Source organism: Modestobacter sp. SYSU DS0290, from assembly GCF_054050955.1.
The window spans coordinates 57,672-113,633 of record NZ_JBJHAI010000003.1; the positions used below are offsets into that span (position 1 = coordinate 57,672).

A 55,962-nucleotide genomic window follows, 5' to 3' on the forward strand; every position below is an offset into this window, starting at 1 on the left:
GACAGCTTCGTCTACAACCTCGTCCAGTACCTGGGCCAGCTGGGCGTGCCCAGCATCGTCCGGCGCAACGACGCGGTGACGATCGCCGAGCTCGCCGACCTCGACGTCGCCGGGGTGCTGCTCTCGCCCGGGCCGGGCACGCCGGTCGACGCCGGGGTCACCGTGCCGATGGTGCGCGCCGCGGCCGAGGCCGACCTGCCCGTGCTGGGTGTCTGCCTGGGGCACCAGGCGATCGCCGAGGCCTTCGGCGGGGTGGTGGGCCGGGCGCCGGAGCTGCTGCACGGCAAGACCAGCGAGGTGGTCCACGACGGGGTGGGCGTGCTCGCCGGCCTGCCCTCGCCGTTCACCGCGACCCGGTACCACTCGCTGGCCGTGGAGGCCGACAGCGTGCCGGCGGAGCTCGAGGTGACCGGGCGGACCCCGTCGGGGATCGTGATGGCGCTGCGCCACCGGGAGCTGCCGATCGAGGGCGTGCAGTTCCACCCCGAGTCGGTGCTCACCGAGGGCGGGCACCAGTTGCTGGCCAACTGGCTGACCCGGTGCGGGCTCGCCCCGGACCCCGACGTCGTCGCCTCGGCCGCCGCTACCGTCCGCCGGTTGACCACCGCCACCGTCTGACCCGCTCGCGGCCGTCAGTCGACGCCATCGGAACGACAGAGCCCCTCCCCGGTCATCCGGGGAGGGGCTTTGTCACGCGGGCCGTGGGTGGCTCAGCCGCCGGTGCCACCCGTGCCGCCGGTGCCCCCGCCGGTGCCGCCGGTGCCGCCCGTGCCGCCGGTGCCGCCGCCGGTGCCGCCCGTGCCGCCGCCGGTCCCACCGGTGCCGCCGCCGGTCCCCCCGGTGCCACCCGTGCCGCCGCCGGTGTCGTCCCCGGTCCCCGGGTCGGTCGCCGTGGGCGTGGGGTCGGCCGGCTCGGGCACGGCGAGCAGCAGGGTGATCTGGTCCTCGGCGGTGACCTGCGTCCGGGCACCCGGCTCCGTCCCCACCACGGTGCCCGGGGCGACGTCGCCGCGCTCGACGTTCTGCGCGGTGACGTTGCCGGTCGGGATCCCGGCGGTGGCGAGGGCCTGGCGCGCGGCCTGCTCGGTCTGCCCCGCGACGTCCGGAAGCTCGACGCTGCCGGTGGAGATGCCGAGGGTGAACGTCTGGTCCGGAGCTGCCTGGGTGCCCTCGCCCGGGGTGATGGAGACCACCCGGCCGGCCGGCTCCAGGGAGTCGACCTGGCTGGCGTTGACGATGCCGGTGAAGCCGGCGCTCTCCAGGCTGCTGCGGGCCCCGGTCTCGGTCAGGCCGATCACCTCGGGCACGACGACCGTCTCGGGTCCGGCGCCGATGACCAGCGCGACCGGGGTGCCGGGCTCGACCTCCTCGCCGGCGGCCGGGTCGGAGCGCAGGACCCGGTCGCGCTGCTCCTCGGTGCTCGGTTCCGTGGTGATGGTGCCCTCGGTCAGGTCCGCCGCCACGATCGCGGCCAGCGCCTCCTGGCGGGTGAGGTCGACCAGCGTCGGGACCGTGGACATCTCGACCACCGGATCGGTCGGCTCGTCGTCGCCGTTCATCGCGATGATGACCCCGACGACGGCGGCGATGAGGACCAGTGCCCCGACGACGGCGGCGATGACCCGGTTCCGCTTCCGCTTGCGGGCCGCCTCGTCGTCCGCGGCTGCCCAGTCCCGGTCGTCATAGCCCTGCGGGCCGACGGCCGCGCCGTTCATGATCGTGGTCTTCTCGGCGTCGCTCATGACCGGTGTGGCCTCGACCCGCTGGCCGGCGACGGCCCGGAGCAGGTCCGCGCGCATGTCGGCGGCGGACTGGTACCGGTTGGCCGGGTTCTTGCTCATCGCCTTCAGCAGGATGGCGTCGAGCTCCGGCGGGATCTCCGGGTTGATCGAGGACGGGGTGCGGGGGTCCTCGCGGACGTGCTGGTAGGCCACCGCCACGGGGGAGTCGCCGGTGAAGGGCGGAGCGCCGGTGACGAGCTCGTAGAGCAGGCAGCCGGCGGAGTAGACGTCAGAACGGGCGTCGACGCCCTCGCCGCGGGCCTGCTCCGGGGAGAGGTACTGCGCGGTGCCGATCACCGCGGCGGTGGAGGTCATCGTCGCGGCGGAGTCCGACACCGCCCGGGCGATGCCGAAGTCCATCACCTTGACCGTGCCCTGCGGCGTGATCATGACGTTGCCGGGTTTGACGTCCCGGTGCACGATGCCGTTCCGGTGGCTGAAGTCCAGCGCCGCGCAGATGTCGGCGGTCAGCGACATGGCGCGCTCCGGCGAGAGCCGGCGCTCGTGCCGGAGCACGTCCCGCAGCGTCTCGCCCTCGACGTACTCCATCACGATGTAGGGCGTCGCGCCGGTGGCGGTGCGGTCCTCGCCGGTGTCGTAGACGGCCACGATCGCCGGGTGGTTCAGCGACGCCGAGGCCTGCGCCTCGCGCCGGAAGCGCACCTGGGACGACGGGTCCCGGGCCAGGTCCTGGCGCAGCACCTTGACGGCGACCTCGCGGCCGAGCCGGAGGTCGCGTCCGCGGTGCACCTCCGCCATCCCGCCGCGGCCGAGCACCCCGCCGATCTCGTAGCGCTCACCGAGCACCTGGGGCGTGGTCATCGGAGTTCCTCTCGGGTGACGCGGTGCTGCGGGTGCGGCTCCGGTGCGGCGAGCACGGGAGACGGCACGCCATCGGCGAGCGTAATCAGTGAGGGGGCCCAGACCCGGTGCGACGCGGAGGCGGGGAACAGGTGTGTCAGCAGGGGCCCACGGGCCGCAGGTTGATGGCGCGGACCCAGGCTCAGCACGGGCTGCTGGACGTTGCGGTCGACGGAGTGGGGGACGGGGCGGGCGACGTGGTGGTCGACGGGGTGGGGGACGGGGTGGGGGACGGGGTGGCCGAGGGGGTGGCCGAGGGGGTGGCCGACGGGGTGGCCGACGGGGTGTTCTCGGCGGCCGCCAGCGTCTCCCCCGCCACCAGCGCACGGATGCCGCAGCCTGGCCGCCCGGGCGGGTCGTCCTCCTCCTGCTCCTCCGCGCCGTCGTCGGAGTCGTCGCTCGGGCGGGCGGTGGTGCCGGGTGCCGGCTCCTCGCGGCCTTCGGGCGTGTACGGCGCCCCGGTGACGTACAGCGTCACCAGCTCACCGACGGTCAGCGGTCCCTGGTCCGGGTCGGCCGTGACGACGGTGTCCTCGTCCAGCGTCCGGCCTGCTGCGGCCAGCTGCGCGGCGCTCGCGGTCACCTGGTCGACCTCCAGTTCGAGCGCCTCCAGCTGCCGCTGCACGGTGTCCGCGTCGGCACCGATGTACCGGCTGACGTCCCAGTCGATCCCGCCCGTGGCGTTGGTGGACGCCGGCGGCGCGGAGGACGGCGTCGAGCTGGTCGCGCTGGGGGCGGCCGTGTCGGAGCGGTCACGCGTGCCGCCGGACGTCACGACCAGGTAGCCGGCGACGACCACCGCCAGCAGGGCGACCGCGGCGCCGATCCAGATCAGCCGGGTGCGGCGCTGCCGGGCGGCGGAGTCGGGCTCGTCGTCCCACTCGCCGTCGGACCAGCGGTCCTCGTCGACCGGGCCGGCCACCAGGGGCGGCATCGTCCGGGGGGCGGTGGCCGGTCCGCGGGCGCCGGGGTCGGTGGCCGGGATCATCCGGGTGACGACGCCGTCCTGGTCGACCACCTGGGTGACCGTGGTGGTCGGCGGGGCGGTTCCGCCCGCGGCGACGCGGCGGACGGCGTCGGCGAACGCGCCGCCGTCCGGGTAGCGGGCGGCCGGGTCCTTGGCCAGCGCCCGCTCGATGAGGGCGCGCACCTGCGGGGGCACGTCGGCCGGCATTGGCGGGGGCGGGCGGTTGATCTGCGCGAGCGCGATCGCCACCTGGGACTCGCCGTCGAACGGGCGGACGCCGGCCACGCACTCGTAGCCGAGCACGCCCAGGGAGTAGACGTCGGACGCGGCGGTCACCACGTGCCCCTGCGCCTGCTCGGGGGAGAGGTACTGGGCGGTGCCCACGACCATCCCGGTCCGGGTCAGCGGTGCGGCGTCCCGGGCGTAGGCGATGCCGAAGTCGGTCAGCTTCACAACGCCGTCCGGGCGCACCAGCAGGTTCCCCGGCTTGATGTCGCGGTGGACCATGCCGGCCGCGTGCGCGGCGGACAGACCCTCGCCGGCCTGCGCCAGCACGTCGAGGGTCTGGTCGGAGGTCAGCCGGCCGCGCTCGGCCAGGATCGTGACCAGCGGCTTGCCCTCGACGAACTCCATCACCAGGTAGGCCAGCCGCTGGCCGTCGTCGGTGGTCTCGCCGTAGTCGTAGACCGAGGCGATGTTCGGGTGCGAGAGCGCCGCCGTGTGCCGCGCCTCGTTCCGGAAGCGGATGAGGAAGCTGGTGTCGCTGGTGTACTCGCTCTTGAGGATCTTGACCGCGACCGTCCGGCCCAGGGTGCGGTCCCGGGCCTGCCAGACCTCGCCCATCCCACCGGTGGCGATCGGGGCGGTGATCTCGTAGCGGCCGGCCAGCACGGTGCCCACGCGCACGGCCATCAGCCGCCGACCCCCAGCCGGGCCTCGATGACCGAGCGCGCGATCGGCGCGGAGGTGTCGCCACCGGTGCCGCCGCCGTTGCGGACGAAGACGGCGACGGCGATCTGCGGGTCGTCGGCCGGGGCGAAGCCGATGAACCAGTTGTGGTCGGCGCCGGCGTTCTGCGCCGTCCCGGTCTTGCCGGCCACCTCGACCCCGCTGATCCGGGCCCGGCGGCCGCTGCCCTCGTCGACGACGCTGGTCATCATCTCGGTGAGCTGGTCGGCGACCTCGTCGGAGACCGGCTCGGAGCGCACCTTGGGCTCGGTCTGGTCGATCACGCTCAGGTCGGGGGCCTGCACGGAATCGACGAGGTACGGCTCCATGAGCACGCCGTCGTTGGCCACCGCGGCGGCGATCATCGCCGCCTGCATCGGCGTGACCTGGACGTTGCGCTGACCGATGGAGGCCTGGCCGAGCTGGTCGTCGCTCTCGATCCCGCCGACGGTGCTCGGGACCACCTCCAGCGGCATGTCGAAGCCCTCATCGTCGATGCCGAAGGCCTCGGCCATGTCCCGGACCCGGTCCTCGCCGAGCTCGATGCCGAGCTGGGCGAAGGCGGTGTTGCAGGAGATGGTCAGCGCGTCGATCAGCGGCTGCTCACCGCTGGGGCTGCAGGCGGAGTCGCCGAAGTTGGGCAGCCGCTGGTTCGTGCCCGGCAGGACGTAGTCCTGCGGCGCGGGGACCACCGTCTGCGGGGTGTACTCGCCGGTGGCCAGCGCCGCGGCGGAGACGATCACCTTGAAGATCGAGCCGGCCGCGAAGCGCTCGTCGATGGCGAAGTTGGTCACCTGGTCCTCGGTCAGCGACTCCCGGTACTCACGGATCGCCGCCGGGTCGTGCGAGGAGAGCAGGTTCGGGTCGAACGTCGGTGAGCTGGCCAGGCCGAGGACCGCGCCGGTCGCTGGGTCCAGCGCGACGACGGCGCCGGCCAGCCCCTCGTCGAGCCCGGCCAGGCCCTCCATCGCTGCCTGCTGCACTGCCGGGTCGATGGTCAGCTCGACGTTGCCGCCGGCCGGGTCGCGGCCGGTGAAGATGTCGGTGAGCCGCCGGAAGGCCAGGCGCGCGTCGGTGCCGGCGAGGACCTCGTTGGCTGCGTTCTCGATCCCGGTGCGGCCGTAGATGAGCGAGTAGTAGCCGGTGACCGGGGCGTACACCGGGCCCTGCGGGTACTGGCGCAGGTAGCCCAGCCGGCTGCCCTCGCTGGGCACCGAGGTGGCGACCTCGTTGCCGGCGACCACGATGGAACCGCGCTCCTGGTCGTACTCGTCGACCAGGTTGCGGGTGTTGCGGGTGTTCTCCCGCAGCGAGTCGGCGCGGACCACCTGGATCACGTTGACGTTGACGATCAGCAGGGTGAACAGCACCAGCACGCTGATGGCCACCTTGCGCAGCGGTGCGTTCACGGGCGGACCACCTCCGTGGGCGCGTCAGTGAGCTTCTGCGGGGTGGCCGGCGGCGGGGTGGCGGGGCGGCGTGCGGCGTCGCTGATCCGCACCAGCAGCGCGATCAGGCCGAAGTTGGCCACCAGCGAGGAACCGCCGTAGGCCAGGAACGGGGTGGTCAGGCCGGTGAGCGGCAGCAGGCCGGTGACCCCGCCCAGGACGACGAACACCTGCCAGGCCACCGCGAACGCGAGGCCGGCGGAGAGGAGCTTGCCGAAGCCGTCGCGCACGATCAGCGAGGTGCGCAGGCCCCGCTCGACCAGCACCAGGTAGAGCACGATCACCGCCACCAGGCCGAACAGGCCGAGCTCCTCCCCGATCGCCGCGGCGATGAAGTCGCTCTTGGCCACCGGCACCTGGTCGGGCCGCCCACCGCCCAGGCCGGCGCCGAACATGCCGCCGGTGCCGAGCCCGAAGAGGGACTGCACGACCTGGTAGCCGCCCTCGTCGATGTTGCCGAAGGGGTCCAGCCAGGTGTCGACCCGCACCCGCACGTGGCCGAACAGCTGGTAGGCGACGAACGCACCGCCGGCGAACAGCAGCAGGCCGATGACCAGCCAGCTCGCCCGTTCGGTGGCGACGTAGAGCATGACGACGAAGATCCCGAACAGCAGCAGCGAGCTGCCCAGGTCGCGCTCGAAGACCAGCACCAGGATCGACGCGGCCCAGGCCAGCAGCACCGGTCCGAGGTCCCGGCCGCGCGGCAGCTCCAGACCGGCCACCTTGCGGCTGGCCAGGGCGAGGACGTCGCGCTTGTCGACCAGGTAGGCGGCGAAGAAGACGACCAGGCAGATCTTGGCGAACTCACCGGGCTGGATGGAGAAGCCGGCCACCCGGATCCACAGCTTGGCGCCGTTGATCTCCGAGTTCGGCAGCACCGCGGGGATGGCCAGCAGCACCAGGCCGACGAGGGCCAGCGTGTAGGCGAACCGGGAGAGCACCCGGTGGTCGCGGACGACGACCAGCACGGCGACGAACAGCACCAGTCCGACGGTCGCCCACAGCAGCTGCACCGGGGCGTCCTCGCGGGTGGCGGTGGCGCCGATCTGCTCGTCGGAGATGTCCAGCCGGTGGATCATCACCAGACCGAGCCCCACCAGCACCGCCACGCAGGGCAGCAGCAGCGGGTCGGCGTAGGGCGCGAAGCGGCGGACGACGAGGTGCGCGACCACCCACAGCGCGGTGAACCAGGTGCCGAAGGTGGCGAGCTCGGGGCTCAGTGACCCGGTGACGGTCACGTCGACGATGCACTGGGCGGCGAGCGTGATCAGCACCGCGAAGCCGAGCAGCGCCAGCTCGGTGCCCCGCCGGGTGGGGACGGGGGTGCCACCGGCGGCGACGGCGCGGGGGTCGGTGCCAGGGCCGGTCATCAGTCGAGCTCCCGGCAGTCCACCCCCGGCTCACCCGAGCTGGAGGGCCGCGGGGCCGTGCCGGTCGGGCTCGCCGTGGAGCTGGCAGCGGGGGAGGTGGTGGCCGGGTCGGCCTGCTCGGTGGGCGCGGACCCGGTGGGCCCCGGCGTGGTGGGCGCGGGGGCCTCGGTCGGAGCCGGGCTGGTCGGGGCCGGGTCGGCCGGCGCGGAGCTGGTGGCGGCGGCGGTGCTCGGGACGGTCCGGCACGGAGGCAGGCGCTGGCCGCGCAGGTTGGCCAGGATCCGCTCGGCGTCGTCCCGGCTGTCCGCGGCGATCCCGTCGGACACCCGGCTGCGGGCGGCCTGGGTCAGGTCGCTGGTGGCCAGCCCGGTCGTGTGGTCGAGCCGGTAGAGGTCGAGCCCGACGATCGAGGCGTCCACGCCCCGGAAGACGGCGACCTCGTCCCCCTCGGCGGCCGCGGCGACGCCGACGAACCAGTGGCTCATCACGAACAGCCAGCCGCCGATCGCCGCGGCGCCCAGCAGCACCAGCGCGGTGCCCCCGATCAGCGCGGTGCGCAGCGGACGGCGGGCCCGGCCGGGGGAGGGTCCGGCGGTGGCGCCGGCGACGGGGGAGCCCGCCGCGGGCTGGGCCAGGGCGGCCCGGCCGGCCGCCGACCGGGGATCGACCTCGCGCTGACCGGCGTTGTCACCGGCGGCGCCGTCGACCACCGGCTCGATCAGCGCGCCCCGGCCGTCGTCCTCCACGACGTCGGCGACGATGCAGGTGATGTTGTCCGGTCCACCGCTGCGCAGCGCCAGCTCGATCAGCCGGTCCGCCGTCGCCTGCGCGTCGGGGTCGGTCAGCGCCTGGGCGAGCGTCTCCTGGCTGACCACGCCGGAGAGGCCGTCGGAGCAGAGCAGGTAGCGGTCGCCGGCGCGGGTGTCCCGGATCGACAGGTCGGGCTCGACGTCCTGGCCGTTGAGGGCGCGCAGCAGCAGTGAGCGCTGCGGGTGGCTGTTCGCCTCCTCCTCGGTGATCCGGCCCTCGTCGATCAGCGTCTGCACGAAGGTGTCGTCGTGCGTGATCTGGTGCAGCTCCCCGTCGCGCAGCAGGTAGGCGCGGGAGTCGCCGACGTGGCACAGCGCCACCCGGGCGCCGGCGAAGAGGATCGCGGTGAGCGTGGTGCCCATCCCCTCCAGCTGGGGGGACTCCCGGATCACCTCGCGCAGGTGCTCGCTGCCGTCGAACACCGCCGACCGCAGCGCCTGGAGCATGTCGCCGGAGGGGGCGTCGTCATCGAGGTGCTCCAGGGCGGCGATCACCACCTTGCTGGCGACGTCGCCGGCGGCGTGGCCGCCCATGCCGTCGGCGACGGCGAGCAGCCGGGGCCCGGCGTAGACCGAGTCCTGGTTGGTGCCGCGGATCAGCCCGCGGTCGGAGCGCGCGGCGTAGCGCAGGACGAGGCTCATGAGCGGAGCTCCAGCACGGTCTGCCCGATCCTGATCGGCTGGCCGGGGGACACCAGCAGCGGCCCCTGGACGCGCTGCTGGTCGAGGTAGGTGCCGTTGGTCGACCCGAGGTCCTCCACGTACCACTGGCCGCCGCGGTTGGTCAGCCGCGCGTGCCGGGAGGAGGCGAAGTCGTCGGTCAGCACGAGGGTGGAGTCGTCGGCGCGGCCGATGAGGATGGCCTGGTCGCCGAGGGTGATCCGGGTGCCGGACAGCGGGCCGGCGGTGACCACGAGGTGCTTGGGGCCGCCGCGCTTGCGGCCGGTCTGCGCCCGGGGGGGCACCGAGGCGACCCGGCCCACCCGGCCGCCGAACAGGTCCGCCCGGACCACCCGGAAGGCGGCGAAGATGAACAGCCAGAGCAGCAGCAGGAACCCGAAGCGGAAGGCCTGGAGCACGATCTCAGCGGGCACCGGAACCCCCTGGGACCGCGTTCACGCGCCGTCCTGCCGGTAGACCAGCACCGAGTGGCCGATCCGGATGACGTCGCCGTCGGCCAGCTCCTGCCGGCTCACCCGGCGGCCGTTGACCAGGGTGCCGTTGGTGGAGCCGAGGTCCTCCACGGTGACCCGGTTGCCTGCCAGCTGGACGTCGGCGTGCTTGCGGCTCACCCCGGTGTCGGGCAGCCGGACGTCGGCGTCGGTGCCGCGCCCCAGGACGTTGCTGCCCTGCTCGAGGACGTGCTTGGTGCCCGGGCCGTCGACGACGAGCACGTGCGAGGTGCGCTGGCCCGTGCGGCCGACGGCGCCCGGGTCCGGGGCGCCGGTGTCGGTGGCGCTGCGGCCCTGCACCCCCGCCAGCGGGGGGAGGGGCGGCAGGCCGGGTGGCGCGGCCGGAGCGGGATCGGCGCGGTGCGGGCCGCCGTCGCCCACGTGCGAGGAGACCTCGAAGACGCCGGTGCGCAGCTCCTCGTCGCGCTCCAGGTGCACCTCGATGGCACCGAAGGTCTGGTAGCCCTCGGACTCGACGTGCTCGGCGACCATGTCGGCCAGCTCGGCCGCGAGCTGCTCGGACCACTCTGCGAGGTTGTCGTGGTCGGAGGGGCCGAGGGTCACGGTGAAGACGTTGGGCGCGAGGACCCGGCCACCGCCGAGCACGGACCGCTGCTCGTCGGCCTCGCGCTGCAGGGCGTGGGCGATCTCGGCGGGGTGCACCTTGCCCTTGAACACGCGGGCGAAGGCGAGCCCGACCATGCCCTCCAGCCGCCGCTCGAAGCGCTGCAGCACACCCACAGTCGCTCCTCCGCCCTCGCGCCGACCTCCCGCTGCCCTGAGCGACGATCGTAACCGGGGGGAGCCTCCCGGACCGGCCGCACGCCGCAGGCGCTCCGGACGATCTCGTCCGCCCGGAGTCCAGACGACCTGTCTACCAGCGTCCCGCTCGTGGGGTGGCCGCCGCGCCGGGAGAACCGGCACCGAACGGTCTCCCAGGGGGTGCCGTCGGGTGCCTCCGGCGGGCTGCTACTGTTCTCCCTCGCCAGGGCAAGTGGCGGAATGGCAGACGCGCACGGTTCAGGTCCGTGTGTCCGAAAGGACGTGGGGGTTCAACTCCCCCCTTGCCCACTGGTACGAAGGGCCCCTCCCGACCGGGAGGGGCCCTTCGTCGTTCGGTGGGTCAGGGGTTGTGCGTCACCTGCTCGGCGAACTCGAGCACCTGTTGCTGGGTGAACGCCCCCGGGGCCTGCAGGACGAACGTCGTCCCGTCGGGGAACTGCGCCTGCAGGTACCAGCCGCGCTGGTCGAGGTAGCCGGTGTCGACCGGAACCAGCTGGGCCGGCCGGCCGTGCACGGTCACGTCCAGCTGCGGGCCGATCGGCCCCATGATGCTGCTGCGCACCTCGTCGGCCGGGATCACGTCCTCCGGCAGCGGGACGTGCACGGTGACCTCCTGCTGCTCGTACGCGTCGTTGACCAGCGTGAGCACCCGGCCCATCTTGAAGCCGCGCACCGACCAGCCGGCCGGGGCCAGCCCGACGTCGAGCGTCGCGGGCTGCGGTCGGTCGACCAGTGAACCGGCGATCTGCAGCACCCGGGTGGTGGTGCCGTAGCGCCCGTACGCGTCGATGGTCACCCACTGGTCGTCGGAGCGTTCCCAGGTCAGCGAGGTGGACGTGCGGCGGTGGCAGTCCTCGCCGGGAGCATCGCCGGTGCACCAGGTCTCCGAGTAGCGCACCAACTCGGCATCCTCGCCGTCGACGCTGACGTCCTCGGTGGCGGTGACGTCCCGGTCGCCCAGCTCCGGCTCGTCCCCGGCGACGTACAGCGTGAAGCCGTCCTCGCCGCCCGGGGCGTCGTAGCTGGCGATCGTCGCGCCGTCGCCGGCCCCGTCGAACGCCGGCCGGAGGCCGTCGGGGACCGGGTCGAGGGTCAGCGGGAACGTCGGCATCTCGAAGTCCACGAGGGTCACGCTGCTCGCCGGGCTCCCCGGGTCGTCCGGGGCCGCGATGACGACGGCCGCCGACCAGGCTGCGGCGACGGCGACGCCGGCGGCGCCCAGGCGCAGCGTCGTCCGCCGGCTGGGCCGTCGGCGGCGAGCCGGGCCGTCGATCTCGGACAGGAGCGCCGCCCGGGCGGCCGAGCGCGCGTCGGGGGAGAGCGCCGGCGCCTCGGGGCCGGCCTCGCGGAGGGCGGTGAGCTCGTTCATCGGGTCTCCTCCGAGGTGTCGCCGAGCGGGGAGACGTCCCCGAGCGCGGCGCGGGTCTGGCGGCGGGCGCGGTGCAGCCGGGAACGGACGGTGCCGACCGGGACGTCGAGCACGGTGGCGATCTCCTCGTAGGAGAGGTCTCCCCAGGCCAGCAGGAGGAGCGCGTCCCGGTCCCGGGGCTTCAGCCCGGCCAGGGCGGTGGCCAGCGGGCCGCGCAGCGCCTGGGCGTCGAGCCGGTCGGCTGTGTCGGCGGGATCGGCGGCGTGCTCCGCGAGCTGCCCGGCGGCCTTCGCCAGCGTCCGGTACCGGCGCCGTTCGGTGCGCTCGTGCCCCTGGACGACGTGGGTGGCGATCCCCAGCAGCCAGGGCCGGACCTCCACGTGCTGGGGGGGGTAGGCCGCGCGCCGGCGGAACGCGATCAGGAAGGTCTCGCTCAGCAGGTCGTCGGCCAGGTCACCCACCCGCCGGCCCAGGTAGCGGTGCACGGCGGTGGCGTGCCGGTCGAACAGCGCGGTGAACTGCGCCGGGTCGGTCACCGACCCGGCGACCAGCTCGGCGTCCGTCGGGAGGGCGGACGGGAGGGCCCGGAGGGGGACCGGGTCCGGGCCGGGTGGGCGGCGCGCGCCGGAATGCACGCGGAGGCCGGCCACGGGGGGTGATGCTCCAGCAGCGGTGGGTGGGCTCGTCACACCCCTTCATGTCCGGACGCCGCGATCCGGTTCACGGCGCTGCCCGGCGCGCCGGGCAGCGCGCCGGGCGCCGGGTCAGGCGGTGCCGCTGCGGCCCTGGAGGAACGCCGCCGAGTCGTAGTACGTGCGCACGCCGGAGAGCTGCTGCTCGTCGCCCTCGATGACCGTGACGCCGCGGTAGGTGAACGGCTTCCCGTCCCGCAGGGTGCCGGTGGAGGTCCACTCCAGCGCCGCGCTCGACTCGCCCACCACCGTGTGCGTGAACGTCGTCTCGATGTCGCCGAAGACGTCGCGGTAGTCCGTCCAGAAGGTCCGGGCGCCCTCCCGGCCGCGGGTCTCGTGGTGCTCGTCGAGCTTGACCAGCTGGGTGTCCTCACCGGCGAGCTCGACGAGCGGGCCGGGGTCGCGATCGGCGTCCAGGCGGTGCAGCGCGTCGGCGAAGCGGTCGGTCATGGTGTGCACGGGGTCCTCCGGGTGCTGGGCCTCTGCTGGGCTCGGTCCCCGCCCGCCTACCCGCCCCGACCCCGGCCGACCCGGGACACGCCCGGGTCAGTCCCGCTGGCCGTGCGGGAGCCGGTGCTGCCCGTCGGGCGAGGACCCGCGGCCCGCGCCGATCGTCTGGACGGCCAGCACCAGCCCCCACGGGCCGATCACCCACACCGGCCAGAAGTAGTGGAGCTCGCCGGAGCCCCAGGAGCTCATCGCCCAGACGGTGAGCACGATGAGCGCGGTGGCCGTCCAGCTGCCCCAGGCGGCGCGCAGCGAGGATCCACCCGCCCAGGCCTGGCCGGTGCCGAGGGGGCCCCAGCTGCCGGCCCAGGGGAAGGCGCCGCCGGCGTGCGCCGACGCCGGGCCGCCGGTGCCGGCCGGCCCGGTCGCCGGGGTCACCGCCTCGAGGTGCGGGCCCTCGTCGGGCAGGTCGGCGGTGAGCGGGGCCAGGTCGCCGTAGGTCTTCGCGGCCCAGGCGCGGGACAGCCGCTCGTCGTACTCCTCGACGGTGAGCCGGCCGGCGGACAGGTTCCGCCCCAGGGTCTCGGCGACCGCGGCCCGGTCGGCGTCGGCGGCGCGGAGGTGGGGCTCGGGCATCGGTCGCTCCTCGGGGTCGGTCCCGTCCCAGTCTGGTGTCCGGGGGGCTCCGGAGGCCACTGACGTCTGTCACCAGTTCCACGTGGAACAGGTGACCCGGGTGGTCAGTGGCTGTGGTGAGCTGTGCAGCGACGTCCACGAGGAGGACCGGATGACCCAGCGGACCGACGCTCCCGCCGACACCCTGCCCTGGCCGGCCACCGAGCCCCGGGAGGTCGCCGTCACCGTCGGCGCGGCCGAGCTCGTCGTCGACCTGCGCGGCGGTGGGCCCCGCCGCCTCGCCGTCGGCGACTGGGAGGTGCTCGACGGCTACCCGGCCGGCACCGTCCCGGCCGGCCGGCGGGGCGGCGTGCTGGTCCCGTGGCCCAACCGGCTGCGGGACGGCAGGTGGTCCTGGCGTGGCCGGGACCTGCAGTTGGACGTGGCCAGCGGCTCCTCGCCCAACGCCGTGCACGGGCTGGTGACCGCCCAGCCGTGGGGTGTGCTCACGCAGACCGCTGACGCGGTGACCGTCGGCACCCTGCTGGAACCGCGCCCCGGCTACCCGTTCCGGCTCGCCGTCGCGATCGACTACCGGCTGGCCGAGGGTGGGCTCGCCGTCGTCGTCCGGGTGCGCAACGCCGGGGACGACGACGCACCGCTGGGCGTCGGCATGCACCCCTACCTGCACGTCGGGGCACCGGAGGAGGGCGGCCTGGCCGACGCCGACCTGTCCGTGCCCGCGGGCGCTGCGCTGGAGGTCGACGGCGGGCTGCCCACCGGCGCCCGGCGGCCCTTCGACGGCGAGGTCGGCCGGATCGGCGACCGCCGGCTCGACGACCCGGTGACCGACCTGGTCCGGGACGACGACGGCTGGGCCCGGGTGTCGCTGCGGGGGCCGGCGGGTGCGCTCGAGCTGGCCGTCGACCGCGCGTGGCCCTGGCTGCAGGTCTTCTCCGGGGACACGCTGCCGGCCGGCCAGCGCCGGCGGAGCCTGGCGGTGGAGCCGATGACCTGCCCGCCCAACGCGCTGGCCGACGGCGTCGACCTGGTCGTGCTGCCCCCGGGCGGGACGTGGTCGGGCACCTGGACGCTGCGCTGGTCGCCCGCCTGACGGTCCGGGCGTCGTCGGGTGGTCCGGCCCGTGGCGGTGCACCGGGAGCAGGGCGGCCCGCTGGCCGTCGGCGCGCTGGTGACCCGGTCCGGCGCGGTCGCCGTGGGCGACGAGGTCCGCCCGGCCTGACCGGCCGGCGCAGCGCGGGGGAGGATCGGGGGCGTGCGCACCATCGAGCTCCGCTCCGGCGAGGAGTCCATCCGGCTGGGCCAGCTGCTGAAGCTGGTCGACGCCGTCCCCTCCGGCGCCCAGGTCAAGGACGTGCTGACCGGCGGAGGCGTCCGGGTCAACGGCGAGCCCGAGGACCGGCGGGGCCGCCAGCTGCACCGCGGGGACGTCGTGGCGGTGGTCGGCCAGGAGGACGTGCGCATCGGCTGAGCTGCCCGGTGCGTGTGCGCCTCGTTCCGGAGCGTCGCACCGCGCGCGGAACGCGGTGAGTTAACCCAGATGTCACACAGCTGATGTGCAGGTCCGCGATGGGCGGGCATGGGGTCAGTGCCCGGGCGGCGGTGGTGCGGACCCGCCGCCCGGGGCTCTCACCCCCTCGATCACGGCGCCGCGGGCAGCCGCAGGTCGGCGACGAGCGCCCGGTGGTCGGTCCCGGGCACGTGCACCACCTGCAGGGCGTCCACCCCGATGCGCGGGTCGACGAGGACGTGGTCGAGGGTCAGCCGCGGGTGCGGCACCCGCATCGGCCACCAGGTGGCCCGCAGCGCCTGGCCGGTCGCCGCTGCGGCGTCCACCCAGCCCCGGCGCACCAGCTGCCGGAGGGCGGCGTGGTCGGGCGTGGCGTTGAAGTCACCGGCCAGCACCCGCAGCACGCCCGGCTCCGGGTCGGGCAGCAGCCGCAGGTCCTCTTCCCAGCGGGCGACCTGCGCGGGGGAGCTCGTCGGTGGGTGGGTGTGCACCGCGGTCAGCTCGACGTCCGGCGCACCCGGCACGGTCAGCAGGGCCGCGGGCTGACCGAAGCGACCCGGCACCACCGTGCGCTGCCGTACCTCCAGCCGGGTCCACAGCGCGCCGCCGGCGCCGACGGGCTGGCCCTCCCCGGCGGGGACCACGTGGCTCTCGGGCAGCAGGTCGGCCACCCCGGCGGTGAGCAGGCCGGACACCGCCTCGGGCGTGACCTCCATGAGCGCCAGCACGTCGGCGTCCTGCGCCGCGGCCAGGGCCACCAGGGCGTCCGGGTCGGCCCGCCCGTGCAGCATGTTCGCCGAGACGATCCGCAGTCGTGGTCCCTGCGGCCGCACCGTGGGGGAGGTGGACGCCGTTCGTGCCAGCACCACGCCCGTCAGCACCGCGGCCGACGCGGTCGCCACCACGGCCGCGCCGCGCGAACGGGACAGCAGGGCCGCGGTCAGGGGCAGTCCGCTGGTCAGAGCCGCGTAGGGCGTGAAGGCCAGCGCGGGCACCAGCGGGAAGCCCCGTTCGGTGCCGGTCAGCCGGAGCGCGGCGGCCGCGGCCCACGGGGCGGCGAACAGCGTGGGGGCCCAGCGGCGGGGAGTTCGGGGGTGGCGGGGCACGGCGACCATGGTGCCCAGCGAGGCCGGCGGTGGTCACCGTCGGGTGCGCCGTTCACCTGCGTGCGGTAGGACGGGGGGTTCATGGCGCCGTCTGAGACGAGGACGGCTGCCCGGACGAGAGGCGGAGCGTGGCTGTCGAGCACCTGGAGATCGAGCGCAAGTTCGACGTCGAGGAGACGTTCGTCCTGCCCGACCTGGGCGACGTCCCCGGGGTCGCGGCGGTCGCCGATCCGGTCGAGCACGACCTCGAGGCCGCCTACCACGACACCGCGGACCTGCGACTGGCCCGAGCCCGGGTCACGCTGCGCCGCCGCACCGGCGGCACCGACGCCGGCTGGCACGTCAAGCTGCCCGCGGTGGCCGGTGCGCGCCGTGAGCTGCACTCCCCGCTGGGCCGGGCGGCGAAGACCCCGCCGAAGGCCGTGCTCGAGCCGGTGCTGGGGATCGTCCGCCGCGCTCCGGTCGGCCAGGTCGCCTCGTTGCGCACCCGCCGGGTGGTCACCGCGCTGCAGGACGCCGAGGGCCGGGTGCTCGCCGAGGTCGCCGACGACCACGTGACCGGCACCGCGCTGCCGGCCGAGCCCGGCGCCGCCGCCGTCGTCACCACCTGGCGCGAGGTCGAGGTCGAGCTGGTCGAGGGCGACGAGGCGCTGCTGACCGCGGTCGGCAACGCGCTGGTCGCCGCCGGGGCCCGGCCGGGGCAGTCCCCGGCCAAGTTGACCCGGGTGCTCGCCGACCGGCTGGCCGCCCTCGACGGCGCCGCCCCGGCTCCCGCCCTGCCGGCCCCGCCCACGGGCAAGGCCGGGAAGAAGGGCAAGAAGAAGGGCAAGCACTCCCGCGCCGAGGGCAAGGCCGCGCGCCGCGCCGCGGTCGCCGTCGCGCCGGTCGGCGAGGTGGTGCTCGCCGCGCTGCGCGACCAGGTCCAGGCGCTGCAGGACGCCGACCTGATGCTGCGCACCGCCCAGCCCGACGCCGTCCACCAGGTCCGGGTCGCCTGCCGCCGGCTGCGCAGCACGCTGGCCACCGTGCGCCCGGTGCTCGACCGGGAGCGCACCGACCCGATCCGGGCGGAGCTGGCCGAGGTCGGCAGCGCGCTGTCACCGAGCCGGGACGCCGAGGTCGCCCTGGCCCACCTGCGCGAGCTGGTCGCCGGCGAGCCGGAGGAGCTGGTGCTCGGCCCGGTGGCCGCCCGGCTGCAGCAGGCGGAGACCAAGGACGTCGCCGACGGCGATGCGCAGGCACGCCGCGCGCTGAACGGCGCCCGGTACCTGCAGCTGCGCGACGACCTCGACGCGCTGCTCGCCGACCCGCCGTTCACCGCGGTCGCCACCGAGCCCGCCGGGGAGGTGCTGCGGGCGGTGCTGGCCAAGGCCGCCAAGCGGCTGCGGAGCACGGTGGAGGCCGCGCAGGACGCCGCACCCGGGCACGATCACGACGAGGCGCTGCACGAGGTGCGCAAGGCGGGGAAGCGGCTGCGCTACACCGCCGAGGCGACCCTGCCCGTGCTGGGCCCGCCGGTGAAGGAGCTGGTCACCGCGCTCAAGGCCGTGCAGGAGGTGCTCGGCGACCGGCAGGACACCGTCGTGACCCGGCAGCTGTGCACCCAGCTGGGGCTGCAGGCCTTCGCCGACGGGGAGAACGCGTGGACCTACGGCCGGCTGCACGCCCTGGAGCAGGCCCGGGCCGAGCGCGCCGAGCAGGAGTTCTGGCTCCGCTGGCCGGCGCTGCGCCCGGTGCTCAAGAGCGCGACCCGGTGACCCCTCCGGCGGCGGCCGGGTCCCAGCGAGGAGCCCTCCCCTGTCCCTGATCGCGGCCCTCGGCTTCGGCTCCGTCGTCCTGCTGGCCATGGTGCTGCTGCACGGCTACCTGTGGCTGCGGCTGGTGCGGGGCACGACGCGCCCGGGCCGGCTGCGCCGGCGGCTGACCCTGCTCGCCGTCGTGCTGGCGGTGCTGCCGGTCGCCGCGGTGCTGCTGCGCCGTTCGCCGCTGCCGCAGGCGGTGGCCACCCCGCTGGACTGGATCGGCTACACGTGGCTGGGCCTGGCCTTCTACGCCTTCCTGGCGGTGCTGGCGACCGAGCCGATCCGGCTCGTCGCCCGGCTGCTGAGCCGGCGCCGCGGGCAGACGTCGGAGGAGGTGGCCGACGAGGCGGCGCGGGCGGAACCTGCCGCCACGGCCGCCGAGCAGCCCGTACCGGTCACCGCGCCGGACCCGCCGGCGCCGGACCCGGTCAGCCGCCGGCTGTTCCTGGCCCGCTCGCTGGCCGTCGGCGCGGGCGCGGTCGCGCTGGGGACGGCGGGCACCGGGGTGGTGCTGGCGAACTCCGCGCCCGTCGTCCGGCGGGTGCCGATCACCATCCCGCGGCTGGACCCGGCGCTGGCCGGGCTGCGGATCGTCACCTTCTCCGACGGGCACCTGTCCTCGACCTACGGCGGACGCCGGTTCGAGCGGGTGGTCGAGACGGTCAACGCCCAGCGGCCCGACGTCGTGGCGATCGTCGGGGACCTGGTCGACGGCGAGGTCGCCGAGCTGCGCGAGGACGTCACCCCGCTGGCCGACCTGGTCAGCGAGCAGGGCGTCTTCTTCGTCACCGGCAACCACGAGTACTTCGTCGACACCGCCGCGTGGCTGCGTCACCTACCCACCCTGGGCGTGGAGGTGCTGCGCAACGAGCGGGTGGAGCTGCGCCGCGGGGGCGCGGCGGTCGACCTCGCCGGGATCGACGACCGCACCGCGGCCGGCTCCGGGCTGCCCGGCCACGGGGCGGACCTGGACGCGGCCCTGGACGGCCGGGACGACGACCGCCCGGTCGTGCTGATGGCCCACCAGCCGGTGCAGGTCGAGCAGGCCCGCGCGGCCGGGGTCGACCTGCAGCTGTCCGGGCACACCCACGGTGGTCAGCTGTGGCCCTTCGACTACGCCGTCCTGCTGGACCAGCCGGCGGTGGAGGGCTGGTCACGGCAGGGTGACACCCAGCTCTACGTCACCGCCGGCGCCGGCTACTGGGGGCCGCCGATGCGGGTCGGCGCCCGGCCGGAGGTCACCGTGATCGAGCTGCAGCCCGGCACGCCGCGGTCCGGGACACTGCCCGGATGAGCGGACTCGCGGAGATCGACGCCCGGCTGGCCGCGGCGGCCGAGCGCTGCCGGCGGCTGGTGCACGCCCGGGCCCAGGCCGGTCAGCTGGCCGACGAGGCGGCCGAGCTGGACGCCCGGCTGGTCGAGCTGGGCCGGCAGGCGGGCGCCGAGGCCGACGACGTCCGGGCGCTGGAGGGGGTCTCGCTGTCCCGGGTGCTGGCCTCGCTGCGCGGCAGCCGGGCGCAGGACCTGGACCGGGAGCGCGCCGAGGCCGACGCCGCCCGGCTGCGGCTGCAGGAGGCCGAGGCCCTCCGCGCCCGGCTGGACCGGCAGCTGGACCGGGTCCGCGCGGAGGTGGCCGCGCTGGCCGACGCGGGCGCGGAGCTGGCCACCGCGACCGAGGCGAAGGACGCCTGGCTGCAGGCATCGGGGACGCCGGTGGGCCGCCGGCTGCTGGAGCTGGCCGTCGAGCGCGGGCGGCTGGGCGCCGAGTCGGCCGAGGTCGGCGAGGCGCTCGCGGCCGCGGCCGCCGCCCGGGACGCGCTGTCCCGGGTCCGTGACCGGCTCGGCTCCGCACGGTCCTGGTCGGGCTGGGACACCTTCCTCGGCGGTGGTGCGCTGGCCAGCTCGGTGAAGCACGACCGGCTGGACCAGGCCGCCGCCGCGGCCGCCGACGCCGACCAGCAGCTGCGGCTGCTGGCCCGCGAACTGGTCGACGTGCCCGGTGCGGCGGTCCAGCTCCCCGCCCTGGGGATCGGCGAGCTCACCCGGTTCGTCGACATCTGGTTCGACAACGTCTTCACCGACTGGCAGGTCGGCGCCCGGATCGACGAGTCCCTGGCGCGGGTCGACGAGCTGCAGCAGCTCGTCGACGACGTCGGCGCGGACCTGGACCGGCGCGCCACCGAGCTCGACGCGCGGCTGGGCCGGCTGGCCGACGAGCGGGCCGAGCTGCTGCGCGGCTGACCGACCCCGCACCTCGGCGGGCGCACGGCGGCACCCGGACGGGGGGAAAGGCCGGACACCGCGGGGACAGGGCGGTGCCCGACCCGCTCCGGTGCGTCGCGAAAGGCCGGTGCGCTGCGGTCGCGCGGCCCCCCGAGCCGCGCGCCCCGCCCCCCCCCCCCCCCCCACGCCGCCCCCCCCCCCCCCCCCGCCCCCCCCCCCCCCCCCCCCCCCCCCCCCCCCCCCCCCCCCAGCTCCGGGTTGATACCTGGACCTCGTGGCCGGGACGTGGCCGTCCATGGGGGGACGCGATGGAGCAGACGGTCGGGGTGCGCTGGGCCGCGGAGCGGCTGGCCCAGCTGCTGGACGAGCCGCGGTACCGCCGGCGCTGGCAGCGGTACAGCAGCGTGCGCCGGGGGCAGCTGCCCCGGGCCGCCGTGGCGGCGGTGCTGGCGGAGCACCTGGTGGACACCGGCGAGGCCGGGGCGGACCTCCGGCCGCGCAGCCTGGAGAACCGGGTGGGGCGGGCGTTGAACGGCGACCGGCTCTCCGACCGGACGCTGGAGCTGTTCGTTGCCGCGTTCGGGATGTCCGACGAGCACGCGGAGGAGCTGCGCGCCTTGCGCCGCGGCCGCCCGGCCGGTGACCGGCTCGTCGTGGCCGGCGCGCCGAGCAGTTCGCGGCCCGTGCCGCGGCGCACCGTCCGCACGCTGCAGGTCGCCGAGCACCACGAGATCGGGGCCGACCGGTCACCCCGCCGGCACGTCACCCGGCAGCTGGTCGAGGCGGTCGAGGAGACCCACCGCTACCACTACGCGTTCGACACCGTGCACGCCGCGATCGCAGTGCGCAGCGGCGGCGTGCCGGTGGACGCCTGGCGGGTGGCCGGCACGCCGCTGTGCATGGTGGAGATCCTGCTGGCCGAGCCGCTGCTGCCCGGGCAGGCCACCCACCTGGAGTACGAGACGGTCTTCACCTACCCGGAACCGCCGGCTCCGGAGTTCCGCCGCGGGGTGACCCCGGGGGTGCGGCACCTCGCGCTCACCGTGCGGTTCGACGCGGCGGCCCTGCCCCGCGAGGTGCTGGCCTGCCGCTGGCCGGACGTGCACGCGGCCGAGCCGGTGGACGCGGTGCCCGCGGCGCTCGTCGGCGGGCAGACCTCGCTGGAGGTCGTGCCCGACGGCGAGTGCGTGATCGGCTACACCTGGCGCTGGTGACGGACCCCGTCCCGTGTGGACGGGGTCCGTCCTCAGCCGGTGAAGGCGCGCAGCTCGGCCAGCCGGGACGGCGGGACGGTCTTCAGCCGGGCGACGGCGTCGGCGAGGGGGACCAGCCCGATCTCGGTGCCCTGCAGCGCGACCATCTGCCCGGTGTGCCCCTCGTGGGCGGCGATCGTGGCGTGCAGCCCGAACCGGGTGGCCAGCACCCGGTCGAAGGACGTCGGGGTGCCGCCGCGCTGCACGTGGCCCAGGACGGTGGTCCGCACCTCCTTGCCGGTGCGCCGCTCCAGCTCGTCGCCGAGCTGCTGGGCGACGCCGGTGAACCGCTTGTGGCCGAACTCGTCGAGCCCGCCCTCGCGCATCGGCATGGTGCCGGGCGCCGGCGTCGCGCCCTCGCTGATCACGCCGATCACGTGCCGGTGGCCGCGCTCGAAGCGGGCGGTCACCATCCGGCAGACCTCGTCGATGTCGAAGGGCTGCTCCGGGGTGATCACCAGGTGGGCTCCGGCGGCCAGCCCGGAGTTCAGCGCGATCCAGCCCGCGTGCCGGCCCATCACCTCCACCAGCAGGACCCGCTGGTGCGACTCCGCGGTGGTGTGCAGCCGGTCGATCATCTCGGTGGCGATGCTGACCGCGGTGTCGAAGCCGAAGGTCAGGTCGGTGCCGTCGATGTCGTTGTCGATCGTCTTCGGGACGCCGACCACCGGGACGCCCTCGGAGGAGAGCCAGGCAGCCGCGGTCAGCGTCCCCTCCCCGCCGATGGGGACGAGCACGTCGACGCCGTGGTCCTTGAGCACCTCGCGCATCCGGGCCAGGCCGTCGCGCAGCTTCTGCGGCGCCACCCGGGCCGATCCGAGCACCGTGCCACCCCGGGTCAGCATGTTGTTGACCATGGGCAGGTCCATCGGGACGGCGTCGTCCTCGAGCAGCCCGCGCCACCCGTTCCGGAAGCCGACGACGTCGCTCCCGTACTCCTTGGCCGACGTGCGGACCACGGCCCGCAGGACGGCGTTGAGGCCAGGGCAGTCGCCCCCGCCGGTCAGCACTCCGATGCGCACGAGCTCTCCTCCGGACGAGGGGGGTGGGCACCCGAACGGTACGTCATGACGTATAGACGTCTCTCGGTGCAGTACCTTCTGGGCGTGGCGAGCACCGAGGCGGGGCCCAAGTACCTCGCCGTCCGCGAGGCGCTCCGGCGCCGGGCGCTCGCCCTCCCCGAGCACACGCTGCTCCCGCCGGAGCCGGTGCTCTGCGCGGAGTACGGGGTCAGCCGGATCACCCTGCGCCGGGCCGTCGACGGCCTGGTGGCCGACGGGCACCTGGTCCGCGAGCAGGGCCGGGGCACCTACGTCAGCCGCCCGGGGATCCGGCACGAGTACCGCGAGAGCTTCGTCCACCGGATCGCCGGCTTCCAGCAGGTGATGACCGAGCAGGGCGCCCAGGTGGGCACCGCCGTCCTCGGCCAGCAGGTCGTGCCCGCGGCCCCGGCGATCGCCACCGAGCTGGGCCTGCCGGTCGCCGAGGACGTCGTCGAACTGGTCCGGCTGCGCAGCGTCGACGGGCTGCCCAACCACGTCGTGCGCAGCTTCCTGCCCGCCGCGCGCTACCCGAAGGCGGCGACCGAGGACTTCGGGCACGGCTCGCTGTACGAGTTCCTCCGCCGTGAGTACGCCGCGGACCTGGCCCACGCGCGGATCGTGGTCGACGTCGGGACCGCGGCCGCCGACGAGGCCGACCGGCTGCAGATCGTCGCCGGCTCCCCGCTGCTGGTCGTGCGGACCACGGTGCGGGACAGCTCCGGGCACCCGCTGGTGCACTCCTTCTCCCGGCTCCGCCCCGATGTCAGCCAGGTGGAGTTCGAGGTCTCCGTCGGCGGACGCTGACCGACCCCGGTCGACCCGTCAGCCCACCGCCTCGGCCCGCGCCGAGGCGGGCCGCACGGACTCCAGGCGCAGCCGCTGCTCGCGCAGCAGCACCCGGTCCAGCGCGTGCCCCAGATGGCGGGCCAGGTCGGTCACGGCGCTGCGCAGCGGGGGGTCCAGCGCCCGCGGGTGCCCCCAGGTGACCAGCAGCCCACCGGCGGCCTCGTGCTGGCTGAGCAGCACCGGCACCGCCAGCGCGCTCTGCGACCGGCCGGCCGGCCCGTCGGACGAGGCCGGGTCGGCGTCCTCCCCGGTGGGGTGCGCCACCATGCGGCGCTCGCGGACCGCCTCGGCCAGCGGGTGCGGCGCGTGCAGGCCGACCACCGCCGTGGGCCGGGCGTAGGAGGTCACCCCCGAGGAGGTCGTCCACAGCCGCAGCTCGTCGCCGCCGGACTCGGCCACCCCGACCAGCGTGGCGGTGGCCCCCAGCGGGGAGCGGACCAGCCGGTCGAGCGCACGCAGCACCTCGGGCATGGTGTCGATCGCCAGCACGCCGGCGCTGAACCGGGCCACCAGGCGGGTCCGTTCGGCCTCCACCTCCGCCTCGACGTAGGCGGCCTGCGCGGCCTCCGCCGCCCGCCGGGCAGCGCTCGCCTCCCGCGCGGCCGCGGCCCGCGCCTCCTGGTCGTCGAGCTCCAGGGCGCGGAACTGCAGCCGCCGCGAGCACTCGGCGGCCAGCTGGTACAGCACCGCGAGGTCGTCGGCCGACCAGTCGCGCGGGACGTCGTCGACGGCGGCCAGCACGCCGATGGGCCGGCCCTGGCCGTTCCACAGCGGCATCCCCGCGTAGGCGACGATGCCGACCGTCTGCACGACGGCCGAGTCGCGCAGCAGCGGATCGGCCGCGGTGTCCGGCACGACGAGCGGCTGCCCGGTGCGCACCACGGCCTGGCTCATCGACAGGCTCAGCGGCGAGGAGCGGCGCGTCGTCCAGGGCTCGCCCAGCCCGTGCACGCCGGGGAAGACCTGGCCGCCCTTGGACACCAGGACCATCAGCGCCTGGGGGACCGACAGCCGCCGGGCGACCTCGGCGGCCAGCCGGTCGAACTCGGCGTCGGGCAGCGCCGGCAGCGGAGCCCACGTGGGGAGCTCGTACGCGTCGTCGGAGGGTGTGGCGCGCTCCGTGGGAACCGCCTCCGTCTCCGTTGCCGTCGGGCCGGCCGGTGCGCACCGGCCGCGGGCTCACCCCTTCGTGGCAGGGCCGATGCTGTCAGACTCGGGAGCGGGATGCCCGCATCCGATGGGGGACGACGTGGACCAGTTGCACCAGGATCCGGCGTCCCCCGTCGCCGCCGTGCTCCGCGACGGCGCCGTCACCAGCGTGTTCCAGCCCATCGTGGCGCTCGACACCGGGTGTGTCGTGGCCTACGAGGCGCTCGCCCGCGGCCCGGTGGGCCCGCTGCACGCGCCCGACGCGCTGTTCGCCGCCGCCCGTGCGGAGGGCCTGCTGGTCGAGCTGGACCACGCCTGCCGGACGTCGGCGCTGCGGGGGGCGGTGCGCTCGGGGCTGCTGGCCCCGCTCACGGTCTTCGTCAACGTCGAGCCCGACGCGGTGGACGAGGCCCCGCTCACCGCGCTGATCGACCGCGCCGACCAGGTGCCCGGCGACCTGCGGGTGGTCCTGGAGATCACCGAACGGGCGCTGGCCGCCCGGCCGGCGGAGCTGCTGCGCACCGTCGCGCGCGTGCGGGAACTCGGCTGGGCCATCGCGCTGGACGACGTCGGCGCCGACTCGCTCTCGCTGGCCTTCATGCCGCTGCTGCGCCCGGACGTGGTCAAGCTCGACCTGCGCCTGGTGCAGGAGCGTCCCGGCCCCGCGATCGCCGAGATCATGAACGCGGTCAACGCCTACGCCGAGTCCACCGGCGCGGTGGTGCTGGCCGAGGGCATCGAGGACGGCCGGCACCTGGCGATGGCCAGCGCCCTGGGCGCGACCCTCGGCCAGGGGTGGCTGTTCGGCCGCCCGGGGGACGCGCCGATCACCGGCGCGGCCGTGGCCGAGCTCCAGCTCCCGGACGCCGACGCCGACGCCGCGGCGCGCTCCCCCTTCGCCTGCCTGCCGCCCGGGTTCCCGCTGCGCGAGTCGCCCAAGGCACTGCTGATCGAGCTGAGCAAGCAGCTGGAGCGGCAGGCCATGCGGCTGGGGGAGACGTGCGTCGTGGCCGCCACCTTCCAGGCGTCCCGCCACCTCACCCCGGCCACCCGGCTGCGCTACCGCGACCTGGTCGAGCGGGTCGGTTTCGCCTGCGCCCTGGGCGCCGGCCTGCCGCCGGAGCCGTTGCCCGGGCTGCGCGGCGCCGACCTGACGCCGGGGGACCCGGTGCTCGGGGAGTGGGACCTGGTGGTGCTCAGCCCGCACTTCAGCGCCGCGCTGCTGGCCCGGGACCTCGGCGACGACGGCCCCGACCTGGAGCGCCGGTTCGCCTTCGCGCTGACCTACGACCGGGACACCGTCGTCCGGGCCGCCCGGTCGCTGCTGTCCCGGGTGGCCCCCTGCACCCGCCCCGAGCCGGAGTCCGCGCCCGCCGGGACGACGACGGTCCCGGCGCCGACCCCCGCGCCGGCTGCCGCCCGGATGCTGGCCGGCAGCCCGCGCGAGGCGCTGCTGCAGCGGGCCCTCGCCGCGGTCGACACCGGGGTGACCGTGGTCGACCTGCGGCTGCCCGACCAGCCGCTGGTCTACGTCAACCCGGCGTTCGCCCGGCTGGCCGGTTTCCCGGCGGAGGAGGTGCTCGGGCGCAACTGCCGCTTCCTGCAGAGCCCGGACACCGACCCGGCCCCGGTGGCGCGGGTGCGGGCGGCGATCGCGGCGGGCCAGGAGTGCCGTGAGGTGCTGCTCAACCGGCGGGCCGACGGCAGCACCTGGTGGAACGAGTGCCACCTCGTCCCGGTGGCCGACCCGACCGGCGCGGTCGTGCAGTACATCGGCATCCAGGCCGACGTCACCGCGCGCGTGGAGACCGAACGGGCACTGGCCACCGAGCGCGACCGCAGCCGCGACCTCGACGCCCGGCTCAGCGAGCTGCTGGGCGGCCCGGCCGGTCAGACGGTGGTCGACTCCCCGGGGGCCAGGCGCGCGTAGGGGGTCGGCTGGCCCGGACCCCGCTCGCCGACCAGCCCGGCCACCAGGCCGAGCCCGGTGTCGTTGAGCAGGCCGTCGTGCACCGCCAGCGCGCGTTCCGCCCCGACGGCCCGCAGGTAGTCGATGACCTCGGCGGTCTTCGACCACGGGGCGTGCGCGGGCAGCAGCAGCGTCGGGACGGCGGCCTCGGGCACGGTGAAGGCGTCGCCGGGGTGGAACACCTGCCCGTCGACGAGGAACCCGACGTTGCGCACCCGGGGGATCTCCGGGTGGATCTCCGCGTGCCACTCGCCGTGCACCGAGACGTCGAACCCGGCCGCGGTGAACGTGTCGCCGGCGCCGACGGCGTGGACGCGCGGGCCGGCGCCCGCCAGCTTCTCGGCGACCGAGGAGTTCGTCCACACCTCCAGGCCCGGGTCGGCGTCCAGCGCGGCGCGGACCCGGTCGGGCAGGAAGTGGTCGGGGTGCTCGTGGGTGAGCAGCAGGGCGGTCGTGCCGGATGCGGTGCCCGCCAGCGGGTCGTCGGCGGTGAAGGCGCCCGGGTCGACGACGAGCCGGCGCTCCCCGTCGGACAGGACGACGCAGGCGTGTCCGTGCTTGGTGAGCTGCATCCTCGGGCCTCCGGTGCGGTCGGGCGCGAACGGGTCGACCGCACCGTGCCATGCCGCGGCCACCGCCGGGCCGTCGGGGTTGCGGCCATCTCCCGCCGGCTCACCCGATCGGGTGGGGTAGTGGCCGCGGGCTGTCCGAGGACCGGCCGGATGCCGACATGAGCAGCGTGACCGTGAACACCGACACCTTCGTCGCCGCCCGCAGCCGCGCGCACGGCCCGACGCCGGCGCTGTGGCACGCCGTCGAGGTCCACCGCGCCGTCACCGACCTGGACGGCGCCTGCGAGCTCACCGTCTGCGGTGCCCTGGCGCGGGTCACCAGCGAGCTGCCGTGGCCTCCCGCCGCGGCCGGCGAGGTCTGCCCGGCCTGCTCCGCCCGGCTCGGCTGACCTGCGGGGTCAGCGGCCGGCGAAGGTGATCGGCTGCTTGGCCAGGAAGGACTCGACCGCGGCGCGGTGGTCCGCGGTCTGCCCGAGCTCGGTCTGCAGCCGCGCCTCCAGGGCGAGCGTGGTCTCCAGCGGGTCGGTGGCCGCGGTCGCCAGCACCTCCTTGATCGCCCGGTGGGCGAGCGTCGGGCCGGCGGCCAGCCGGGCGGCGAGCGCCTGCGCACGCGGCAGCACCTGGTCCGGCTCGGCCACCTCGTGCACCAGCCCCCACATCGCGGCGGTCTCGGCCGGGAACGGCTCCGGCAGCAGCAGCATCTGGGCGGCGCGGGAGCCCCCGACGCAGTGCACCAGCCGGGAGGCGAGCGCCGAGTCGCTGCCCAGCCCGATGCCGGCGAACGCGGTGGTGAACTTCGCCCCCGCCGCGGCGATCCGCAGGTCACCGGCGAGCGCCAGCCCCAGTCCGGCCCCCGCGCACGCGCCGTTGATCCCCACCACGACGGGCACCCGCAGCGCCGCGAGCGCCAGCACCAGCGGGTTGTACTCCTCGGCGACCACCGACAGCGGGGTGGTCGCGGCCGCGCGCAGCTCCGCGGCGTGCTCCCCGAGGTCCTGGCCCACGCAGAAGGTGCGGCCGACCCCGGTCAGCAGCACCGCCCGGACGGCGTCGTCGGCGGCCACCTCGCGCACGTGCGCCAGCAGCTCGGTGCGCATCCGGTGGGTCAGCGCGGGGCGCTGCAGCGTGAGCGTCGCGACGCCCTCGGCGTCGGTGCGGGTGACGGTGGGCTCGGACAACGCTGTCGGCTCCTCGGCTGGCGGTGTGGGACGGCCCACCCTGCCACGGACACACCGGGCGCCGGGCGGCCGATCGCGTGAGCACGCGGCCGGAACAGCACCGCGGGGGTGGTCGTTGGGGCCTCGGGAACGGCCGGCCGGTCGTCACCGGGACCGCGGCACCGACCTGCCAGGAGGATCGACCCCCGCATGAGCTCCGCTGCCAGCCAGGGTCCGGGTGGTCTGTCCCGCCGGCGGTTCTTCGGCCTGGCCGGGGCCGGCACCGCCGGGGTGCTGGCCGCAGGCGCGGCCGGCGGCGTGGTCGGCCGGACCACGGCGCAGCCGTCCGAGGCCGCCGCGACGGTGCCCGCCGCGGGAGACCCGATCGTCTTCACCGGAGCGCACCAGGCCGGGATCGTCACCCCCGCGCAGGACCGGCTGCACTTCGTCGCGTTCGACGTCGTCACCGACGACCGGGCCGAGCTGGTCGAGGTGCTGCGGGCCTGGACCGCCGCCGCCCGGCGGATGACCGCCGGGCAGGACGCGGGTGCGGTCGGCGCGGTCGGGGGCGGGCCGGACGAGGTGCCCGACGACACCGGCGAGGCGCTCGGGCTGCCCGCATCGGGCCTGACGCTGACCGTCGGCTTCGGCCCCACCCTGTTCACCACCACCGACGGCGTCGACCGGTTCGGTCTCGCCGACCGCCGGCCCGGGCCGCTGGCCGAGCTGCCGGCCTTCCCCGGTGATGCCCTCGACCCGGCGATCAGCGGTGGGGACCTGTGCGTGCAGGCCTGCGCCAACGACCCCCAGGTGGCCGTGCACGCCGTCCGCAACCTGGTCCGGCTGGGCGTCGGCGCGGTCCGCGTGCGCTGGACGCAGCTCGGCTTCGGCCGGACCTCGTCCACCAGCAGTGCGCAGGCGACCCCGCGCAACCTGTTCGGGTTCAAGGACGGCACCGACAACCTCAAGGCGGAGAACACCTCGGCCATCGAGAAGTTCGTCTGGGTGGCCGACGGCGACCCGGGCTCCGACTGGCTCGCCGGCGGCTCCTACCTGGTCACCCGGCGGATCCGGATGCTCGTGGAGGAGTGGGACGCCGAGACGCTGGCCGAGCAGGAGCAGACCGTCGGCCGGACGAAGAAGGCCGGGGCGCCGCTGGGTGCGCGGGCGGAGTTCGACCCGGTCGACCTGGCGGCGCTGCCGCCGACCTCGCACGTCCACCTGGCCCACCCGACCAACTCCGGGACGGCGATCCTGCGCCGCGGCTACAGCTTCGTCGACGGCTCCGACGACCAGGGTCGGCTGGACGCCGGGCTGTTCTTCATCGCCTACCAGCGCAACCCGGAGACCGGCTTCACGCAGGTGCAGCGCAACCTGCGCACCGACGCGATGAACGAGTACCTCCGGCACACCTCGTCCGCGGTGTTCGCCTGCCCGCCCGGGGTCACCGGCGACGACGACTGGTGGGGCCGGGCGCTGTTCAGCTGAGCCGCCGTTCAGGTTCCCCGCACCGGCTTGAGCCGGGCTGCCTGACGTGGAGCCGGGTCACGGTGCGGCTCCACGTCAGGTGCGGTGGCTCCACCCGGCCGCGCCTAGGCTGGCTGCGTGCCGGTCCCCGAGTTCATCCGCCAGCTGCGCACCTCGATCGGGCACGCGCCGCTGTGGCTGCCCGGGGTGACCGGCGTGGTCACCGACGACGCCGGGCAGGTGCTGCTCACCCAGCGCAGCGACACCGGGCGGTGGGCGCTGCCCAGCGGCATCCCCGAGCCCGGCGAGCAGCTGGCCGTCGCGCTGGCCCGGGAGGTGCTGGAGGAGACCGGTGTCGAGGTGGTCGTCGACCGGCTGGTCAGCCTGTGGACCCAGCCGCCGCTGACCTACCCCAACGGCGACGTCTGCCAGTTCGTCGACCACGCCTTCGCCTGCCGTGCCGTGGGTGGCAGCGCGCACGTCGCCGACGACGAGTCGCTGGACGTCGTCTGGTGTGACCCGGCGCAGCTGCCGGACCTGGTGGGGGTGCAGGCGCAGCTGGTGGCCCGGGCGCTGTCCGGCCCGGCGGAGCCCTGGTTCGCCCGCGCCGAGGACGAGCGCCCGCTCTGACCGGCTTGCCGCTGCCCGGTGCAGCGGCCAGGGTGTCGCCGTGCGCGTCGTCCTCGCCCCCGACTCCTTCAAGGGCACCCTCGACGCCACCGCGGCGGCCGACGCGCTGGCCGCGGGCTGGCGGCGGCGCCGTCCCGACGACGACCTGCGCACCGTCCCGCTGGCCGACGGCGGCGAGGGCACGTTGGAGGCGCTGGGCCACGACCTGCCCGACGCTGCCTGGCGCACCGCCGCGGTGACCGGGCCGGACGGCCGCCCGGTGCAGGCCGCCTGGCTGCTGCGCCCGGACGGGACGGCGGTGGTGGAGATGGCCCGAGCCGCCGGCCTCCCGCTGCTCGCCGAGCCCGACCCGTTGGAGGCCACCACCCGCGGCCTGGGCCAGTTGCTGGCCGCCGTGCTGGGCGACCCCGCGGTGCAGCGGGTGGTGCTGACCCTGGGGGGCTCGGCCACCACCGACGGCGGGACCGGCGCCCTGGCCGCACTCGGCGCCCGGTTCCTCGACGCCGACGGAGCCGACCTCCCGCCCGGCGGGGGCGCGCTCACCCGGCTCGCCGCGGTCGACCTGTCCGGCCTGGTGCCCCCGCCGCCCGGAGGCGTGCAGTGCCTGGTGGACGTCACCGCCCCGCTGCTCGGCCCGCTGGGGGCGGCCGGGCAGTTCGGCCCGCAGAAGGGCGCGGACGCAGCCCAGGTGGCCGTGCTCGACGCCGGCCTGGCCCGGCTCGCCGACCTGCTCGGCGGGGACCGGGACGCCCCCGGCGCCGGCGCGGCCGGCGGCACCGCCTACGGCTTCGCCGCCGCCTGGGGAGCGGAGTTCGTCAGCGGCGCGACCGCGGTGGCGGCCGCCGCCGGGCTGGACGCCGCCCTGGCCGGGGCCGGACTCGCGGTCACCGGGGAGGGGCAGTTCGACGCCCAGTCGCTGCGCGGCAAGGTGGTGGGGAACCTGCTGGACCGGGCCGCGGCCGCCGGTGTCCCGGTGGCGGTGGTCGCCGGCCGGGTGGCCGACGGGCTGGCCGGTGCCGACGCGCCGGTGCGCCGCGCGCTGTCGCTCACCGACCTGGCCGGCTCGGCGGCCGCGGCGATGGCCGACCCGGCCCGCTGGCTGGCCGCGGCGGGCGAGCTGCTGGCGGCGGAGGTGGTGGCGTCGGGCTGACGCCGCCGGCCCGGGTGACGGAGCCGACACGCCGACGCCGGCAGGTCGGGAACGGTTCGTCACACCGTGACGTTCGCCCCGGTGGACCCAACCGCCCGATCGCATGTGTACGAACGCCCGTCGGGGGCATCCCCTCCCCTGGTGCGTCCAGCCGCCGGCGTCGGCCGGTGGTGGTCGGACCGGTCGAGCGCAACGGCACGAGGGGGACGCACGTGGTCGAGCCCGCGCGGAGCACCCTCGGGGGCCGCTACGAGCTGCAGACGCTGCTCGCCACCGGCGGCATGGGCCAGGTCTGGCGCGCCGCCGACACGCTCCTGGGCCGCACGGTCGCGATCAAGGTGCTCCGCAGCGAGTACACCGGTGACCCGCTGTTCCTGGCCCGGTTCCGCGCCGAAGCCCAGCACACCGCTGCCCTGAGCCACCCGAACATCACCGCTGTCTACGACTACGGCGAGGAGCCGGCGCCCGACGGGTCGGGCGAGCACCTGGCCTACCTGGTGATGGAGCTCATCGACGGTGAGTCGCTGTCCACCGTGCTCGCCCGCGAGGGCGCGCTGCCTCCCGACCGGGTGCTCGAGGTGCTCCGGCAGACCGCGTCGGCGCTGGGCGCCGCGCACGCGGCCGGCGTCGTCCACCGCGACGTCAAGCCGGGCAACGTGCTGCTGCGCTCCGACGGCACGGTCGCGATCACCGACTTCGGCATCGCCTCCTCGGCCGGCAGCGTCCCGCTCACCCAGACCGGCCAGGTCATCGGCACGGCCTCCTACCTCTCCCCCGAGCAGGCCTCCGGGGCGCACGCCACCGCTGCCAGCGACGTCTACGCGCTGGGGATGGTCGGCTACGAGCTGCTCACCGGACGGCGGGCCTTCGACGGCGACAACTCGGTGACGATCGCGCTGCGACACCTGCGCGACACCCCCGAGCCGCTGCCCGACGACCTCCCCACCGGGGTGCGCACCCTGATCGAGCGCGCCCTGGTCAAGGACCCGGCCCAGCGCTTCCCCGACGGCGACGCCTTCGCCGCCGCGATCGACGACGTCCTCGCCGGCCGGCTGCTCACCCCGGTCGAGCGCACCGACACGCAGAGCTTCTGGCTGCTGCCCGACGCCGCCGCGCTGGCCGGGGCGACCACCGCCGACGGCGGTGCGGTGCGGCGCCCGGCTCCCGCGGCGGCGCAGGGGCGGGTCAGCCGCGTCCTGGTCCCGCTGGTCGCCCTGCTGGCCGGCGCCGGGGTGGCCGCCGTCGTCCTGCAGGGGGTGACCCCCGACGGGGGTGGCACCGCCACGGTCGCCGCCCAGGGCCTCGGCGGGGCGACCGCCACGGCCAGCCCCGCCGAGCTGGTGCTGGACGGCGAGGACTACGTCAACCGCCCGCTCGAGGCCGTGCAGCGGCAGCTGGAGGCGCTCGGCCTGGTCGTGCAGACCCAGCCGGTGTCCACCGACTCGGTCGACGCCGGTCTGGTGGTCGACGTCGCACCGCTCGGCGCCCGGCTGGAGCGGGGCGCCGAGGTGCTGGTCAGCTACGCGGTCGCGCCGGAGGCCGACAGCGGCCCGGTGCAGCGCCAGCGGGCACCGATCGACGCCGTCCAGGTCCCGGTCGAGCGGGCGCCGCAGGGCAGCAGCACCTCGTCCTCGTCCTCGTCCACGCCGGCGCCGTCCACCACGCCCGCCCCCGAGCCGACTCCGGAGCCGTCCCCGAGCGAGCCGGCGGAGGACGCGGACGACGAGGTCGAGGAGCCGTCCGCGCCGGCCGGCAGCCCCGGTGGGTCCACCGCGCCGACGTCCTCCGCCGGGAGCACCGCGCCGACCAGCGGCGGCGGGTCGACCGCGCCGAACAACGGCAACGGCGGCGGTCAGGGCAACGGCAACTCCGGCGGCAACTCCGGCGGCAACTCCGGTGGCAACGGCGGCGGTCAGGGCAACGGGCAGGGCAACGGCAACGGCGGCGCCCGCAGCTGACCCGTCCGCTCAGGCGGTCGTGGCGCGCCGTCCCCCGCGGTGCAGGAGCAGGCAGCCGGTCGCGGCGGCCAGCGCGAGCCGGCCCGGCGTCGGATCGAGGCCACCGAGCAGCACACCGACGGCGCCGGCGGCGGCCGCCGCCAGCAGCAGCCCGTCCCGCCCGGTGCGCACCGCCGCCACCGCGAGCACCAGACCGAGCACGATCGCCACCCGCGCCGGGTGGGCCGCGCCCGTCACCGACCCCCAGGGCAGCCCGAGCGCCGCCGGCCCGAGCAGGCCGGCGGCGAGGAGCCAGCCGCGGGACGCGCCGGTCACCGCGGGCGGCCGGGCGCCAGCCACACCGCGCCGGCGACCGCGGCCAGGGCGGCGGTGAGCAGGAAGCCGCGGTCACTGGCGACCAGCGGCAGGGCCACCAGGACCCAGAACGCGGCGACCCCGGCCGCGCCCCCGGCGCCGATCCGCCACGCCGCGGGCGCGCTCAGCCGGTCGCCGGCCAGGCGGCGCAGCGCCGGCACCAGGGCCACCAGGGCGGCGAGAGTGGCGAACGCCGACCAGGTCGGCGTCACCTCCCAGACCGACTCGAGGCCGAAGTCCAGCGCCAGCCCGAGCTCGAGCAGCAGCAGCCCCAGCACGCCCAGGGCCAGGCTGGCGACGACGGTGCGGTCCCCACCGGCCCGCTGCACCGCGCCCAGCGCCGCCCGGCCCGCCGCGGCGCCCCGCCGGCTCCGCTCCCCGCCGGCGTCGGCGGACGACGGCCCCGGTGAGGGCCGGGGTGCGGTGGACGGCCCGGGCACCGGCGGCACGCCGACGGCGGTCTGCGGGCCGACGGCGCTGCTGCCCGTGGTGGCCGTGTCGTCGTCGTCCGGGCGGGCGCCGAAGCCGGGGACGAAGTCCACCGGGCCGGTGGGCCGGTGGGCCGCCCCCTGCGCGGCAGCCGCCTGGTCGACGCCAGGGGCCCGGCTTGCTGCGGGCTGGTCCGCCGGGGGGTGGTCCGCCGGCGCCGGGGCGGGCTGGTCGGCCGCGGGGGTCCAGACCGGGGCCGGTCCGGTGGGTGGGCCGTCCACCGGCGCAGGTGCGACCGCGGGCTCCCCGGCGGGCTCGGCCGCCGGTGCCTGCTCGGTCTGCCGCTGGCTGGGCGGCAGCAGGATCGACTGGGTGCGCGGCTCGTCGTCCGGCGGGCCGGCGGCCGGCTGCGGCTCGGGGATCGGCGGATGGGGCTGGCTCATCGGTCCTCCTGGGGGAGCAGGGGTCGGGCGCGGGCCGCCCGCGGGCGTGCGGTCAGGGCGCCCGTCGACCGTAGCGGCGGCAGCCCGGCCAGCCGACCAGGTGCCCGGCACCTAGGGTCGGGCCGTGGCTGCACGCGCGGGGATCGTCGTCACCGGCACCGAGGTGCTCACCGGCCGGGTCGCCGACCGGAACGGGCCGTGGCTGGCCGAGGCGCTGCGCGGCCAGGGCGTCGACGTCGGCTCGGTCGTGGTCGTGGGCGACCGGCCCGAGGACCTGCGCGCGGCGCTGGCCTTCCTCGCCGCGGGCAACGACCTGGTCATCACCACCGGCGGGCTCGGCCCCACCGCCGACGACCTCACCGCGGCCGAGGTGGGCGCCTTCCAGGGCCGTCCGTCGGCGCTGGACCGCGCCCTGGAGCAGCGGATCACCGCCGTCGTCGCCGCGCTCTCCGCCCGGCGCGGCTGGGACACCGAGCCCGAGTCGGCGGCGGCCGGCATCGCCAAGCAGGCGATGGTGCCGGCCGGTGCCACCGTGCTGGAGCCGGTGGGCACTGCGCCCGGGCTGGTCGTCCCGGTGGCCGACGGGCGCAGCGGGCCGCCGGTGCTGGTGCTCCCCGGCCCACCGGGGGAGCTGCAGGCCATGTGGCCGGCGGCGTTGGAGGCCGAGCCGGTGCGCCGCGCGCTGGCCGGTGCGACCGAGCTGCGCCAGCGCACGATGCGGCTGTGGCGCACCCCGGAGTCGGAGCTGGCCGCCACCCTGCGGGAGATCGAGGACCAGCTGACCGGCCTGGAGGTGACCACCTGCCTGCGCGACGGTGAGCTGGAGATCGTCACCCGGTACGGGCCGGACGCCGAAGAGGCGTACCAGCGCCTCGTCGCAGCGGTCACCGCGGACTTCGCCGCGACGTTCTTCAGCGACGGCCCCACCGTCGACGAGCTGGTGGCCCGGGCGCTGGACGACCGGGGCTGGACGGTGGCGGTGGGCGAGTCGGAGACCGGCGGGCTGCTCACCGCCCGGCTCACCGCGCCCGCCGGGGCGTCCGCGCGGGTGCTGGGCGGGGTGGCGGCCTACGCGAACGACGCCAAGGAGCGGCTGCTCGACGTCCCGGTGGCCACCCTGACGGCCGGCGGTGCGGTCAGCCCGGAGGTCGCGCGGGCGCTGGCCGAGGGGGCGCGGGCCCGGTTCGGCGCCGACGTCGGCGTCGGGGCCACCGGGATCGCCGGACCGGGTGGCGGTACCCCGGCGAAGCCCGTGGGCACGGTGCACATCGCCGTCGTCGGCCCGGGCGGCGCGCTGGACCACTCCGACCGGCTGCGCGGCGACCGCGCCGCCGTCCGGGAGCGGACCGGCACCCTCGCCGTCCACCTGCTGCGGCAGCTGCTGCTGGGTGGCCCGCCGGCCTGAGGGGCTCAGCCGACCCAGCCGACCACCCGGCTGCGCCGCTCCAGCAGCAGGACGTCGTGCCAGCTGGCCACGCCGTCGGTGATCCGCCGGCCGACCTTCTCCCGCGTGCCCACCACCCGGAAGCCGTGCTTCTCGTGCAGCGCGACGCTGGCGGTGTTGGCCGGGAGGATGCCGGCGCGGATCGTCCAGATGCCGGCCGCCTCGGTGGAGTCGATCAGCGCCTGCAGCAGCGCACCGCCGACCCCGCGGCCCTGCGCGGCGGGGGAGACGTACACCGAGTGCTCGACCACGCCGGCGTAGGCGTCCCGGGTCGACTCCCGGGTGCACGCCGTCCAGCCGAGCAGGACGTCACCGTCGACGGCGACGTGCCGGTGGCCGGGCAGCCGGGAGGCGTCGAACTGCGCCCACGACGGGGTGGCGGTCTCGAAGGTGGCCAGCCCGGTGGCGATGCCGGCCGACCAGATCGCCTCGACGGCGGGCCAGTCGTCGGCGGTCATCGGGCGGAGGGCAGGCGTGGGCACGGCGTCATCCTGCCGCCGGGGTTCCACGTGGAACGCAGCGGGCAGGAGCAGACCGTGACGACGCTGACGCTGCACGCCACCGGCCCGGTCGACCCGGCGGAGGCCTGGGACCGCTACCTCCACCCCGACCGCTGGGCGAGCTGGGCGCCGCAGATCACCGGGGTGGTCACCGACGCCGACCGCATCGCCCAGGGGGTGACCGGGCGGGTGCGCGGCCCGCTGGGCGTCTCCCTGCCGTTCGTCGTCGACGAGGTGGACGAGGCGACCCGGCGGTGGCGCTGGACGGTCCAGGCCGGGGTGCCCCGGCTCACCCTCACCCACTGGGTCTCCCCGGGGCCGGACGGCGGGACGACGACCGGGCTGCGAGTCCGCGGGCCGCTGCCGCTGGTGGTCGGCTACGCGCCGGCCGCCCTGGTCGCCCTGCACGGCCTGGTGCGCCGCGCGGCGCCGTGACCGGCCGCATCTCGTAGCGTGCCGGCATGCGCGCCACGCACGAGGTGACCAACCAGGCGCCGCCGCTGGCCGGGCACGACCCGATCGCCGGGGACGCCGCACTCGCCGAGGCCTGCCTGCGCCACGCCGACGCCGCCACTCTCGCCTCGCTGGCAGACCTGGGCGCCCTGGCCGGCAGTGCCCAGGCCCAGGAGTGGGCGCGGCTGGCGAACGAGCACCCGCCCCGGCTGCGCACCCACGACCGGTACGGCCACCGCGTCGACGAGGTCGAGTTCCACCCCGCCTGGCACGAGCTGATGGCCGCGGCGGTCGGCCACGGGCTGGCCGGGGCACCGTGGGCCGACGACCGCCCGCACGCGCACGTCCGCCGCGCGGTGGGCTACCTGGGCTGGACGCAGGTCGAGGCCGGCCACGGCTGCCCGGTGACGATGACCTACGCCGCCGTCCCGGCGCTGCGGGCCGCCCCCGACCTGGCCGCCGTCCTCGAGCCGGGGCTCACCAGCCGCACTTACCAGTTCGGGCTGACCGACCCGGCCACCAAGCCCGGGCTGGTCGCCGGCATGGGGATGACCGAGAAGCAGGGCGGCTCCGACGTCCGGGCGAACACCACCCGGGCCACCGCCAACGGTGACGGCACCTGGTCGCTGACCGGGCACAAGTGGTTCACCTCCGCCCCGATGAGCGACCTGTTCCTGGTGCTCGCCCAGCTCGACGAGGGGCTGTCCTGCTTCCTCGTCCCCCGCGTGCTGCCCGGCGGGGAGCGGAACGTCGTCCGGCTGCAGCGGCTCAAGGACAAGCTCGGTGACCGGTCCAACGCCTCCAGCGAGGTCGAGTTCGACGGGACGACGGCGTGGCTGGTCGGGGAGCCGGGCCGCGGCGTGCCGACGATCATCGAGATGGTCGCCACCACCCGGCTGGACTGCGTGCTGGGGTCGGCGGCGACGACCCGGGCCGCGCTCACCCAGGCGGTGCACCACGCCCGGCACCGGTCGGCGTTCGGGGCGCTGCTGGCCGACCAGCCGCTGATGCAGAACGTGCTGGCCGACCTGGCGCTGGAGAGCGAGGCGGCCACCGTCCTCGGCGTCCGGCTGGCCGCGGCGCAGGACGCCGGCGAGCGGGACCTCCTCCGCCTGGCCGGCGCCGTCGCCAAGTTCTGGGTCTGCAAGCGCACCCCGGCCGCGGTGGCCGAGGCGCTGGAGGTGCTGGGCGGCAACGGCTACGTCGAGGAGTCGGGGATGCCGCGGCTCTACCGGCAGGCGCCGCTGAACTCCATCTGGGAGGGGTCGGGCAACGTGATCGCGCTGGACGTGCTGCGCGCCCTGGGGGCCGGGTCGGCCGCGCTGGCCGCGGTCACCGCCGAGCTCGACCTGGCCCGCGGCGCCGACGCCCGCTACGACGCCGCACTGGGCGCCCTCGCCGCCGAGCTGGCCGACCCCGGCGAGCTGCCGCTGCGCGCCCGGCGGGTCGCCGGCCGGCTCGCGCTGTGCCTGCAGGCGTCGCTGCTGCTGCGGTTCGCCCCCACTGCCGTCGCCGACGCCTTCTGCGCCAGCCGGCTCGGCGGCGACTGGGGCGGCGTGCTGGGCACGCTGCCCGCGGGCACCCCCGTGCGGGCGCTGGTCGAGCGCGCCGTGGTGGTCCCGGCGTGAGCGAGGGCGGGCGGCTGCGGCGGCGCCGGCGGGCGACCGCCCCGGCGGGTGCACCGTCGCCGACCCCGGTTCGGCACACTGCCCCTGTGACCGCAGACGCAGCTGTGCAGACCGAGCCGGCCGACCGGTTCACCGCGGACGACGACCGCCCCGCGCTGGACCTGCTGGTCTGGGACGCCCCCAACATCGACATGACCCTGGCGACGGTGATCGGCGCCCGGCCCACCGCGGCGTCCCGCCCGCGGTTCGACGCGATCGCGGCCTGGTTCGTCGACGGCGCCGACGACCCGGGGGCCGCGGTACCGCCGGAGGTCGAGGCCTGCGTCTTCGCCAACGTGCCGCCGCAGCACGCCGTCACGCTGCAGCGCTGGGTGGAGGCGCTGCGCAGCTTCGGCTACGCGGTCTTCGCCCGGCCCAAGCTGCAGGCCGACGACGACATCGACCAGTCGATGCTCGACCACATCAGCGTCCGGGCGCACAGCCACCAGCTGCGCCGGCTGGTCGTCTTCTCCGGCGACGGGCGCAACTTCGCCGAGCCACTGGAGGACCTGGCCCGGGCCGGCACCGAGGTCGTCGTCGTCGCGTTCAGCGAGGTCGCCGGCTACGCGATCAGCTCCGAGCTGCTGCAGTTCATCGACATCGAGGACGTGCCCGGCGCGTTCGCCGCGCCGCTGGACCGGGTGCGGCTGGACGCGCTGCCCGTCGACGGCGCCTGGCTGCGGCCGACCAAGGACCTGCGCGAGGCCGCCGGCTCCTTCCTCGCCCGCCGCGGCTAGCGGCGGGCCAGGCGGCGGACGCCGGAGGTGTACGGCAGCGAGTAGTGCTCGAACACCGCCGGCTCCTGCTCCGCGGTCAGCTCGCCGTCGGTGTCGATCGACGGCGCGTCCTTGGCGAGGTCCTTGGGGACGGTGACCCGGATGTGCTCCGGGCTGACCGTGGCGCCGGTGAGCGGCACGAAGGTCAGCTGCCGCCGGCCGATGAACCCGGTCATCACCGCGGCGAAGAACGGCTGGTCGGTGGTGGTGTCGACGTACACCGACTCGAGCGTGCCGATCTTGTGGCCGTCGGGGTCGACGACGTTCATGGTGCGCCAGTCGCGGATGTTCTCGGCGGGGAACACGGTGGACCTCCTGGGTTCGGCGGCAGTGGCTGCTCCGTGCCCGTGCGAGGACGGCGCCAACCGCGCGACCATGGCGGCGTGGACGGTGCCGCCGCGCAGCAGGAACTGGTGGTCCTGGTCGGGCTACAGGGTGCCGGCAAGTCCAGCTGGGTGGCCGAGCACCTGGCCGACAGCCACGAGGTGGTGAGCAAGGACCACTGGCCGAAGGCCCGCCGCCGGGAGGCCCGTCAGCAGCGCGTGGTCGCCGAGCTGCTGGCCGCCGGCCGGAGCGTCGTCGTCGACAACACCAACCCCTCCCCGGCCGAGCGCGCACCGCTGGTCGCGCTGGCCCGGGCCGCCGGGGTGCCGGCGCGGGCGGTGTACCTGGACACCCCGTTGGAGGCCTGTCTGGCGCGCAACGACGCCCGTGCGGGCACCGCCCGTGTCCCACTGGTCGGGGTGTTCGACACCAGGAGGCGCCTGGCGCCGCCGACCCGGGAGGAGGGGTTCGCCGCCGTCGAGGTGGTCCGCCCGGCTCAGGACGCGGGGCCGGAGGAGCTGCGCGGCCGGGGCACCGACGCGGCCGTCAAGCCGGAGGGCAGCCGGGCCCAGACGTGCTTGCGGCCGGCCTCGCTGCACCAGCCGTAGTCGACCGAGAGCTGGGCGACCATCGGCAGCCCCATCCCGCCGAAGGCCGGGTCGCGGTCGATCGCCGGCCGTGGCGGGGCGTCGGGGGAGCCGTCGGTCAGCCGGATCAGCCAGCCGGTCGGCAGCGCCACGATCATCGCCTCGACCGCACCGCCACCGTGCCGCAGCGCGTTCGAGGAGAGCTCCTCGAAGACCAGCAGCAGACCCTCACGGGCGTCCTCCGTCGACCGCGCGGCCAGCGAGGGGTGGGCGAGCCGCGCGCGCAGGTCCATCCGCACCCGCGACGCGTCGTGCACCGTCGGCAGCTCCCACCGCCAGACATCGCCGTCCTCGGTCGGGACCGGGGCCGACGGCCACACCAGTCCGCTCACGTCGAGTCCTCTCGCCGGCCGGGTCCTCCGCCGCGGTCCATGGTGGCCGATCACGCTCCGCAGCGCACGGCGGGGGGTCTCAGGCCGGAGGCGGCGACCCCGGCATGCCCTCGACGTCGAGCCGCTCGAGCAGGCCGGTCAGCTCCAGCGGTCCGGTGACGACCCGGCTGGTCGCGACCACCGTCACGTGCTTGCCGGCCGCCTCCCGGTGCTGGCTCACCCAGACCAGCGCCGTGACACCGGCGGAGCCGAAGAACGTCACCGCGGAGAGGTCGATGGTCAGCAGGCGCTCGGCGCGGCGCAGCGCCCGCAGCAGGGTCTGCTGCAGCAGGGGGTTGCTGGCGGCGTCGAGCTCGCCACGGACCCGGGCGACGACCTGACCGGGCTCCGGCCCCTCCGTCAGGGTCACCTCGAACGGCGCCTCGGCAGCCGACCTGACCGTCTTGATGACTCCTCCTCGTGACCACGACCGTGCGGCCCTCCACCGTGTGCGCGCACCGGCGCGGCACGTGCCGTGTGTACAGGACCGATCGTGTGCCCCCCGCACACGGTCCGGCCACCCGCGCCGGGGCGCCGTCCCCCGATGGGGGCACCGGGTGGCCGCCGCCACGTCGTCACACCATCGTCATGGCCCACGACTCGCGTCCCCGCGTCCCGTGTGTGACGGTGGACGACGGCCGTTTTCCGTGGCCAGCGCCCTGTGACCGGGCATGGCCCCTCAGCAGAGGAGACAGACCGGATGTGGGACTACGTCCTCGACCGGCGTGGCCAGATCGCGTTCCAGGCGTTCCAGCACGTGAGCCTGGTGGTGCAGTGCGTCGTGCTCGGCTCGCTGATCGCCCTCGCGCTGGCCGTGCTGGTGTACCGCAGCCCGCGGGCGACCGGCGCGGCCAACGGGCTGTCGGCGATCGGCCTGACCATCCCCGCGTTCGCGCTGCTGGGCATCCTGCTCGCGCCGTTCGGCTTCGGCGTCACCCCGGCGGTGATCGCGGTGACCTTCTACGCGGCCCTGCCGGTGCTGCGCAACGCCGTCGTCGGCCTGGCCGGGGTGGACGCCGCGCTCATCGAGTCCGCCCGCGGCATGGGCATGAGCCGGGTGTCGACCCTGCTGCGCATCGAGATCCCACTGGCCTGGCCGGTGATCCTCGCCGGGGTCCGGGTCTCCACCCAGATGGTGATGGGCATCGCCGCCATCGCTGCCTACGTGCTGGGCCCGGGGCTCGGCGGCTTCATCTTCACCGGGCTCTCCCGGCTGGGCGGCGCGAACGCCCTGAACTCCGCACTCACCGGGACGATCGCCATCGTCGTCCTGGCGCTCGTCCTCGACCTGCTGCTCCTGCTGCTGGGCCGCCTGACCACCCCGAGGGGGATCCGTGTCTGAGACCACGACACCCACGAACGACCCGACCACGCCCGACCGGCAGGTCAGCGGTGTCTCGATCCGCCTCGACGGGGTCACCAAGCGGTACCCGGGCCAGGACCGGCCGGCCGTGGACGAGGTGTCGCTGGAGATCCCGGCCGGGGAGACGGTCATGTTCGTCGGCCCGTCCGGCTGCGGGAAGACCACGTTGCTGAAGATGCTCAACCGGCTGATCGAGCCGACCGGCGGCAGCATCCACCTCGGCGAGGAGGACGTCACCCGGCAGGACCCGGACGAGCTGCGCCGCCGGATCGGCTACGTCATCCAGGCCGGCGGGCTGTTCCCGCACATGACGGTCGGGACGAACGTCGGCATGGTGCCGCGGATGCTCGGCTGGGACAAGGAGCGGGTCACCGCCCGCATCGACGAGCTGCTGGACCTGGTCGGCCTGGACCCCGAGGTCTACCGCGACCGCTACCCGAAGGAGCTCTCCGGCGGACAGCAGCAGCGCGTCGGCGTGGCCCGGGCGCTCGCGGCCGACCCGCCGGTGCTGCTGATGGACGAGCCGTTCGGCGCCGTCGACCCGATCACCCGCCAGCGGCTGCAGGACGAGCTGCTGCGGATCCAGGAGGAGCTGGGCAAGACGATCGTGTTCGTCACCCACGACTTCGACGAGGCGGTCAAGCTCGGCGACAAGATCGTCGTGTTCGACGTCGGGGCGCGCGTGGTGCAGTACGACACCCCCGAGGCCATCCTGGCCGAGCCGGCCGAGGAGTACGTCGCGGACTTCATCGGCGCCGGGGCCACCCTCAAGCAGCTCACCCTCACCCGGGTCAGCAGCCTGGAGCTGCGCCCGGTCACCACGGCCTCGGTCGGGGGCGACGCCGCCGAGGCGCTGGCCCGCGCCCGGGCCGCCGGTGACGAGTTCGTGGTGGTCCTGGACCGGCGTGGCCGGCCGATCAGCTGGCCGACGACCGCCGAGGTCAGCCGGATGCAGCAGATCCCGGCCACCGTCGACGAGAAGCTGCCGGTGGTCGGCCTGGGCTCCACGCTGAACGACGCGCTGGACACCATGCTCGCGGCCAGCCAGGGCGGCGCCGTGGTGCTCGGCCGCCGGGACAGCCTGGCCGGCGTCGTCTCGATCGAGACGATCATGGCCGCGATCCAGAAGACGCGCAGCGAGGTGGCCGGATGACCGCCGCCACCGGAGCACCGGAGACCGGCGGGCGCCCGGACCCGCTGCGCCGTCCCGAGGCCCAGCAGAGCGCCGCCCGTGACCGGCGGGACGCCGCGTCGCCGGAGCGTGCCCCCGGCGGCTGGCGGGCGCTGGTCCTGCAGCCGGTGCTGGTGGCCCTCGGCGTGATCGGCTTCGTCGTCTGGCGGGCGACCGCCGAGCTGTCCGCCACCGAGCGGGTGCAGCTGGGCACCACCGCGCTGTGGGACAGCATCCTGCGGCACCTCTCGCTGACCGTCGTCGCCGCCGCGATCGTGCTGGCCATCGCCGTCCCGCTCGGCATCGCCCTCACCCGGCCGGCGCTGCGCCGGTTGACCCCGCTGGTGATCGGACTGGCCAACATCGGTCAGGCCGCCCCGGCGATCGGGTTGTTCGTGCTGCTGGCCATCTGGCTGGGCTTCGGCTACTGGACGACGGTCATCGCGCTGGTCGTCTACTCGGCGCTGCCGGTGCTGCGCAACACCATGGTCGGCCTCCAGGGCGTCGACGCACGGCTGGTCGAGGCCGGCCGCGGGATGGGCATGAGCGCCGGCGCCGTCCTGTTCCGCGTCGAGCTGCCGCTGGCCGTGCCGGTGATGCTCTCCGGCGTCCGCACCGCCCTGGTGCTGCTGGTCGGCACCGCCACCCTGGCCACCTTCATCGCCGGCGGCGGGCTGGGCGTGCTGATCAACACCGGGATCACGCTGCAGCTGAACTCGCTGCTGGTCAGCGGTGCGGTGCTGGTCGCCCTGCTCGCGCTGGCCATCGACTGGATCGGCCGCGTCGTCGAGCACGTCGCGCGCCCGAAGGGACTCTGATGCGCACCCCGAAGAAGCTCACGGTGGCCCTGGCGGCCGCCTCGCTCGGCGGCACCGCGCTGCTGAGCGGCTGCGGCCTGGAGAGCGCCAACGGCTACGTCCCCCCGGCCGACCCCGGGCTGATCGAGGCGATCGAGGGCGTGGAGGGCGAGCCGATCACGGTCGGCGCCAAGGCGTTCACCGAGCAGCTCATCCTCGGCAAGATCGCCGCGATCGCGCTGGAGGCCGCCGGGTTCGACGTCACCGACCGCAGCGGCATCCCCGGCGCCGCGCCGGCGCGCGCGGCGATGCTCAACGGTGAGACCGACATGCAGTTCGAGTACACCGGTACGGCCTGGATCAACTACCTGGGCATGGACGAGGGCATCGCCGATCAGCAGGAGCAGTGGCGGGCGGTCAAGGACGCCGACGCGGAGAACGGGATCACCTGGCTCCCGCCGGCCGAGGCCAACAACACGTACGCCTTCGCCGTCCGCAGCGAGGCCGTCGACGAGCTCGGCGGGGTGGCCACGATGTCCGACATCGCGGAGCTGCCGGTCGAGGAGCGCACCTTCTGCGTGGAGTCGGAGTTCGCCACCCGGGTCGACGGGTTCGAGCCGATGCTCGAGCTCTACGGCATCCCGCTGGGCGACCCGAACGGGGTGCCGCGGGACAACGTGAGCATCCTGGACACCGGCGCGGTCTACACCGCCACCGACAACGGCGACCGGTGCAACTTCGGCGAGGTGTTCACCACCGACGGGCGGATCGCCTCGCTGGACCTCACCGTGCTGGAGGACGACCGCGGGTACTTCCCGGCGTACAACATCGCCCCCGAGGTGCTGACCACCACGCTGGAGGAGCACCCGGAGATCGCCGACGTCTTCGCCCGGATCACCCCGCGGCTCACCGACGATGTGCTGGTCGAGCTCAACGGCCGGGTCGACGTCGGCGGTGAGGAGCCGGCCGACGTGGCGCTGGACTGGCTGGTCTCCGAGGGGCTCGTCGAGCGCGTCTGACGGACGCGGCCGGCCCGGGGCTCAGCCCCGGGCCAGCCGCTCCAGCCGGCTCACCAGGAACTCCACCGCGGCCGCGCTGTCGACGCCCTCGGCCACCGCGACGGCCGAGGGGGACGACGACGGCGCCCGCCGGTCGACCAGCGTCTGGCCGCGCCCGGCGCCGGGGCCGGTGTCGACGACGACGTCCCGGCGCACCGTCGCCAGCGTGCCCGGCGCGATCGCCTCGGTGAGGGCCAGCGCGTCGTGCACCACGACCCCGTCGGTGCCGTAGGCGTCGCGCGCGTGGTCCAGGTACTGGCGCAGCACCGCCGCCGCCTGCGCCCCGACGTGCCCCGCCGCGGCGAACCGGGCGATGCCGGCCTCGGTGAGCACCGTGGGCAGGGTGACGTCCAGCCCGACCAGCACGGTGGGCAGCCCGGCGCCGAGCACCACGGCGGCCGCCTCCGGGTCGGCCCAGATGTTGAACTCCGCAGCGGCGGTGACGTTGCCGCCCCGGGTGGCCGAGCCGCCCATCACCACGAGCCGGCCGATCCGGGCGGCGGCGTCGGGGTACACCGCGAGCAGCAGCGCGATGTTGGTCAGCGGCCCGATGGCGGCCACGGTGACCGGCTGCTCGCTGGCCAGCAGCAGCTCGGCCAGCGCCACCACCGCCGGCCGCGGGTCGACCGCCGCCGGGGACGGGGGCAGCTCCACCCCGCCCAGCCCGGCCTCCCCGTGCACGTGCCCGGCCCGCCGCGGCACCGGCACCACCAGCGGGCTGCGGGCGCCGGCGGCCACCGGGACGTCGGACCGGCCGGCCAGGTGGAGCACCCGCAGCGCGTTCTCCGTCGTCCGCGCCAGCCCCACGTTGCCGTGCACGGTGGTGACCAGGCGGAGGTCGACCTCCGGGCTGGCCAGCGCGAGCAGCACCGCCAAGGCGTCGTCGATGCCGGGGTCGGTGTCGATCACCAGCGGGGTGGGGGCGGGAGGCCGGGCGGTCACCCGCTCATCCCACCAGACACACCCGACACGCCGGGCCGGTGGCGGCGCCGCCGAGGTCATCGACCGCCTCGCGCACTCCATCGCTTCGCTGACCTGCGGTTTTCCCCTGGGCTGTCGACATGTGGCCGGTCCGTCGGACGGTGACCGGCCGGTTCGCGGGCAGCCCGCAACGGTTCGGTCACGCGGCCGGACCGAAGCGTCTCGGGAGCGGGTCCGGAGGCGCCCCGGTACCTACCTTTCTCCTTGTCCGCAGCCCCTTCCCCGGCTGCGGCGACTACTTCACGGAGGACGACATGGACGACGCTCAGCTGGTCGGGACGGCCCGCCCGGCCACCGCCGCAGCGCCGGCCATCGCCCGGACCGGTACGCCGTCGACCGCCGCCCGGCGCGACGCCAGGAGCACGCCCCGGCACCTGACCGGGCACCCGGCTCGACGGCCCGACGTCGGGCCCCGCGGGGCCGGTCACCGCGACGGCGACGAGTACGGCATGAGCGAGCTGGCCGCCGGGCTGGCCGTCGGCCTGGCGGTCGGCGTCCTCGGCCTGCGGACCAGCGGCCCCGCCGAGGTGCGGCCCGATGCCGCCCCGGTCCGCCGCGGGCTGCTCAGCCGGCCGCGGGCGCTCGTGGCACGCGCCGGCCGCTGGGGCGCCGGCCCGGACGGCGCGCACCTGGCCTGGAACCGGCCGCCGCAGCGGGTCTACCGGCTCACCGACGGCGCCGTCCGCCCGGCGCACCGCCCGGTGGCCGATCGGCAGCTGCCCGCGCCGGTGGCCGCGCCGGTGAGCCGGCCGCGGGTCGACCCCGAGCTCGAGGCGGCGATCGCCTTCGCCACCGACTTCAGCACCGACCTGCTCACCACCCCGGTGCGCCTGGCGCCGCCGGCTCCCCGCGTGACCGCCCCGCTGCGCGCGCTGGCGGCCCGGGTGCGCGGCGCGGCCCGCGCCGCCGCGGCGTGGGGCAGCGGCGAGCACGGCGCGCACCTGGCCTGGAACCGCCCGCAGCCACCCCTCGCCCGGCCGCTCGTGCTACCGGCGGAGAGCTCGCCGGCGCTGCCCGCCGACTGGCGCCACCGGGCGCCGGAGGAGGACGAGCCGGCGCCGGCCCGTGAGGCGCCGCGCAGCCCGGCAGCGCCGCCGCGCAGCGCGACCCGCCCCCGCCTCCTCTGGCCGGCCAGCCTCTCTAGGGTGACGGAGTGTTCACCACTCGGCCGGAGCTCGCCGGCACCTTCGGCATGGTCGCCTCGACGCACTGGCTCGCCAGCGCCGCGGGCATGGCGACCCTCGAGGCCGGTGGGAACGCGTTCGATGCCGCGGTCGCTGCGGGTCTCACCCTGCAGGTCGTCGAACCGCACCTCAACGGCCCGGGGGGCGAGGTCCCGATCCTCTTCGCCCGGAGCCCGCGGGCAGCCGGAGGCGAGGGCGGGACCTGGGCGGGAAGACCTGTGGTGCTGTCCGGTCAGGGCGTAGCCCCGGCCGCGGCCACCACCCAGGCGTTCGCCGACCTCGGACTCGGGCTCGTGCCCGGAACGGGTCTGCTGGCCGCCACCGTGCCCGGCGCCATCGGCGCCTGGCTCACGCTCCTGCGCGACCACGGCACCCTGCCGCTGGACGCCGTCCTCCGCTTCGCCATCGAGTACGCCGAGCACGGCCACCCGCTCGTCCCGCGGGTCGCCGCGACCGTCGCCTCGGTCTCCGAGCACTTCACCACGCACTGGCCTACCTCGGCCGCCACCTGGCTCGCCCCCGACGGCGCACCCCCCACCGCCGGCCGCCTGTTCCGCAACCCGGTCCTCGCCTCGACCTACCGCCGACTGCTCGACGCAGCGCGCGGACCCTCCCGAGAGGCGCAGATCGACGCGGCACTGGCGTCCTGGTACACGGGGTTCGTCGCCGAGGCGATCGACGAGTTCTCCCGGTCCCCGGTCATGGACGACTCCGGTCGTCCGCACCGCGGCTTCCTCACCGGGGAGGACCTGGCCAGCTGGCAGCCGACGTACGAGCCGCCGGTCACCTTGGACTGGCGCGGGTGGACGCTCGCGAAGGCCGGGCCGTGGTCCCAGGGCCCGGCGCTGCTCCAGGCGCTCGCGATGCTGGACGGCGTCCTCCCGGCGGGGACCGCGGCCCGGTCCGCCTCCGTCTCCGACGACGCAGTCACCGCCGAGGTGGTGCATGCCAGCGTCGAGGCGACGAAGCTGGCGATGGCCGACCGCGAGGCCTGGTACGGCGACGAGGAGAGCGTGCCGGTGGACGACCTGCTGTCGGCCGCCTACACCAGCGAACGGCGGGCGCTCATCGGCGACCGGGCCAGCACCGAGCTGCGGCCCGGCTCCCCCGGTGGGCGCCCGCCGCGGCTCCCCGCCTTCGTCACCGACACCTCCGGGCGGGAACGGCCCTCGACGGCCACGATCGCCGGCGTCGGTGAGCCGACGGTCGACACCCGCGGCACCACCCGCGGCGACACCTGCCACGTCGACGTCGTCGACCGCTGGGGCAACATCGTCTCGGCCACCCCCTCGGGTGGCTGGCTGCAGAGCTCGCCGGTCATCCCCTCGCTCGGCTTCCCGCTGGGCACCCGGGCGCAGATGTTCTGGCTGGAGCCGGGGCTGCCCAACTCGCTGGCCCCCGGCAAGCGCCCGCGCACCACCCTCACCCCGTCGCTGGCGCTGCGCGGCGGGGTGCCGTCGCTGGCCTTCGGCACCCCGGGCGGTGACCAGCAGGAGCAGTGGCAGCTGTGCTTCTGGCTGGCCCACGTGCACGGCGGGTTGGACCTGCAGGCGGCCATCGACGCGCCGGCCTGGCACACCACCAGCTTCCCGTCGTCGTTCTTCCCGCGCGAGATGGTCCCCGGCGAGCTCGTGGTGGAGTCCCGGATCGGCGAGGGCGTGCTGGCCGACCTGCGCCGCCGCGGGCACACGGTCACCGTCTCCGACCCCTGGTCGCTCGGCCGGCTCTCGGCGGTCTCGATCGACCCGGAGACCGGCGTGCTCAGGGCAGCGGCCAACCCCCGCGGGATGCAGGGGTACGCGGTCGGCCGCTGAGGGTCACCGAGGGACCTCCTCCTCGGCCAGCTCCTGCGGCACCACGGCGGCCAGCGCCCGGCGGATGGCCACCACCACGCTGCTGGCGGCGAACAGGTCGTCGTCGGTCTGCCGCCGGGCCGCCCGGAGGGCTCCGGCGAGTTCATGGAGCGCGTCGTAGGCCGCCCGGGTCTCGTCCGGATCGGCCGCGCTCGCCCCACCGTCGACCGAGCGCAGCACGCCGGCCAGCCGGGAGAGCGCCGCCGAGGCCGAGGGGCGCAGCGCCGGGCCCAGCGTGACCCGCTCCTGGTCGGCCCGCTCGGTTTCGGCCAGCAGCTCGGTCAGCTCCTCCACCAGCAGGGCCAGCCGCTCCAGCGCCCGGGCCTGCGCATACTGCCGTTGGGCGACCTGCCGGTAGCGGCGGGCGCGGAAGTTCCCCTTCCGGGCCTCGTCGCTCTCCTGCACCGCAGCGCGCATCTGGGCCAGCACCGGGTCGATGGTGTGGGTGCGCCGGCGCCACTCCGCCTCGGTGGGCGGGTGGTCGGCGGACAGCCCGTCGGCCAGGTCGTCGAGCTGGGCGGCCAGCACGTCGCGCAAGCGGGCCAGCTTTTCCTGGGCCGGGGCGAGCGGGAGCTGGGGGAGCAGTGCGGTGACCGCGATGCCGATCAGCGCGCCGAACATGATCAGCCCGACGTACCCGACGACGTAGTTGAACGGGTCACGGTTGCCGAAGATCAGCACGAACAGCGCCGCGGTCGGCACCCAGCTCCGCGCGCTGCCCAACCGGTTCCAGCCGGACAGCAGCACCCCGATCCCGATGACGGCGGCGATGCTGACCAGGTTCGGCGCTGCGACCGCATCGGCGACCAGGGCGATCACGGCACCCACGGCCACGGCGGCCACGGTCTGGAACGACTCGCGGGTCGAGCCGGCCAGGCTCGTGGTGGTGGCCAGCATCGCGCCCATGGGCGCGTAGTACGGGTAGTCGGCGGCCGGCCCGGGCAGCAGCTGCACCAGCGCCCAGGCGATGGCCGCCGCGACGGCGGCCTTGACCGCGAGGCCGGCTCGGGGGTGACGGGCCCAGGTCCGGCCGAGGGAGCCGGCACGCGGGCGGGGACGAGCAGGGAACTTCACCCCCGCCTTACTGCCCCCGCGGGACCGGGCAGAATCAGCTGACGGCACCGCGGCCAGACGGCCCGCGCCAGCCAGGGGTGGAGGCCGCCGAGGATGACGTCGCACGAGGTGCCGGGCACACGCCGCCGCGCTCCCGCCGCCACCGGCTCGCCCGGCCTGCAGCGGCTGACCGACCTGGCCGCCGCCCTGCTGCGGGCACCGTCGGCCGGGGTGGCGCTCGCCGGTGAGGTGCACACCGTGGTCGGCACGGCCGGGCGGCCGGTCTGGCGGGTGGGCACCCGGCGCCGGCTCGACGACACCCTCGGCGGGACCGTCGTCGCCGCCCGGGCGCCCCGGGCCTACCCCGACGTCCGCGCCGACCCACGGGTCGCCGATCTGCCCGCTGTGCGGGCCGGGCAGGTCGCCACCTACCTCGGCGTGCCGCTGTTCGACGCCGGCGGGGAGCACGTGGTGGGCGTGCTGGCCGTGTTCGGGGCGGAACCCCGCGAGTGGACCGCCGAGGAGGTGACGCTGCTCGAGCGGCTGGCCCACCCGGTGGTCACCGAGCTGGAGCTGGCCGCGGTCACCGCCGAGCTGGAGACCGGCCGGGTGCGGTGGGACCTGGCGATCGACGCCGCCGGGATCGGCAGCTTCGACTGGGACCTGGTCACCGACCGGCTGGTGTGGGACGACCGGCTGCTGGCGATGTTCGGCCACGACCGGACCGACTTCGCCGGCACCATCGAGGCGTTCCTGGCCCGCGTGCACGCCGACGACGTCGAGCGGGTGCAGGCGGCGCTGCAGTCGGCGGTCGACAGCTGCGGGTTGTACGACGTGGAGTTCCGGGCGGTGCTGCCCTCCGGGCAGACCCGCTGGGTCCGTGGCCGGGGCCGGGCGCTCGGCGACGACCGGGGCGTGGCCGTCCGGCTGATCGGTGCCGCCCACGACACGACGGCCGACCGGGCCGCCGACGCACGGATCGCCCGGGTGCTGGAGTCGATGTCGGCGGCGTTCTTCTCGCTGTCCCGCGACTGGCGCTTCACCTACGTCAACGGTGAGGCGGAGCGGCTGCTGGGCCGGTCGCGGGAGGAGCTGCTCGGCGGTGACCTGTGGGAGCTGTTCCCCGACGCGGTGGGCGGCGACTTCGAGGTCCACTACCGCGGGGCCATGGAGTCCGGGGAGCCGGCGGTCTTCCAGGCGTACTACCCGGCTCCGCTGGACAGCTGGTACGAGGTGCGCGCCTGGCCCGACCCCGACGGCCTGGCGGTGTACTTCCTCGACATCACCCAGCGCCGCCGCGCCGACGAGGCCGCGCGCCGCCGGGAGGAGCGCCTGGCGCTGTTCACCGACGTCACCGACGCGCTGTCCGCGGCGCTGGTCGAGCGCCGCGGCGCCCGGGCGGCGCTGCAGGAGCTGAGCCGGGTCGTCGTCCCGGGTCTGGGTGACTGGGTGATCGCCAGCCTGGTGGAGGAGGACGGCCGGCTGCACGACGTGGCCAGCTGGCACGCCGACCCGCGGCTGCGCCCGGTGGCCGCGCGCTACGCGGAGCTCCGGCTGGCGGCGCTCGACTCCACCGCACCGCTGGTCCAGGCGGTGCTCAGCGGCGGGGCCCGGGTCGTGCCCGACGTCGACGCCGCGGTCGGGGACGCGTTGCCGGAGGGGGAGGTCCGGGACGCCTACCGGGCGCTGCAGCCCGGCACCGCGGTGACGCTGGCGTTGCGTGCCCGCGGCCGGGTGCTCGGCGCCATCAGCGTGTACCGGGGCAAGGACCGCCTGCCGATGGACCTGTGGGACCGGGAGACGCTCAGCGAGCTGGCCGACCGGGTGGCGCTGGCGCTGGACGGCGCGGCGCTGCAGGAGCAGGAGCGGCGGATGGCCGAGGACCTGCAGCGCAGCCTGCTCACCGCCCCGCCGGAGCCGGACCACATGGAGATCGCCGTCCGGTACGTGCCGGCGGTGCGGGCGGCCCAGGTCGGCGGTGACTGGTACGACGCCTTCCTGCAGCCCGACGGGGCGACGGTCGTCGCGATCGGGGACGTCGTCGGGCACGACACGGTGGCCGCCGCCGCCATGGGGCAGCTCCGCAGCCTGCTGCGCGGCATCGCCTACAGCACCAGTGGCGGGCCCGCCCGGGTGCTCGGTGACCTGGACCGGACCATCGAGGGCCTGCAGGTGCGGGCGCTGGCCACCGCGGCGGTGGCCCGGTTCGAGCAGACCCCGGAGGACCGCGGACGGGGTGAGACCCGGCTGCGCTGGTCCAACGCCGGGCACCCGCCGGTGCTCGTGCTGGCCCCTGACGGCCGGGTCCACGTGCTGGCCACCGAGCGGGCCGACCTGATGCTCGGGGTGGTCCCGACCGCGCCGCGCAAGGAGCAGGTGGTGACCCTGACCCCGGGCGCGACGGTCGTGCTGTACACCGACGGGCTGGTCGAGGGCCCGGACCTGCCCCTGGACGACGGCGTCGCCCGGCTGACCGCCCTGCTCGCCGAGCTGGGGGGCCTCACCCTCGCCGAGCTCTGCGACCAGCTGGTCGCGCGGATGCGGCCCGGGGGGTCGGAGGACGACGTCGCGCTGGTCGCGGTGCGGCTGCACCCGGAGGACCAGCCGCGCCCCGCGGAGGCCGGGCCGCAGGTCGTGCCGCAGGCGCTCCCGCCGATCGGCTGAACGAACGCGCTCGCGGCGGCCGGCGGGGGAGCTCAGCAGCGGGGGAGCAGGGCCCAGACGCTCTTCTGGCCGTCGGCCAGGTGCCAGCCGTGGTCGTCGGCCATCTCCGCGATGAGGTAGAGACCCAGGCCGCCCTGGCTCGGGTCGCGGCCGACGGCGGGCTGGGGCGGGCGGGTGGCCGCGGAGTCGCGCACCTCGATCAGCCACGCCCGCGGGGTCTGCTGCACGCGGGCGCGGACGCCACCGCCGCCGTGCCGCAGGGCGTTGGAGGCCATCTCGTCGAAGGCGAGGACGACGGCCTCGTCGAGCTCCTCTGCGCGGGCGTCACCGCCGGAGCGCGCGGCCAGCCCGCGGCGCAGTTCGGCGCGCACCCGGGGGAGCTCGGCGACCGTGCTGAGGTCCCAGCTCCAGCCGTCCCCGGCCGGTGGGGGCGGCGACGAGGGCCACGCCAGGCGCGCCGTCTCGCCGCTCACTCGGTCTCCTCGCACTCCGACCGTCGGCTGCTCGACGGGCGACCTACTGTCTTGGCTCGGTCGGGCACGGGCAAACATCCACTCGATGTGAGGCACGTCTCATGACGGTCGTTGGTCGTGCCCGATCCGGCCGCGGCCGACGCTAGGGCACCCGATCGCCGGACAGCGGGCGGGCCTTCAGACGGACACGTTCCGTAGTCACACCTGTCCCAGCGGTGTCAGTGCCCGGTGCCGCCGAGGTTGAGCAGCACCACGCCGACGACGACGAGCACGAGGCCGGCCACCTGCCACCCGGACAGCGACTGGCCCAGCAGGGTCGCACCGATCGCGGCGACCGCGGCGGTGCCCGCTCCCGACCAGATGGCGTACGCGACGGCGACCGGGACGGTCTTCACCACCTGGGCCAGCAGCACGAACGAGACCGCGTAACCGGCGAGCACGGCCACCGTGGGCAGCGGCACGGTGAACCCGGCGGTGCGCGGCAGCAGCGAGGTCGCCGCCACCTCGCTGGCGATGGCGCAGACGAGCAACAGGTAGGCCACGCCCCGATCCTGCCGGTGGATGCCGCCCGGCCGCCCGACCGCGCCCGGGTCCGGGTCGACCCGGGCGAGGCGCGGACCCTCAGGCCAGCGCGGCCAGGTGCTCCCGGACGACGGCCGGCGCCCGCATCACCGCGCCCATCACCGCGACCCCGTGCGCCCCCGCGGCCAGGCACCCGGCCACGTCGCCCGGGGTGATGCCGCCCAGCGCGTACACCGGTGGCGCACCGGTGCTGAGCCGGGCGAGGCCGGTGAGCCCCAGGGCCGGGCCGTACCCCGGCTTGGACGGCGTGGGGTTGACCGGGGAGACGAACACCCAGTCGCACCCCTCGTCCGCCGCCTGCGCCACCTCGGCGGCGTCGTGGCAGGAACGCCCGACCAGCGCCGGCCGCGGCTCGGGGAAGGGGTCCGCCGCGGCCAGGTGGACGGCGTCCCGCCCGGTGCTGCCGGCGCGGACGAGCAGCCCGCCGACGGGCGCGAGCACCGCGGCCAGCTCGTCGGCCAGCCGGTCCCGCTCGGGCTCGGGCAGGTCCTTCTCCCGCAGGACGACGGCGCGGGCGCCGGCCGCCACCGCCAGGGCGACGGTCCCCACCAGCGGACCGGCGCACTGGTGCCGGTCGGTGAGCACCAGCAGCCGGGGCAGCCCGGTCACAGCTCGGGCAGCCCCGCCATCGGGGTGGAGGCCTCGGCGTGCCACCGGCGGGGGATCCGGCCGGCGGTGCGGGCCAGCCGCCCGCCCTCGACGGCCTGCCGCATGGCCAGCGCCATCCGCTCCGGGTCCCGCGCCCGGGTGACGGCGGAGGCCAGCAGCACCGCGTCGCAGCCCAGCTCCATCGCCAGCGCGGCGTCGGAGGCGGTGCCGATGCCGGCGTCGAGCACCACCGGGACGTCGACCGCCTCCCGCAGCAGCGCGATCGAGTGCGGGTTGCGGATGCCGAGCCCGCTGCCGATCGGCGAGCCGAGCGGCATCACCGCGGCGCAGCCGGCGTCGGCCAGCCGGCGGCCGAGCACCGGGTCGTCGGTGGTGTACGCGAGCACCTGGAAGCCGTCGGCCACCAGCTGTTCGGCGGCGTCCAGGAGTTCGACGGCGTCCGGCAGCAGGGTGTGCTCGTCGCCGATCACCTCCAGCTTCACCCAGTCGGTGCCGAACGCCTCCCGGGCCAGCCGGGCGGTGAGCACCGCCTCGCGGGCGGTGAAGCAGCCGGCGGTGTTGGGCAGCAGCCGGACGCCGCACTGCTCGAGCACCTGCAGCATCGCGCCGCTGGCGGAGGCCTCCACCCGGCGCAGGGCGATCGTCACCAGCTGGGTGCCCGAGGCGCGGATCGCCCGCTCGAGCACCTCCAGGCTGGGCACGCCGCCGGTGCCCAGCAGCAGCCGGGAGCGGAAGGTCTCCCCGGCGATGGTGAAGGTGTCGCCGGACTCCTCGGCGGCCAGCGCCGCGCCCAGCTCCTCGGTGGTGCTCACGTCAGCCTCCTGCGGTCGGGGCGAGCACCTCGACGGTGTCGCCGGCGGTGAGGGGGGTCGCGGCCCAGCTGCTGCGCGGGACGACGTCGCCGTTGCGGGCCACGGCGACCCGGTCGTGGCCGGCGGCGCGCTGGGCCACCAGGTCGGCGACGGTGGCGCCGTCGGGCAGCTCGGCGGGGGCGCCGTTGACGGAGAGGGTGATCATGCGGTCCTCCCGAACCGGTCGGCGGTGAAGGACGACGCGATCGCCGGCAGCTGCCCCGTGGTCAGCTGCTCGGCGATCACGTCGCCGGTCACCGGGGTGAGCAGGGCCCCGTTGCGGTGGTGCCCGGTGGCCAGCACCAGCCCGGGCAGCGACGAGGCGCCCAGCAGTGGGGCGTTGTCGGCGGTGCCGGGGCGCCAGCGGGCCAGGGTCTCGGTGAGCTCGAGCTCGGCGACGTCCGGGACGACCTCGATCGCGTCGTGCAGCAGCTCGTGCACCCCGCCGGCGGTGACCCGGGCGTCGAAGCCGCGGTCCTCGACGGTGGCGCCGACGATCAGCCGGTCGCCGCCGTAGGGCACCAGGTAGACGTGCCGGCCGCGGACCAGCGCCCGCACCGTGCCGCCGAGCAGCCCGGCCGCCCCGGCCAGCCGCAGGATCTGGCCCTTCACCGGGCGCACCGGCAGCGGCGGGACGCCGGGCAGGCCGCTGCTGTGCGCGCCCAGGGCGAGGACCACGGTGCCAGCGGCCAGCTCTCCGCCCCCGGCCAGCGTGAGCCCGGTGGCCCGGCCGGCGGTCACGGTGAGCGCCGACGCCCGGTCCCGGACCAGCTGCACCCCGGCCGCGGAGCAGGCGG

Annotated in this window: 56 protein-coding genes and 1 tRNA gene (2 of these 57 running past the window's edge); 26 read left to right on the forward strand and 31 right to left on the reverse strand. The window is 76.1% G+C overall.

Annotated elements, in window-relative coordinates; all coding sequences use genetic code 11:
• Window positions 1–618, forward strand: the 3' portion of a protein-coding gene (locus ACI795_RS04735) for an aminodeoxychorismate/anthranilate synthase component II (protein ID WP_457074064.1). 66 nt of this gene lie to the left of the window's left edge; only the last 618 of its 684 coding nucleotides appear in the window; its start codon lies beyond the left edge, outside the window; it ends in the stop codon at window positions 616–618.
• Window positions 619–710: 92 nt separating this feature from the next.
• On the opposite strand, the gene pknB is transcribed toward ACI795_RS04735, so the two are convergent.
• From pknB to ACI795_RS04770, 7 genes are all read right to left on the reverse strand, one after another.
• Entirely contained in the window at window positions 711–2,603 is a 1,893-nt protein-coding gene (gene pknB / locus ACI795_RS04740) for a Stk1 family PASTA domain-containing Ser/Thr kinase (protein ID WP_457074065.1), read from the reverse strand.
• Between the two features lie 181 nt (window positions 2,604–2,784).
• The gene (locus ACI795_RS04745) at window positions 2,785–4,521 is read right to left on the reverse strand and encodes a serine/threonine-protein kinase (RefSeq protein WP_457074066.1); all 1,737 of its coding nucleotides are present in this window, start codon (window positions 4,519–4,521) and stop codon (window positions 2,785–2,787) included.
• Complete coding sequence (locus ACI795_RS04750; RefSeq protein ID WP_457074067.1) at window positions 4,521–5,966, reverse strand: peptidoglycan D,D-transpeptidase FtsI family protein; 1,446 nt, start codon at window positions 5,964–5,966, stop codon at window positions 4,521–4,523. Before ACI795_RS04750 ends, ACI795_RS04745 begins: the two co-directional genes overlap by 1 nt.
• Window positions 5,963–7,375: an FtsW/RodA/SpoVE family cell cycle protein gene (locus tag ACI795_RS04755; protein WP_457074068.1), complete on the reverse strand. Its 1,413-nt coding sequence runs from the start codon at window positions 7,373–7,375 to the stop codon at window positions 5,963–5,965. The genes ACI795_RS04750 and ACI795_RS04755 overlap by 4 nt, the downstream gene beginning before the upstream one ends.
• A complete protein-coding gene (locus tag ACI795_RS04760; protein ID WP_457074069.1) occupies window positions 7,375–8,826 on the reverse strand; it encodes a protein phosphatase 2C domain-containing protein in 1,452 nt (483 codons plus the stop codon). The genes ACI795_RS04755 and ACI795_RS04760 overlap by 1 nt, the downstream gene beginning before the upstream one ends.
• Window positions 8,823–9,278 carry an FHA domain-containing protein FhaB/FipA gene (locus tag ACI795_RS04765; protein WP_457074070.1) on the reverse strand — a complete coding sequence of 152 codons (456 nt, stop codon included), beginning with the start codon at window positions 9,276–9,278 and terminating at the stop codon, window positions 8,823–8,825. The genes ACI795_RS04760 and ACI795_RS04765 overlap by 4 nt, the downstream gene beginning before the upstream one ends.
• A 21-nt stretch (window positions 9,279–9,299) precedes the next feature.
• Complete coding sequence (locus tag ACI795_RS04770) at window positions 9,300–10,097, reverse strand: FhaA domain-containing protein (RefSeq protein ID WP_457074071.1); 798 nt, start codon at window positions 10,095–10,097, stop codon at window positions 9,300–9,302.
• Between the two features lie 247 nt (window positions 10,098–10,344).
• Here ACI795_RS04770 and ACI795_RS04775 point away from each other — a divergent pair.
• Window positions 10,345–10,427, forward strand: a tRNA-Leu gene (locus tag ACI795_RS04775).
• Between the two features lie 52 nt (window positions 10,428–10,479).
• Here the strand turns inward: ACI795_RS04775 and ACI795_RS04780 are convergent.
• The 4 genes from ACI795_RS04780 to ACI795_RS04795 form a co-directional block, all read right to left on the reverse strand.
• Window positions 10,480–11,508, reverse strand: a complete 1,029-nt coding sequence (locus ACI795_RS04780) for a hypothetical protein (RefSeq protein WP_457074072.1) — start codon at window positions 11,506–11,508, stop codon at window positions 10,480–10,482.
• Window positions 11,505–12,158, reverse strand: coding sequence for an RNA polymerase sigma factor (locus tag ACI795_RS04785; RefSeq protein WP_457074073.1), 654 nt, complete (start codon window positions 12,156–12,158; stop codon window positions 11,505–11,507). The genes ACI795_RS04780 and ACI795_RS04785 overlap by 4 nt, the downstream gene beginning before the upstream one ends.
• A gap of 114 nt (window positions 12,159–12,272) precedes the next feature.
• Window positions 12,273–12,650 carry a nuclear transport factor 2 family protein gene (locus ACI795_RS04790; RefSeq protein ID WP_457074074.1) on the reverse strand — a complete coding sequence of 126 codons (378 nt, stop codon included), beginning with the start codon at window positions 12,648–12,650 and terminating at the stop codon, window positions 12,273–12,275.
• Window positions 12,651–12,746: 96 nt separating this feature from the next.
• Window positions 12,747–13,283, reverse strand: a complete 537-nt coding sequence (locus ACI795_RS04795) for a DUF1707 SHOCT-like domain-containing protein (protein ID WP_457074075.1) — start codon at window positions 13,281–13,283, stop codon at window positions 12,747–12,749.
• An 82-nt stretch (window positions 13,284–13,365) separates the two neighbouring features.
• Here ACI795_RS04795 and ACI795_RS04800 point away from each other — a divergent pair, with 82 nt between their 5' ends.
• Window positions 13,366–14,376: an aldose epimerase family protein gene (locus ACI795_RS04800; RefSeq protein WP_457074076.1), complete on the forward strand. Its 1,011-nt coding sequence runs from the start codon at window positions 13,366–13,368 to the stop codon at window positions 14,374–14,376.
• Window positions 14,377–14,538: 162 nt separating this feature from the next.
• Window positions 14,539–14,754: an RNA-binding S4 domain-containing protein gene (locus ACI795_RS04805; protein ID WP_457074077.1), complete on the forward strand. Its 216-nt coding sequence runs from the start codon at window positions 14,539–14,541 to the stop codon at window positions 14,752–14,754.
• A gap of 170 nt (window positions 14,755–14,924) precedes the next feature.
• Here ACI795_RS04805 and ACI795_RS04810 read toward each other — a convergent pair whose 3' ends face one another.
• The gene (locus ACI795_RS04810) at window positions 14,925–15,899 is read right to left on the reverse strand and encodes an endonuclease/exonuclease/phosphatase family protein (protein ID WP_457074078.1); all 975 of its coding nucleotides are present in this window, start codon (window positions 15,897–15,899) and stop codon (window positions 14,925–14,927) included.
• 128 nt (window positions 15,900–16,027) lie between these two features.
• On the opposite strand from ACI795_RS04810, the gene ACI795_RS04815 reads away from it, so the two are divergent.
• The 4 genes from ACI795_RS04815 (at window position 16,028) to ACI795_RS04830 (ending at window position 21,138) form a co-directional block, all read left to right on the forward strand.
• Complete coding sequence (locus tag ACI795_RS04815; RefSeq protein ID WP_457074079.1) at window positions 16,028–17,656, forward strand: CYTH and CHAD domain-containing protein; 1,629 nt, start codon at window positions 16,028–16,030, stop codon at window positions 17,654–17,656.
• Between the two features lie 88 nt (window positions 17,657–17,744).
• Entirely contained in the window at window positions 17,745–18,995 is a 1,251-nt protein-coding gene (locus ACI795_RS04820) for a metallophosphoesterase (protein WP_457074080.1), read from the forward strand.
• Complete coding sequence (locus ACI795_RS04825; RefSeq protein ID WP_457074081.1) at window positions 18,992–19,942, forward strand: hypothetical protein; 951 nt, start codon at window positions 18,992–18,994, stop codon at window positions 19,940–19,942. The genes ACI795_RS04820 and ACI795_RS04825 overlap by 4 nt, the downstream gene beginning before the upstream one ends.
• A gap of 290 nt (window positions 19,943–20,232) precedes the next feature.
• On the forward strand, window positions 20,233–21,138 hold the full coding sequence (locus tag ACI795_RS04830) for a hypothetical protein (RefSeq protein WP_457074082.1): 906 nt from the start codon (window positions 20,233–20,235) through the stop codon (window positions 21,136–21,138).
• 32 nt (window positions 21,139–21,170) lie between these two features.
• Here the strand turns inward: ACI795_RS04830 and ACI795_RS04835 are convergent, their stop codons facing one another.
• Complete coding sequence (locus ACI795_RS04835) at window positions 21,171–22,199, reverse strand: ATP-dependent 6-phosphofructokinase (RefSeq protein WP_457074083.1); 1,029 nt, start codon at window positions 22,197–22,199, stop codon at window positions 21,171–21,173.
• A gap of 84 nt (window positions 22,200–22,283) precedes the next feature.
• Here ACI795_RS04835 and ACI795_RS04840 point away from each other — a divergent pair, with 84 nt between their 5' ends.
• The gene (locus ACI795_RS04840; protein WP_457074084.1) at window positions 22,284–23,024 is read left to right on the forward strand and encodes a GntR family transcriptional regulator; all 741 of its coding nucleotides are present in this window, start codon (window positions 22,284–22,286) and stop codon (window positions 23,022–23,024) included.
• A gap of 18 nt (window positions 23,025–23,042) precedes the next feature.
• On the opposite strand, the gene ACI795_RS04845 is transcribed toward ACI795_RS04840, so the two are convergent.
• Window positions 23,043–24,134: a GAF domain-containing protein gene (locus ACI795_RS04845; RefSeq protein WP_457074219.1), complete on the reverse strand. Its 1,092-nt coding sequence runs from the start codon at window positions 24,132–24,134 to the stop codon at window positions 23,043–23,045.
• Window positions 24,135–24,315: 181 nt separating this feature from the next.
• Here ACI795_RS04845 and ACI795_RS04850 point away from each other — a divergent pair, with 181 nt between their 5' ends.
• Entirely contained in the window at window positions 24,316–26,145 is a 1,830-nt protein-coding gene (locus ACI795_RS04850; RefSeq protein ID WP_457074085.1) for an EAL domain-containing protein, read from the forward strand.
• Here ACI795_RS04850 and ACI795_RS04855 read toward each other — a convergent pair.
• The gene (locus tag ACI795_RS04855; protein ID WP_457074086.1) at window positions 26,106–26,756 is read right to left on the reverse strand and encodes an MBL fold metallo-hydrolase; all 651 of its coding nucleotides are present in this window, start codon (window positions 26,754–26,756) and stop codon (window positions 26,106–26,108) included. The two genes, ACI795_RS04850 and ACI795_RS04855, sit on opposite strands and share 40 nt — an antisense overlap.
• 158 nt (window positions 26,757–26,914) lie before the next feature.
• Between ACI795_RS04855 and ACI795_RS04860 the strand changes: the two genes are divergently transcribed.
• Complete coding sequence (locus tag ACI795_RS04860; protein WP_457074087.1) at window positions 26,915–27,145, forward strand: hypothetical protein; 231 nt, start codon at window positions 26,915–26,917, stop codon at window positions 27,143–27,145.
• 9 nt (window positions 27,146–27,154) lie between these two features.
• Here ACI795_RS04860 and ACI795_RS04865 read toward each other — a convergent pair whose 3' ends face one another.
• Window positions 27,155–27,934: an enoyl-CoA hydratase-related protein gene (locus tag ACI795_RS04865; RefSeq protein ID WP_457074088.1), complete on the reverse strand. Its 780-nt coding sequence runs from the start codon at window positions 27,932–27,934 to the stop codon at window positions 27,155–27,157.
• Between the two features lie 189 nt (window positions 27,935–28,123).
• Between ACI795_RS04865 and efeB the strand changes: the two genes are divergently transcribed.
• From efeB to ACI795_RS04885, 4 genes are all read left to right on the forward strand, one after another.
• Window positions 28,124–29,401: an iron uptake transporter deferrochelatase/peroxidase subunit gene (gene efeB, locus ACI795_RS04870; RefSeq protein ID WP_457074089.1), complete on the forward strand. Its 1,278-nt coding sequence runs from the start codon at window positions 28,124–28,126 to the stop codon at window positions 29,399–29,401.
• A gap of 117 nt (window positions 29,402–29,518) precedes the next feature.
• On the forward strand, window positions 29,519–30,010 hold the full coding sequence (locus ACI795_RS04875; RefSeq protein WP_457074090.1) for an NUDIX hydrolase: 492 nt from the start codon (window positions 29,519–29,521) through the stop codon (window positions 30,008–30,010).
• 40 nt (window positions 30,011–30,050) lie between these two features.
• On the forward strand, window positions 30,051–31,160 hold the full coding sequence (locus ACI795_RS04880) for a glycerate kinase (RefSeq protein ID WP_457074091.1): 1,110 nt from the start codon (window positions 30,051–30,053) through the stop codon (window positions 31,158–31,160).
• A 212-nt stretch (window positions 31,161–31,372) separates the two neighbouring features.
• Window positions 31,373–33,118 (forward strand): serine/threonine-protein kinase, encoded by a 1,746-nt coding sequence (locus ACI795_RS04885; protein ID WP_457074092.1) that lies wholly within the window; start codon window positions 31,373–31,375, stop codon window positions 33,116–33,118.
• A 9-nt stretch (window positions 33,119–33,127) separates the two neighbouring features.
• Here ACI795_RS04885 and ACI795_RS04890 read toward each other — a convergent pair whose 3' ends face one another.
• Window positions 33,128–33,433 carry a hypothetical protein gene (locus ACI795_RS04890; RefSeq protein WP_457074093.1) on the reverse strand — a complete coding sequence of 102 codons (306 nt, stop codon included), beginning with the start codon at window positions 33,431–33,433 and terminating at the stop codon, window positions 33,128–33,130.
• Window positions 33,430–34,344, reverse strand: coding sequence for a hypothetical protein (locus ACI795_RS04895; RefSeq protein ID WP_457074094.1), 915 nt, complete (start codon window positions 34,342–34,344; stop codon window positions 33,430–33,432). Before ACI795_RS04895 ends, ACI795_RS04890 begins: the two co-directional genes overlap by 4 nt.
• A 124-nt stretch (window positions 34,345–34,468) precedes the next feature.
• On the opposite strand from ACI795_RS04895, the gene ACI795_RS04900 reads away from it, so the two are divergent.
• Window positions 34,469–35,749 (forward strand): competence/damage-inducible protein A, encoded by a 1,281-nt coding sequence (locus ACI795_RS04900; RefSeq protein ID WP_457074095.1) that lies wholly within the window; start codon window positions 34,469–34,471, stop codon window positions 35,747–35,749.
• Window positions 35,750–35,754: 5 nt separating this feature from the next.
• On the opposite strand, the gene ACI795_RS04905 is transcribed toward ACI795_RS04900, so the two are convergent.
• A complete protein-coding gene (locus ACI795_RS04905; protein ID WP_457074096.1) occupies window positions 35,755–36,270 on the reverse strand; it encodes an N-acetyltransferase family protein in 516 nt (171 codons plus the stop codon).
• 54 nt (window positions 36,271–36,324) lie between these two features.
• Here ACI795_RS04905 and ACI795_RS04910 point away from each other — a divergent pair, with 54 nt between their 5' ends.
• The 3 genes from ACI795_RS04910 to ACI795_RS04920 all read left to right on the forward strand — a co-directional run bounded on the left by ACI795_RS04910 (window position 36,325) and on the right by ACI795_RS04920 (window position 39,145).
• The gene (locus ACI795_RS04910; protein WP_457074097.1) at window positions 36,325–36,723 is read left to right on the forward strand and encodes an SRPBCC family protein; all 399 of its coding nucleotides are present in this window, start codon (window positions 36,325–36,327) and stop codon (window positions 36,721–36,723) included.
• Window positions 36,724–36,749: 26 nt separating this feature from the next.
• On the forward strand, window positions 36,750–38,369 hold the full coding sequence (locus tag ACI795_RS04915) for an acyl-CoA dehydrogenase family protein (RefSeq protein WP_457074098.1): 1,620 nt from the start codon (window positions 36,750–36,752) through the stop codon (window positions 38,367–38,369).
• An 86-nt stretch (window positions 38,370–38,455) separates the two neighbouring features.
• A complete protein-coding gene (locus ACI795_RS04920) occupies window positions 38,456–39,145 on the forward strand; it encodes an NYN domain-containing protein (protein WP_457074099.1) in 690 nt (229 codons plus the stop codon).
• Here ACI795_RS04920 and ACI795_RS04925 read toward each other — a convergent pair.
• Window positions 39,142–39,489 carry a PRC-barrel domain-containing protein gene (locus ACI795_RS04925; protein WP_457074100.1) on the reverse strand — a complete coding sequence of 116 codons (348 nt, stop codon included), beginning with the start codon at window positions 39,487–39,489 and terminating at the stop codon, window positions 39,142–39,144. The two genes, ACI795_RS04920 and ACI795_RS04925, sit on opposite strands and share 4 nt — an antisense overlap.
• A gap of 78 nt (window positions 39,490–39,567) precedes the next feature.
• Here ACI795_RS04925 and ACI795_RS04930 point away from each other — a divergent pair, with 78 nt between their 5' ends.
• Window positions 39,568–40,116, forward strand: a complete 549-nt coding sequence (locus tag ACI795_RS04930) for an AAA family ATPase (RefSeq protein WP_457074101.1) — start codon at window positions 39,568–39,570, stop codon at window positions 40,114–40,116.
• On the opposite strand, the gene ACI795_RS04935 is transcribed toward ACI795_RS04930, so the two are convergent.
• Window positions 40,005–40,487 carry an ATP-binding protein gene (locus ACI795_RS04935; protein ID WP_457074102.1) on the reverse strand — a complete coding sequence of 161 codons (483 nt, stop codon included), beginning with the start codon at window positions 40,485–40,487 and terminating at the stop codon, window positions 40,005–40,007. The genes ACI795_RS04930 and ACI795_RS04935 overlap by 112 nt on opposite strands.
• 79 nt (window positions 40,488–40,566) lie before the next feature.
• Window positions 40,567–40,896: an STAS domain-containing protein gene (locus ACI795_RS04940; RefSeq protein ID WP_457074103.1), complete on the reverse strand. Its 330-nt coding sequence runs from the start codon at window positions 40,894–40,896 to the stop codon at window positions 40,567–40,569.
• Between the two features lie 330 nt (window positions 40,897–41,226).
• Between ACI795_RS04940 and ACI795_RS04945 the strand changes: the two genes are divergently transcribed.
• From ACI795_RS04945 to ACI795_RS04960, 4 genes are read left to right on the forward strand one after another with little or no spacing between them, the layout of a single operon-like run.
• Complete coding sequence (locus ACI795_RS04945) at window positions 41,227–41,868, forward strand: ABC transporter permease (protein WP_457074104.1); 642 nt, start codon at window positions 41,227–41,229, stop codon at window positions 41,866–41,868.
• Window positions 41,861–43,042: an ABC transporter ATP-binding protein gene (locus tag ACI795_RS04950; protein WP_457074105.1), complete on the forward strand. Its 1,182-nt coding sequence runs from the start codon at window positions 41,861–41,863 to the stop codon at window positions 43,040–43,042. Before ACI795_RS04945 ends, ACI795_RS04950 begins: the two co-directional genes overlap by 8 nt.
• Window positions 43,039–43,878, forward strand: a complete 840-nt coding sequence (locus tag ACI795_RS04955; protein WP_457074106.1) for an ABC transporter permease — start codon at window positions 43,039–43,041, stop codon at window positions 43,876–43,878. The genes ACI795_RS04950 and ACI795_RS04955 overlap by 4 nt, the downstream gene beginning before the upstream one ends.
• A complete protein-coding gene (locus ACI795_RS04960; RefSeq protein ID WP_457074107.1) occupies window positions 43,878–44,876 on the forward strand; it encodes a glycine betaine ABC transporter substrate-binding protein in 999 nt (332 codons plus the stop codon). The genes ACI795_RS04955 and ACI795_RS04960 overlap by 1 nt, the downstream gene beginning before the upstream one ends.
• A 21-nt stretch (window positions 44,877–44,897) precedes the next feature.
• Here the strand turns inward: ACI795_RS04960 and ACI795_RS04965 are convergent, their stop codons facing one another.
• On the reverse strand, window positions 44,898–45,857 hold the full coding sequence (locus ACI795_RS04965) for a nucleoside hydrolase (RefSeq protein ID WP_457074108.1): 960 nt from the start codon (window positions 45,855–45,857) through the stop codon (window positions 44,898–44,900).
• Window positions 45,858–46,554: 697 nt separating this feature from the next.
• Entirely contained in the window at window positions 46,555–46,701 is a 147-nt protein-coding gene (locus ACI795_RS04970) for a hypothetical protein (protein ID WP_457074109.1), read from the reverse strand.
• 348 nt (window positions 46,702–47,049) lie between these two features.
• Here ACI795_RS04970 and ACI795_RS04975 point away from each other — a divergent pair, with 348 nt between their 5' ends.
• The gene (locus tag ACI795_RS04975; protein ID WP_457074110.1) at window positions 47,050–48,894 is read left to right on the forward strand and encodes a gamma-glutamyltransferase family protein; all 1,845 of its coding nucleotides are present in this window, start codon (window positions 47,050–47,052) and stop codon (window positions 48,892–48,894) included.
• A gap of 3 nt (window positions 48,895–48,897) precedes the next feature.
• Here the strand turns inward: ACI795_RS04975 and ACI795_RS04980 are convergent, their stop codons facing one another.
• Window positions 48,898–50,007 (reverse strand): hypothetical protein, encoded by a 1,110-nt coding sequence (locus ACI795_RS04980; protein ID WP_457074111.1) that lies wholly within the window; start codon window positions 50,005–50,007, stop codon window positions 48,898–48,900.
• Between the two features lie 93 nt (window positions 50,008–50,100).
• Between ACI795_RS04980 and ACI795_RS04985 the strand changes: the two genes are divergently transcribed.
• A complete protein-coding gene (locus ACI795_RS04985) occupies window positions 50,101–52,650 on the forward strand; it encodes a SpoIIE family protein phosphatase (protein ID WP_457074112.1) in 2,550 nt (849 codons plus the stop codon).
• A gap of 32 nt (window positions 52,651–52,682) precedes the next feature.
• On the opposite strand, the gene ACI795_RS04990 is transcribed toward ACI795_RS04985, so the two are convergent.
• The 6 genes from ACI795_RS04990 to thiO all read right to left on the reverse strand — a co-directional run.
• Window positions 52,683–53,123, reverse strand: a complete 441-nt coding sequence (locus ACI795_RS04990) for an ATP-binding protein (protein WP_457074113.1) — start codon at window positions 53,121–53,123, stop codon at window positions 52,683–52,685.
• Window positions 53,124–53,341: 218 nt separating this feature from the next.
• Window positions 53,342–53,665, reverse strand: a complete 324-nt coding sequence (locus ACI795_RS04995; RefSeq protein WP_457074114.1) for a DMT family transporter — start codon at window positions 53,663–53,665, stop codon at window positions 53,342–53,344.
• A 79-nt stretch (window positions 53,666–53,744) separates the two neighbouring features.
• Complete coding sequence (locus ACI795_RS05000) at window positions 53,745–54,314, reverse strand: thiamine phosphate synthase (protein WP_457074115.1); 570 nt, start codon at window positions 54,312–54,314, stop codon at window positions 53,745–53,747.
• Complete coding sequence (locus ACI795_RS05005) at window positions 54,311–55,126, reverse strand: thiazole synthase (protein ID WP_457074116.1); 816 nt, start codon at window positions 55,124–55,126, stop codon at window positions 54,311–54,313. Before ACI795_RS05005 ends, ACI795_RS05000 begins: the two co-directional genes overlap by 4 nt.
• A gap of 1 nt (window position 55,127) precedes the next feature.
• Window positions 55,128–55,331, reverse strand: coding sequence for a sulfur carrier protein ThiS (thiS, locus tag ACI795_RS05010; RefSeq protein WP_457074117.1), 204 nt, complete (start codon window positions 55,329–55,331; stop codon window positions 55,128–55,130).
• On the reverse strand, window positions 55,328–55,962 hold the 3' portion of the coding sequence (thiO, locus tag ACI795_RS05015) for a glycine oxidase ThiO (protein WP_457074118.1). The gene runs 484 nt beyond the window's last position; only the last 635 of its 1,119 coding nucleotides appear in the window; its start codon lies beyond the right edge, outside the window; its stop codon occupies window positions 55,328–55,330. The genes thiS and thiO overlap by 4 nt, the downstream gene beginning before the upstream one ends.

Bases quoted from the DNA above. Each gene is read 5' to 3' on its own strand.
- pknB (WP_457074065.1), bottom strand. From the start codon at position 2,603: ATGACCACGCCCCAGGTGCTCGGTGAGCGCTACGAGATCGGCGGGGTG.
- ACI795_RS04745 (WP_457074066.1), bottom strand. From the start codon at position 4,521: ATGGCCGTGCGCGTGGGCACCGTGCTGGCCGGCCGCTACGAGATCACC.
- ACI795_RS04755 (WP_457074068.1), bottom strand. From the start codon at position 7,375: ATGACCGGCCCTGGCACCGACCCCCGCGCCGTCGCCGCCGGTGGCACC.
- ACI795_RS04760 (WP_457074069.1), bottom strand. From the start codon at position 8,826: ATGAGCCTCGTCCTGCGCTACGCCGCGCGCTCCGACCGCGGGCTGATC.
- ACI795_RS04780 (WP_457074072.1), bottom strand. From the start codon at position 11,508: ATGAACGAGCTCACCGCCCTCCGCGAGGCCGGCCCCGAGGCGCCGGCG.
- ACI795_RS04790 (WP_457074074.1), bottom strand. From the start codon at position 12,650: ATGACCGACCGCTTCGCCGACGCGCTGCACCGCCTGGACGCCGATCGC.
- ACI795_RS04795 (WP_457074075.1), bottom strand. From the start codon at position 13,283: ATGCCCGAGCCCCACCTCCGCGCCGCCGACGCCGACCGGGCCGCGGTC.
- ACI795_RS04820 (WP_457074080.1), top strand. From the start codon at position 17,745: ATGGTGCTGCTGCACGGCTACCTGTGGCTGCGGCTGGTGCGGGGCACG.
- ACI795_RS04825 (WP_457074081.1), top strand. From the start codon at position 18,992: ATGAGCGGACTCGCGGAGATCGACGCCCGGCTGGCCGCGGCGGCCGAG.
- ACI795_RS04830 (WP_457074082.1), top strand. From the start codon at position 20,233: ATGGAGCAGACGGTCGGGGTGCGCTGGGCCGCGGAGCGGCTGGCCCAG.
- ACI795_RS04855 (WP_457074086.1), bottom strand. From the start codon at position 26,756: ATGCAGCTCACCAAGCACGGACACGCCTGCGTCGTCCTGTCCGACGGG.
- ACI795_RS04860 (WP_457074087.1), top strand. From the start codon at position 26,915: ATGAGCAGCGTGACCGTGAACACCGACACCTTCGTCGCCGCCCGCAGC.
- efeB (WP_457074089.1), top strand. From the start codon at position 28,124: ATGAGCTCCGCTGCCAGCCAGGGTCCGGGTGGTCTGTCCCGCCGGCGG.
- ACI795_RS04895 (WP_457074094.1), bottom strand. From the start codon at position 34,344: ATGAGCCAGCCCCATCCGCCGATCCCCGAGCCGCAGCCGGCCGCCGGC.
- ACI795_RS04915 (WP_457074098.1), top strand. From the start codon at position 36,750: ATGCGCGCCACGCACGAGGTGACCAACCAGGCGCCGCCGCTGGCCGGG.
- ACI795_RS04945 (WP_457074104.1), top strand. From the start codon at position 41,227: ATGTGGGACTACGTCCTCGACCGGCGTGGCCAGATCGCGTTCCAGGCG.
- ACI795_RS04955 (WP_457074106.1), top strand. From the start codon at position 43,039: ATGACCGCCGCCACCGGAGCACCGGAGACCGGCGGGCGCCCGGACCCG.
- ACI795_RS04960 (WP_457074107.1), top strand. From the start codon at position 43,878: ATGCGCACCCCGAAGAAGCTCACGGTGGCCCTGGCGGCCGCCTCGCTC.
- ACI795_RS04985 (WP_457074112.1), top strand. From the start codon at position 50,101: ATGACGTCGCACGAGGTGCCGGGCACACGCCGCCGCGCTCCCGCCGCC.
- thiS (WP_457074117.1), bottom strand. From the start codon at position 55,331: ATGATCACCCTCTCCGTCAACGGCGCCCCCGCCGAGCTGCCCGACGGC.